This window comes from Shimia ponticola (assembly GCF_007995215.1).
Taxonomy (GTDB): Bacteria; Pseudomonadota; Alphaproteobacteria; order Rhodobacterales; family Rhodobacteraceae; genus Shimia_B; species Shimia_B ponticola.
On sequence record NZ_VCDK01000006.1, the window covers coordinates 394939 to 452609 of the forward strand.

A 57671-nucleotide genomic window follows, 5' to 3' on the forward strand; every position below is an offset into this window, starting at 1 on the left:
TGGACGGCTCATGTGAGACACCGATTGCAGGTCTTGCAGAACTTGACGGCGATACGCTGCGCCTGCGTGGGGAAATCCTGCGCCCCGACGGATCAGAACGTCTGGCCGATGAAATCAGCGGTCCTGTCGCCGAGGGTGCGCATCTGGGCCAGACCCTGGGCGAGCGGTTGCTCTCGCGCGCACCAGCTGGTTTTTTCGACTGGCGCGCCGCCTGATCTCAAACACAGGCCCTCCCGCCTCCCTTCTGCGCCACGCAGGCGTGGCTTGAACCAAAGGGGTCGCGCTGCGCGCGTATGGCCGTACCGGCCATCCCTGCGGGGCGAGTATTTTGAAAACATAGAAGGAATGCGATGCCGCTAATCCTTCTATGTTTCGAAATACTCCGGGGTTTAAGGGGCAGAGCCCCTTTCGCCGCCGCAGGCGGCGCCCCCTAGGGTCACAGGTCCGCAGGACCGAAGAGGGAGGTGGGTGGGACCGTGCCCTTGAAAGGTCTGGGCGTCAGGGCGCTCCCCAGCCGCCGCCACCGGGTGTATCCATGCCAAAGACACTGCCTGCGGGCAGGTCGATTTCATCATTGCCGCCAAGAGCCACATGGCGTCCGTCAGGCAGTTCGGCCCAATTTCGTCCGACTTGTCCCGGTGCACCGCCGTCGCCGCCAAAGGGCGGGACCTTTCGGTGGCCGCAAAGAACAGTGACGGTCACCGGATCGAGAAACCGCAAACGGCGGGTGCAGCCTGCCCCGCCGGTCCATTGCCCAGCCCCGCCCGAGCCATGCCGAATGCGCCAGTCCTCGAGCCGAACCGGGAATCGCTTTTCAAGAATCTCAGGGTCTGTGGACAGGGTGTTTGTCATATGTGTCTGAACGGCGTCGCAGCCGTCAAAGCCCGGTCCGGCACCGGTACCGCCGCAGATTGTCTCGTAATTCTGGAAGCTGTCATTGCCCCAGACAAAGTTGTTCATAGTGGCCTGTGACCCGGCAATGACACCCAGTGCACCAAAGAGCGCATTGCAGGCCGCTTGGCTGACCTCGGTATTGCCTGCAATCACGGCTGCGTCCGGGCCGGGGTTCAGCATCGACCCTTCCGGGACGATAATCTCGATGGGTTTGAGACAGCCTTCGTTCAGGGGGATGTTCTGCTGGACCAGAGTGCGGAAGCAATAGAGAACGACCGCCCGGCACACGGCCAGGGGGGCATTGTAGTTGCCCGCATGTTGGGGCGAGGTGCCTGTGAAATCGACGATGACCTTGTCAGATGCAGGGCGCACCGCAACGCGGATCACCTGCCCTATGTCCATTGGATATTCAAACGACGCTGCTTTCAAACCCGGCAAAAGCGCACGGATCGACGCCTCTGCATTGTCCTGCACATGGCCCATATAGGCCGTAACGACTGCCTCGGAATGCGTCGCGACCAATTTGAGCAACTCGCGCTTGCCGGTTTCATTGGCGGCCACCTGCGCCTTCAGGTCGGCAAGGTTCTGCGCGATGTTCCGGCACGGGTATCGGCCTGACGCCAGGATTGCGTGGGCATGCTCCTCAAGGAACCGGCCCTTGGACACCAGTTTGGTGCATTCGATGACCACGCCTTCTTCTTCCAGCGTTGTCGAATCGGGTGGGGCTGATCCCGGTGTGCGACCGCCAATATCGGCATGGTGGCCACGTGCACCCAGCCAATAGGCTGCTTTGCCATCTACGAAAATCGGGGTGACAACCGTCACGTCGGGCAGGTGCGTGCCGCCGTCATAGGGCGCGTTCAGCATGAATGCGTCACCGTCGGAACTGTCTTCTCGCATCACGCGTTTGATCGCCGCTGACATCGAGCCGAGATGGACAGGAACGTGTGGAGCATTGGCGACCAGATCCCCAGCCGCGTCAAAGATCGCACATGAGAAGTCAAGGCGCTCCTTGATGTTCACCGACCAAGAGGTGTTCGCCAGCGTCGCGCCCATCTGGTCGGCGACTGACATGAAAAGGTTGGACATCACCTCAAGCGTGACCGGGTTCAAATCGGTTGTCGTTTCGGCCTGGCTCGATGCGCCATCGGTTTCAAGGATCAGGTTTCCATGCGCGTCCTGAAACGCCGTCCAACCTGCTTCGACGAAGTTGGTGCCGGTTGGTTCCTTGATCACTGCGGGGCCAACCACACGGACGTCAGTGGCCAGCGCGGAGCGGTCATGGAGCGGCACATCGGTCCATCCGTCAGTAAACATTTGGATTTGAGTGTCCGATTGTCCGTGCCCGTCGGTCATCTGGCGGCTTGGTGCTTCTCCGCTGCGCCCTACCGCTTCAGCGGCGAGCATCTCAAAGCAGATGGTCCGCTCCGGCGAAATGAACCCGAACCGTGCCATGTGGGCGGCCTCAAAGGCGTCTTTCATCCGGGCTTCGGTTCCAAATGCAATCTCAAGCGATTGATGCTGACCTTCGTAGAGAAGATGCGCGGTGCGGATGTAATCGATCTGGCGGGCGCCTTGGGCGGCAACTTCTGCGCCTGCGTCATGTGCAAGTGCGTCAAGGCGGTCGCGCGCGGCCTCCAAGATGCTCAACGGGCCGTCGAAGGTTTCTTCCTTGAGCGCGCGAATGTCTGCCAATCCCATGCCATAGGCGCTGAGCACGCCTGCAAAGGGGTGCAGCATGACGCGTTTCATGCCCAAGGCCTCGGCCACGAGACAGGCGTGTTGTCCGCCTGCGCCGCCAAAGCATTGCAGAGTGTAACGAGACACGTCATGGCCGCGTTCGACGCTGATCTTCTTGATAGCGTTGGCCATGTTGTCGACGGCGATCTTGAGGAAACCCTGCGCCAGCGCTTCCGGCTCCATACCGAGTTCCGCGCCTAACTCTGAAAATTTTGCGCGCACGACATCCACATCCAACGGCTCATCCCCGCCGGGACCGAACACATTTGGAAAATGATCTGGATTGAGCTTCCCCAACATCACGTTGCAATCGGTGACGGTCAGTGGGCCACCACGCCGATAACAGGCGGGGCCGGGGTCTGCGCCTGCGCTTTCGGGGCCGACTTGAAGCCGCCCGTCCCGGTATGTGCAGATAGAGCCGCCGCCTGCCGCGACGGTGTGAATCTCCATCATGGGCGCACGCATGCGCACGCCTGCAACTTCGGTCTCGAACGTGCGTTCGAGGGTGCCGGCGTAGTGGCTGACATCGGTCGAAGTTCCGCCCATGTCAAAGCCGATCAGTTTGTCGAATCCAGCAGCTTTTCCTGTTTCCACCATCCCCACGATGCCTCCTGCAGGGCCGCTTAGGATCGCGTCTTTACCTTGAAAGCTGGCGGCATCAGCCAGTCCACCGTTGGACTGCATGAACAGAAGCGCATCGCAAGCGCGCCCAAGGTCTAGGGCGCTGGCCACCTGATCCACGTATCGGCGTAGTTTCGGCGACAGGTAGGCGTCGACGACCGTGGTATCGCCGCGCCCGACCAGCTTGGCCAGACGGCTGACCTGATGGCTTGTGCTGATCTGGGTGAATCCGATCTCGGCAGCGATAGCCGCCAATCGTTCTTCATGCGCCGGATTGATGTGCGCGTGCATCAGAGCGATGGCGACACCCCGCAAGCCTGCGTCATACGCCGCCTGCATGTCGGCGCGGGCTCGGGCTTCGTCGAGTTCGGTAACCACGCAGCCCTCGGCATCCAGTCGCTCGGACACTTCGGCCACGCGGTCATAGACAAGCTCAGGGCGTTTGATGTGCAACGCGAACAGGTCTGGACGTGTTTGGTAGCCGATGCGCAAAAGGTCCGCGAACCCCTGCGTAATCATAAGCAAAACCGGGTCGCCCTTGCGCTCTAGCAGCGCGTTGGTCGCCACGGTTGTCCCCATCTTCACAGCGGCGATGCTATGATCCGGGAGGTCCGTGGTGCCGATCAGATCGTGGATGCCTTGGACGGCCGCATCGCGGTAGCGTTCGGGGTTCTCAGACAGCAGCTTGTGCGTCACGAGGGTCCCGTCGGGGCGCTTGGCGACGATGTCGGTAAAGGTGCCGCCCCGGTCGATCCAGAACTCCCATGCGCCGTCACTCATGCCCGTCTCCTTTCAGGAATGGACAGAGGTCAACCTCAGCCTTACCTCAGTGTCAAATGCAAAGAGGGAGGCGCAGATGGCCGTCGATGTCATTCAGTTCGGGTATAACAGCGACAATTACGGAGCGCTGATCCGTGATCGGGCTACGGGCAAGGTGGCTTGCGTGGATGCTGGCGACGCCGCGCCAATCCTCGAAGTGCTGGAAGATCAGGGCTGGACGCTGGATCAGCTCTGGATCACGCATCACCACTGGGACCACACCGATGATCTGGGCAAGGTCAAAGAGGCGACCCGATGCACGGTGATCGGTCCGGCCTACTCTGGTTCTGATAAACTGGCGTTGGATCAACGCGTGGGTGATGGCGACATCTTTCAGCTTGGTGAAAGCGCTGTGTCGTGTCTGCACACGCCGGGACACACGATGGATATGATCAACTATTACATCCCCGGTGGCAGCGTCGTTTTCACGGGTGACACCCTGTTTTCGTTGGGATGCGGGCGCATGTTTGAAGGAGATGCAGAGACGATGCAGGCCTCGATGGCGAAGCTGCGCGCGCTGCCCGATGACACCATGGTCTATTGCGGCCACGAATACACGCAATCCAACGCAGCTTTCGCGGTCACAGTGGACCCGGATAACGCTGCCTTGGAGGCTCGTGCGGATGAAGTTGCGGCCCTGCGGGCCGATGACCAGCCAACGGTGCCAGTGCGGCTGGGGGATGAAAAGGCGACCAACCCGTTCCTGAGATATGATGACCCTGCGGTTCAGGCTGCCATTGGCATGACCGGGGCAGGCGCGGCAGAGGTGTTTGGCAAGCTGCGCAGCATGAAGGATAACTTCTAGGCGCGCCCTCGCTTGTTCTGGTGATAGGTCAGCGCCATGGCGACCATCTGGTCGAACGCTGCATGGTCAAATGCGCCTGCCGCTGGAATGAGGACGCCGCGATTGCCTTCGTAGGTAAACGCGTCAGGAAACAAACTGCGCCATTGTTCGACCAGCGAGGTCTGGCAATGCACGAACAAGGCGCATTGCTCAGCCCTTGCGCCCAGGCGGATCGTTGTCCCGATTTGCTTTGGCGGAACCAAGGCAGGCTCTCCCCATTTCAGGGTCTCTTCGATTGGGGCGACGCCTATATCACTTGCGACTTTCAGAATGCGCGCGCGCAATTCCAAAAGCCGATCGGCATAGTCCGGAGCGGTGTCTTGAATGATCGAGATAAGATCGCTCATGGGTCAGGGGGTGACCACGATGTTGCCGGTGTGTTTCTTGTCGATGAAGGCCTGCTGGCCTGCGTGGAAATCTTCCAACGCATATGTGGCTGCCAGCATCGGTTTGACTTCGCCGCGTTCGATATAGCCAACAAGGTTCGGGAAAATGTGCGGCGGGTTCACGGTGGAGCCAAAAAACGAAAGGTCCATCAGGTAAAGGGTGCGCACATCCAGTGACACGATTGGGCCAGCGATAGCCCCAGAGGTCACATAGCGTCCGCCACGATCCAGCGCGTCGATCACGGTAGGGAAATAATCACCGGCCACGATATCTGCGACCACAGAGACTTTATCCTGACCAATGGCCTCATGAAGAGCCGCTGGCAGGTTGTCTGGTGCGCGGGGCAGGATGGCGTCTGGTCCACATTTTGCGACGTCGCCGTGTTTGGCTGGGCTGGCCAGCGCCACAACCTTTGCGCCCCTGCGTTTGGCAAGTTGGATCAACGCCCCGCCAACACCTCCAGAGGCACCCGTAACAAGAACGGTGTCCTCTGCGCCGACGCTCGCCCGGTCGAGCATGCCTTCTGCTGTGGAGTATGAGCACGAAAAGGTCGCAAGTTCTGCGTCGCTCAACTCGCTCTCGACAGCCGCCACATTGCGCCAGTTCGTTTTGGTATATTCTGAATATCCACCGTCTGCCTCGGACCCGAAATAGCCAGTTTTATGCATATTCATTGGGTCGTCCCAATCGCGCAGCCAATTGTCTGTGATCACGCGTTTACCGATGAGCGCCTGATCCGCCTTGGCCCCCGCCGCAACGACCGTTCCGCAGACATCCGCGCCCTGGATGCGCGGGAACTGGATGCCGGCACCGCCCCATGTATTGTCCGCCGTACCGTCCAATGTCTCATAGGCGCCGCCGGTCGTCGCTTCGGTTACGGATTTTGAATACCATCCGGCGCGAGTGTTAACGTCCGTATTGTTCATCCCGCAGGCCGCGACCTTGATCAGAACTTCGTCCGGTCCGATCTCTGGCACAGGCCACGCGGTCTCAAATTCGAGGGCGTCGAGCCCGCCGTGGCGTTTCAATACAACTGCGCGCATTGTTTTGGGGATCATGGGATATCCTTTTGCTCTGCCTGCCGCACCATAGCCGCAGCTAGCGCGCGCAGGGCAAGCCGGAAATCCCCGTATTCTGGCCCGGAAACGGCATTTCATTTTGACCTTTGCCGCAGACAAGCCAATCGGCCGCGCGAAAATGGTGCAGGTTTGCGCCTGCCGATGGCGAAAACCACGTCAATTCAACCGCATGAGGGCATCCATGGAACTTCAGGATTTCTATCAAAACTACATCGACGGTGCTTGGGTCGATGGCGGGGCGGGTCGGATTGACGTGACAAATCCGGGCACTGGTGAGGTTCTGACCCAACACGCCATGGCCGACGCAGAGGATGTCGCCCGCGCCGTTGCTGCCGCCAAACGCGTGCATGAAAGCGGTGTCTTGACCGCGATGCGCCCGGTGGAACGCGGGCGCATGGTGCAAGCGATGGGGCGTTTCCTTTTGGACAACGTCGACGGCTTGGCCCCCTTGCTGACCATGGAGCAAGGCAAGCCACTCTGGGAAGCGCGAATGGAGATCGAGGGCGCGGCCCGCTATTTTGAATACTACGGGAACCAGGCCGAGACGGTCGAAGGCCGCTCAATTCCGCTGGGTGCGAAATACTACGACTTCACCACCTATGAGCCATTCGGCGTTTCGGGGCAGATCATCCCTTGGAATTACCCGGTCGAAATGACGGCGCGGTCGCTATCGGCCGGTTTGGCAACTGCGAATGCCTGCGTCGTGAAAACACCGGAAATGACGCCGGTGACAAATTTCATCTTTGCGAAGGCGGCAGAGGCTGTTGGTCTGCCTGCGGGTGCGGTCAATATCCTATGCGGTTACGGTCACGAGGCTGGGGCCGCGCTGACATCGCATCCGGATGTGCGCCAAATCGTGTTTACGGGGTCGGTAAAGACCGGGCAGGCGATTGCCGCCGCGGCGGCGCAAACGCTTGCGCCCTGCGTTCTTGAGCTGGGCGGTAAATCCGCCGCGATTGTACATGAGGATGCCGACCTCGAAGCCTTTGAAGGCAATGTTCGGTGGGGCATCTATTTCAACGCGGGGCAGGTGTGCTCAGCCATGTCACGGGTGATCGTTCATGAAAACCGCAAGGCAGAGTTGCTTGAGCGCATGGAAGCCGTGGCAAAGTCGCTTGATGTGGGGCCGGGGATCGACCGGCCTGAATTTGGCGCAAACATGGGGGCAATGGTCAGCGTCGCCCAAAGAGATCGCGCCGAGGGTATGGTCGCCGAAGCACAGGCCGAAGGCGCACGGGTCGTCACAGGTGGTCGCAAACTGAATATTCCGGGTGCCTTCCTAGAACCCACGGTTCTTGCAGATGTGACGCCTGACATGACGGTCGCGCAGGAAGAAATATTTGGCCCGGTGGTCTCTGTCCTCAGTTTCTCCACCCCGGAGGAGGCCATCAGCATTGCCAATGGGACGCCTTATGGATTGGTCGGAGGCACCTTTACCGGCAATCTCGATCAAGCGATGCGCGATGCGCAGGCGATCCGGGCAGGGCAGGTCTTTGTCAACGAATGGTATGCGGGTGGCGTCGAGACGCCTTTTGGTGGCTACGGTCAATCAGGCTATGGCCGTGAAAAGGGCCGCGAAGCGCTCTGGAACTATGTTCAGACCAAGAATGTTGCGATTTCTATCGGTGGCGGGGCTGGCCGCACATGACGCAGGGTAACTCGGTCGATTGAGGCCTTCGCCTAGGTGACAAGACAGCCCTCGGAATTCTACAAACGTTTCTATGAAGTTACGTGTAAAAGAATTGCGCGAGGCTAGCGGGGTATCGATCGAGACCCTTTCCGAGCGCACGGGTTTGAGTGCCAGCTATCTTGCCGAGATCGAAAATCACCACAAACCAGTTAACGCGAGGAGGTTGGCTGAAATTGCCCGCGCGCTTGGGTTGCGGGATTTTGACCTGATTGATTTCGAGGATGCATCCAACGATGTGCGCAGCCTTCTACGGATCGCGATTACTCTACCACCCGAAGGGCAGGCTCAACTGCTTGCCGCCGCCGAGGCTCAGGCCCAGGCGGCCGAAGGCCAACCGCAAGATTGATCATTGCGAAGACCTCCGCATCGTTCAACGGAGTGACGGCTGCCTCGAGACGCTCGAGGTAGGTCAAAAGATCCAAGGTCGTATTTTCAGACACAGTTAACATATACACCTGCATTTGCTGACTAGCATCCGATCATTGGAGGCTATGTTGCAACACTTTCTTTTGGTATGTAAATTGATAGCAATAGCATGAAATTTTCATAGTGTTGAAATGTCACTGCAGACAAAAATCAGAACCCTGATCAAATCGCACAAGTCGTCAATCCCGAAACTGGCTGCGGCTATTGGCGTGCCCGAACAAACGCTGATGTATTCATTGCGTGCGGGGGGAAAGATACCGTTCGAAACCGTTGTGAAGATCGCGCGTGAATATCGGGTGCCATTGGAAACCTTTGCCGAGGAGGGTCCGGAAAAAGAGGCGACGGTGGAATACGAGACGCTGCAATACGCGTCTGAAATTCTCGACCTCGCCTTGCGCAAGGCAAACAAACAGCTGTTTGTGCGGCAGAGTGAAGAAGTGCCTCTCAACCTTGAGAGCTTCTTGTGGTGGTGGGAGTCCAATAGCGGACGGCTTGAGAACTTTGATTCCGTTAAGCCTTACGTGGATTTTTTCGAGCCACCATCAAATGACTCGAATATCATTCAGCCCGTCGAGGTCGGGCGGCGCAGCCTTGCGGCGGTGTATTTCAAACTGCAGTCCGCCGAGGAACTGTCGCACACGCTTGATGGTTTTTCTGCGCCTTTGAACAGAGACCTCGTGTCGGCACATCTGACGGCATTGGACCGGAATGAACCGGTTATCACCTATCCGACCCTGGATGAAAGCTTGCCTGACGGAACACGCGTGAGCGGCAAGTATCGCCGGGTCCTTGCGCCTTTGACGCATGATGGGCGCACGATCATTGTGAATTTCTCACAACAGATTCCGGATCATCCGTTGCCGCTGTCCGCCTCAGGCTGATCGGCAAGCCTGCCCATGATCTCGCGGGCGCGCCACCGGATTGAATGCTCGAATTGGCTGCGATTTGACGCGACGAACCATTCGCTTGAGGCGCGCACTTCTGGGTCTGGTGGATTCCATGTCTGGGCGTGCGGGATCGCAACAGAGAACCCATACACCAGATCAAGCCGCGCGCGCATGTGGCGGTCTCCGATAAAGGCATAAATCCAGTCGATGTCCCACTCCATGAAGGACGTCAGTTGTATGAGCTGGGCGAACGCCCCCAGCAGATCTCTCTTGCCTCTGATCGACGGGTGAAAATTCAATTCGCCGACATAGGCGAGGCGACCTGCGATCATGTCGCAGACGGGTGGAGCGACCTCAAGAATGGTGGTGCCGCTGGGATGTGGAAACTGGTGGGCATAGGTCCGTTTGAGAAAGGCCTCGAATGGTTCCACTCCCAGATCCTGAAGGATGACCGCTGCGGTCCCAACAGGCTCATCACCCCTATAGAGAAAGAGCCAGAAGGCAGACGAGGTCGTCAGGTGAGATTTCGCAATCTCGAAGGTCGGCATCTGGTAGGTCCGCCCGGTTTGCAGGGCAAGCGCAGGCACCTTGTCGAAATCGGTCTCAAACCGGATCGAAAAACCCTTGCTTTCGATCTCTTGAAGGAAAGCGGACCCGAACGACAGCCTGTCCAAAGTATGTATCATAGGAGCCCACCCCCCCCTATTTATGTTTTCTCCGACCTTTTGCGTTGGCCGGTTGCCGGTACCCCTCCGTGCGGGCGTACCGTAACAGGTTTAATCGTGCGCGCGAACTCGCACGAGTCGGCTTTTTGTCAGGCAAGCTTTGGAAATCCAGCGCGACGTCGCGGTGAAACACGTCCATTTGTTTGGGCGACGGCTTCAGGCCGCTAAGTAAGCCCAGCGGTCTCTACAAACTTGGGGGAGGCTGGTGGCGGTACAGGGACTTGAACCCCGGACACAAGGATTATGATTCCTCTGCTCTAACCAACTGAGCTATACCGCCACGGAGCCGCCGGATAAGCGATGGTTCAGGCACGGTCAAGCGCGAATGCGCAGATTTTTATACCCGCCGTCTGCTGACGCCGGGTCGGGGGGCAAAGATGCAGATTTTGGACGCGTTGCGCGCGGCTGTCGGTGAAAAATACGTTCTGGTCGGAGAGGATACCGCGGTTTGGTCACATGACTGGACCGGCAAATACAGTTGGTCGCCTTTGGCGGTGGTCCGACCTGCAACCACACAGGAAGTCAGCGCTGTCATGCGCAGTTGTCATGCTGCCGGCATAGCAGTGGTCCCGGTCGGCGGTCACACTGGACTGACCGGTGGCACACATGCCGATAATGCCGTCATGGTCTCGCTGGATCGGATGAACACAATTCGCGCGATAAAGCCAGATGCCCGCATCGCCGTGGTTGAAGCGGGTGTTGTCCAACAGCGTTTGCATGAAGCCTGTGAGGATCACGGCATGCTCTTTCCTATGACATTCGGCGCCCGTGGTTCGGCCCAGATTGGCGGCATGTTGTCGACCAATGCCGGTGGCTCGAATGTCGTGCGCTATGGAAACACGCGCGACCTGTGTTTGGGGATCGAGGCGGTGTTGCCGGATGGGCGGATCGTCGATTTGATGAGCGAGCTGCGCAAGGACAACACCGGCTACGATCTGAAGAACCTGATGATCGGGGCAGAGGGAACGCTGGGGTTAATAACGGCGGCGGTGCTGAAAATCGTGCCGGCGCCGAAGGTTCGGGTCACCGCAATGCTTGCGATGGATGACCTTGCTCCGGCGCTGGGCGTTTTGAATGCCTTGCAAGAGGCGACAGGCGGCGCAGTCGATGCTTTTGAATACATGCCGCGCACGTTCATTGAGCGGCATATGGTCAGGATTGCCGGCGCACGTGAACCCTTTGCCGCGCCGCACGCGGTTAACATCTTGCTTGAGGTCGGGTCGACGCGCCCTGACGATGCAGAACGTGGTGATGATGGTGTCCCGAAACTTAACACGCTGGTCGAAGCCGAACTGGCGTCGGCGTTGGAGCGCGGTGAAATTGCGGATGCCGTGATTGCAGCGTCCGATACGCAACGGGTCGAGATGTGGGCGAGACGAGAGATTGCCGCCGAGATCACCTTTGACGGGCGCCCATTGATCGATACCGACATTGCCTTGCCGCTTGATCGGGTGGCCGAATTCATCGAACGGATGAAGGCGCGTGTGTTTGAGTTGGACAGTGGAGCCGAGACGTTTCTGGTCGCGCATTTGGGCGACGGCAACATTCACTACACGGTATATCCGACCTCAATCGATGGCGCGCTCAAGGAGGCGGTCGTCACGGCGTTGGAGGATCTGGTCAATGAGATGGGGGGGAGCTTTTCGGCGGAACACGGCATCGGGCTGTCCAAATTGCCGTCGATGACACGACAAAAGGATGCGGTGGCGCTGGATGTCATGCGAGCGGTCAAGCAGGCGCTTGATCCATCCGGATTGATGAACCCGGGCAAGGTGTTGCCCGGGTCCGATTGATCACTCGTAGCTCAGCGCTGTGGCCTTGCCTCGGAACACCCAATATGCGAGCGCGGTGTAGGCGAGGATTGTCGGCACAACAAAACACGCCCCGACAAGAATGATGATCAGCGCCTCTGGTGCTGCTGCGGCTTCGTAGATCGTCATCTGCTCCGGCACGACATAGGGGTAAAAGCTATAGGCCAGCCCGAGGAAGGCCAGAATGAACAAGGCCATCGCGGCCACAAAGGGGCTCCAAGCGTATGAGTCGTCCTCGCGCGGCAGAGTGCTGAGTTTCCACCACAGATACGCGACCAAAAGGCCAGACAGGATTGGCAGGGGTGCCAAGTAGAGCATCGACGGGAATGAAAACCATTTCTCAAAAATGCGCGGGCTCACGAGTGGCGATGCAACCGAAATCGCGCCAATCCCAAGGATCAGGCCCCAGATGCCACCCTTGGCCCAATCAACGGCTTTCTTCTGCAGTGCACCTTCGGTTTTCAGGATGAGCCATGTCGCGCCAATAAAGCTGTAGCCCACGGTCAGGAAGACGGCGGTCAACAGAGCAAAGCCGACGTTGCCCCAAGTCCATGTCAGACCCATGATGTACATGCCCAGCATGAACCCCTGAGCCAAAGATGACAAAAGCGACCCTGCATAGAAAACGCCGTTCCAGGTGTTCTTCCATGGCGCGGGCGCTTTGGCGCGGAATTCAAACGCCACGCCGCGCATGATCAGGCCGATCAACAGAACCGCGACCGGTAAATAGAGCGACGTTAGGATGATCCCGTGCGCAACCGGAAAGGCCACGAGAAGGATACCCACAGCCAAGACCAACCACGTTTCGTTGGCGTCCCAAAATGGGCCAATGGAGGCGACCATCGTGTCTTTTTCGGCACCATTGGCAAAGGGGAACAACACCCCGACACCAAGGTCGAAACCGTCCAAAACAACATAGATCAGGATCGACACCCCCAAGAGAGCGCCAAAGCTCCAAGGTAGCCAGATGTTCGGATCACCAAACAGCGTCATCATCGCAAAGGGTCCTATCGAAAAGGATTAGATCAGGTCGTTAGGTCAGCCCCGGATTGGGGCTGACCATTGCGCGGAGTTTATTCGGCAGGGACGGCGGCGCCGGAGGCACCACGGCCCAGGCCTGTTGTGGCCTCGCCCGATTGCGGGATCGGGTTGTTGATGTTCTCACCCTTCGCGGCCTTGCGCGCGAGGTAGAAGATCACCGCGATGTAGGCCGTCAACAGCAGCGCGTAGACCACCAAGTAGGCAATCAGCGTCGTCAGAACCATCGGCGCGGCCACATCAGCAACGGCTGCCTCGGTAGTCAGCACACCTTGGACCAACCATGGCTGGCGACCGATCTCGGTCGTGTACCAACCTGCCAGCGTGGCAAGCCATCCTGAGAACGTCATCGCAACCAAGCCCCAGAGCCAGAACTTTGGCAGCCGTTTCAGGCGGAACCGATCACCGGTTTCCGGGTCGCGGCGTGCGATCCATGCCAACGTTCCCCAGCTGACCAGCAGCATCGCCAGACCAGTGCCCACCATGATGCGGAACGACCAGAACACCTTGCTGACTGGCGGGTGCATAACGGTGCCATCCTCGGCCACAAAGTCGTTCAGACCCGGCACGACACCATCGGCTTTGTGCGTCAGGATAATCGACGCCATGTTCGGGATCTTGATCGCATAATCGTTGCGACGCTCTTCTTCATTTGGGATCGCGAACAGATACAGAGGTTTGTTCGGGCCTGTTTCCCAGTTGCCTTCCATCGCCGCCACTTTGGCCGGCTGATGTTCAAGCGTATTCAGACCATGCATGTCGCCCGCAAAGATTTGAATCGGGATCAGCAAGGCTGCCATCCAAAGGCCGGTCTTCATACCCGCTTTCACACCGTCACTGCTGTCGCCGATCAACCGCCGGAAGGCGCTGATGCCAGCGATCAGGAAGGCCACGGTCAGACCAGACGCCAAGAGCATATGGGTCAGGCGATACGGCATCGAGGGGTTAAAGATCACGTCGAACCAATCGGTCGCAAACACTACGCCATCGCGGATTTCGAACCCAGCTGGCGTGTGCATCCAGCTGTTCAACACAATGATCCAGAAGGTCGACATGGTGGTGCCGAATGCAACCAGCACCGTTGCTGTTGTGTGCAACCAGTTTGGCACCCGGCTAAAGCCAAAGAGCATGATGCCAAGAAACACTGCTTCGAGGAAGAAGGCGGTCATCACCTCGTAAGCCAGCAAAGGTCCGGCTACGTTGCCGACAGCTTCCATGAAGCCTGGCCAGTTGGTGCCGAATTGGAACGACATTGTAATGCCAGACACAACGCCCATACCAAAGGAAAGGGCGAAGATTTTCACCCAGAACCGGTAGGCGTCCATCCATTTGGCGTCACCTGTCGCGTTGAAACGCAGCTTGAAGAACAGGAGCACCCACCCCAGCGCAATCGTGATCGTCGGGAACAGGATGTGGAAGGAAATGTTGGCCGCGAATTGGATGCGCGACAGCAGGAGGGTCTCCATCATAGTCTTATCCTTTCGGGGTCGTCTTGGTCTTGAGGGGGAGCACCTTTGCGGTGGTGGTCACCCATTTGCGGAGTTTGGAACCCATCTTGATCAGGGCGACCAATCGCTCCGTTTCCAGTTGATTTAGCTCGTCGTAGAAACTCGTCATCCCTTCGATTAGTTCCCTGAGCTCACCCACGCGGGCATGGGCATAGGCGTTCTCGTCGCCCGGTTCCCGCATCTGTAATTCGCGCAGTTTTGTCAGCGTTGGATCAATTTCACGCTTCTTGCGCTCTTCGATCAGGATGCGAACGATGGCCCACATATCATCAGGCGTCGTGAAGTAGTCGCGACGTTCACCAGGTTTGTGACGCAGTTGCACAAGGCTCCACGCCTGAAGCTCTTTCAGCGACATCGAGATATTGGACCGGCTGACTCCCAAGGCTTCGACCAGATCGTCGGCACAAAGCGCGTCTTCGGAAATGAACAGCACCGCATAGGTTTGACCCACGGTGCGGGCGATGCCCCAGCGCGAGCCCATTTCACCGAAATGGAGAACAAAGTCCTGTTCGTAGTCTGTCAGAGTCATGCTAATCACGAAGCTTCAGAAATTTCTGAAAATACAGATATGCGAAAATTGATCTGGATCAATGACAATCGGTGCGACATAGCGGCCGGAAATCTCATGTAGTAGGCTGGCTCAGCCACAGCGCCTGAAAATGGCCCAAATCCAGCATGGGATGTGTCTGATGAATGATGCCTGCCTGTTCCATTCAACCGTCCCGGTGATGCAACGCTACGTCACGCAAAGCACTGTCATTGCGGGGAAAATACCCGATGTCTCCGCCTTCGTTCTTGACCAACGCCTGACAGACGACGGGTTCTCATGCGGGGAACATATCTGGATCGCTCAGAACTTTGCGATGCGCGGGGTTTTTCCGGTGCGGAACCTGCGCGCGCCAGACCTGCAAGAGGAGTTTTCGCGGCCAACCGAGTTGATCACCCATGGCGAAGCCGTTTTGTCCTACTTGAACTCGCTGACGGTTCAGGATTTCGACGGTTGCGCAACGCGCAGCATTTCACACCGCGCTGGGCATGCGGACCTCGTGCAAAGCGGGGCAGTCTACCTGTTGCATTTCATCGTGCCGAACATGCTGTTTCATCTGGTGACAGGCTACGCAATCCTGCGGAAGTCAGGACTGGACATCGGCAAGGCCGACTTTGATGGTCTGCACGCTTACCCTCAAGGCTTTCGCTTTACCTGATCAGAGGCTGGAGAGCCCTGCATCCAAGGCTGTCAGGACCTGATCAATCTCGCTTTCGGTGATGATCAGTGGGGGCGACATCAGAATGTTGTGCATTCCCAGCCGCACCATGGCACCGGCCTGATAGGTTGCCTTATGAAGGCGTTTCATCGTGCCTGCATCCATCGGGGTCTTTGCGTCGCGGTCGCTGACGATTTCGATCCCGGTCATAAGGCCGTGCCCACCGCGAACATCCCCTATCACGTCGTATTTCTGGGCCAGTTTTTGAACACCAGAGAATAGCTGCGCGCCGCGTGCGGCTGCGTTTGTTTTGACATCAAGCCGAACGGTTTCTGCCAGGCAGGCGGTGACCGCAGCTGATCCGACCGGGTGGGCCGAATAGGTGTATCCGTGGAAAATCGCGGCCTCGCCGCTTTGATCGGCCTCGAAGATTTCAGCTATTTTGGTGTTCACCAGCGTCGCACCGACCGGGAAATAGGCTGATGTGATGCCCTTGGCCGTGGTCATCATGTCGGGCTGAACGCCCCAGTGACGGGACCCAGACCAGTCGCCTGTTCTGCCGAACCCTGTGATGACTTCATCGGCAATCATCAAGATGCCGTGGCGGTCACAGATGTCACGCATCAGCCCCATGAAAGAGGCGTCGGGAACGATCACACCGCCCGCGCCTTGGATCGGCTCCATAATGAATGCCGCAATTGTGCCAGCGCCCTGAAAGGCAATCTCATCCTCCATCGCGGCGGCGATGTTCTGTGCCAGCTTCGCGGGGTCGGTCTCGTTAAAGGGGTTTCGATATGTGTAAGGCGACGGCATGTGGAAACAGCCGGGCAAAAGTGGCTCATAGGCCGTGCGGAACCTAATGTTGCCATTGACCGAAGCGCCGCCAAAATGGGTGCCGTGATAGCCTTTTTTCAGGCTCAGGAACTTGGTTCGGTTCACATCACCGCGCAGGCGGTGATATTGGCGCGCCAAACGCAGGGCGGTTTCGACGCTGTCAGATCCGCCGGATGTAAAGAACGCGCGAACCATCCCATCGTCAGCAAAGAACTCGACAAGAGAATGGGCCGCCTCAATCGCAGCGGGGTTCGTCGTCCCCGCAAAGGCCGAATAGTAGGGCAGCTTGAACAGCTGATCTGCGATGGCCTGTTTGACCACATCGTTCGAATACCCAAGGTTTGCGCACCAAAGCCCGCCAACGGCGTCGACCGTGGTGTGCCCGTCCATATCGGTGATGGTCGATCCCTCGGCGCTTTCGATGATGGTCGGTGCGTTGGCCTGAAGATCGCCGGGATGCCCCATGGGATGCCAAAGCTGCTGGGCATTATTGGATGTCAGAAAGTCATGGTCGCGCATGGAAACTCTCCCGGATCTGCGGATTGCTCCGGACGTGGATGGCATGCCGGATGGTCAAAGTCTCTTACGAAATGCCGGCTGACACAATCCATGTTGCGGAAGCCAGCATCTGGATAATCGTGGTGGACTTTGCGGCTGACGACGTCAGGTTCATGCGGCAACAAACGGATGGAGACAGACCGCATGGCGGACGGATATTTGACTACGCATGTTCTAGATACCGCACGGGGCTGTCCGGCGGCAGGCCTACGGATCGTGCTAAACCGCATCACGCCGGTCAGTATCGAAGAACTTGCTGACATGACGACGAACCTCGACGGGCGAACAGATGGTCCGGTGTTGCCTGTCGACAGCTTTGCCGAAGGGAACTACGAGTTGCTGTTCTTTGCAGGTGACTACCTGCGCCGCAGCGGTTTGATCGATGGTGACACCCCGTTTCTGGATGTCATACCGATCCGGTTCGGCATTAGCGAAGACAGCCACTATCACGTCCCGCTCCTGCTCAGTCCCTTTGGCTATTCGACCTACAGAGGCAGTTAGTGGCCGCAGTTAAGGACGGACGCTAAGCGCTGAAGGTCCAGCGTGTAGTTTGTTCAAAGGGCTTATCGGCATCGAATTCGATGCTTGGGAAATGCTTGTGTGCCAAGGCACCCGGCCAGCGCTGCGCCTCAAGGGCGAAACCGGCATAGGGTCGATACGGCGTACTGATGTGCGTCGGATGCTCCTGATCCTTCATCGTGCCCGCGTCATAGGCTTGAAGCCCCGGCGCGGTCGACGCCATCGACATGGAGACCCCGGTCTTGCCGGTCAAAACGGCCAACTCCCGCAGCGGTTGGTCAGAGTCAGAGAAACAGTAGTTCAGATCAAAGAATTGGCTGTCATCACCCGTCAGCGTTCCGGGCTCGCGATAATCATAGGGAGTGTTTTCGACGGGCGCGATTTGACCTGTCGGCATCAAAAGATCGTCTGGGGGCAGATACTGGTTTGCATGGACCAAAAGGGTGTGACCGCCATAGTTATCAGACCCATCAAGGTTCCAATACGAATGGTTCGCAAAGTTGATGATGGTAGGCGCGTCGGTCGTGCAGCGGACCTGCATGGTCAAAGCCGTCCCCTCGACCGAATAAGCCACTGTCACCCGACGGTTACCCGGAAATCCGCCCAGACCATCGGGCATATCAAGCGCCAAGTGGACGGCACTGTCGTCAAAGGTCACGACATCCCAGACTTGCAGATGCGCGCCGGTGCTTCCTGAATGCTGGGTATGGCGGCCCAGATTGTTGGTTTCAAAGCTATAGTCCTGCCCTGCAATTGTCGCTTTTGCGTTCTTGATCCGGTTCACGACCGGCCCCATCAGCGATCCAAAGCTCTTGAACGCCCCTTCATAGGGTGCGACCTCGGGTGAACCCAGGGTGAGCGGATGTCCAAGCGCGGTGAGCCGCACATCATTTATGACAGCGCCAAATGTCAGAATGCGCACGGCCAAGTCGTCGGACCCGATGTCGATCGCGTCAACTTCGCGGCCATCCGAGGTTTGGCCAAAGGCAGATTTTCCAAAACTCATGTCAAAGGGTCCCATACCACATCAGCAGGTGCGAATTGCCTGTCGTCGTGGGTAACAATCTCGGGCGCGTAGTTGAACCATATCCGGTGGGTATCAGTGTCGCGGAACCTCAGCCCCTCTGGCAGGTCCGTGATAACCAGCCCCGATTGCGTCGCGGCGCGCGCGATGATGCGCTTGAGCGCGTCTTCGTCTGGCCAACCAGCCAGATAGTTCAGCCCGCCAATAGCAACCATCGCTGGCCTGTCGTCCTCGGTCTGTTCGATGACTTCTGCGTCGCCTTCTAGCGCCTCGAACCATTTCCACATCGCGCCGCCATCTTTCAGGCGGATCGGGTGGGCTGGCGGCAAGCTTTCGACATATGCTGCCGTCACGCGAAGACCCGGTGCATTGGGTCCCATGGGTGTTGGGATCGACAGTTCGTTTGTCTTTTGCGCGGCGCGCGGCCCAACGATTATTTGTCCTTTGCAGGTCCGAAGCGCACCCCAGCGGGCGCTGTCGCATGTCAAAAGGCCGGGCACGAGCACGAGGTCGTAGTCCGAGAAATCCAGCGTATCCGCCGGTATGATATCAACGGCCAAACCATTCCTGCGGCACGCACGGTAGAATTCGTAGGTCAGGTGCCAATAGTCGAAATCGGCTCCTTGAGGCTGCGCTTCCCACGCATAGGCGCTGTCATAGTCAAAGACCAAGCCAACGCGCGCAGGGGCTGTGCCAACCGCAGGCATTTCGGCGATTTCTTTGGCCACCTGCGCCGCTTCGGCCAATCCGGGGGCGGGCTCATTGTCTGGACGCATCAACCCGGCATGCATCTGCTCTTGGGCAAAAGGAGCTTGTCGCCAACGGAAATAGCACACCGTTTCCGCGCCATGGGCAAAGGCCTCCCATGCCCATAGGCGCACCATGCCGGGCAAAGGCGCCGGGTTCCACGGGGCCCAATTTACCGGACCGGGTTGCTGCTCCATGATCCAGAGCCGCCCCTCTGCGTTGGCAGGCTTTTCGCGCTGCGCGCCGCAGGTGCGGTAGAGATCATGATGAAACGCCTGAAAATCTGGATCGCCCTGTCGCACAAATCGCGCCTTGAACGCATCCGGCGCGTCGTTGCGATCCATGAGAAAGCCCAGCGGGTAGCTGTCCCATGATGCAATATCTAGGTCCTTAGACACTTCGTAGTGATCGAACGCCGTGATCCGGCCCATGAAGTTGTGGATGATCGGCGCATCCGAATGTGCGCGGATGGCATCGCACTGCACGCGGTTGAACCGCACCACCTGATCGGATGAGAACCGGCGGAAGGCCAAGACATGGGCCGGGTTGGGTTCGGTGACTGTCAGGTTCGGCAGGTCCAGCCGGTCGAAGCTATCGTATTCCATCGACCAGAACACGTTTCCCCAGAGATAGTTCATCCGGTCCGGGCTTTGATATCGATGCGCGCACCAATCCTGAAATGCTCGGCGTGCGGCTTCGGAATACGAGATGACCGTATCATGGCAGTCGTATTCGTTATCGGTCTGCCACGCGGCAACATGCGGGTTGCGTCCATAGCGCTCGGCCATCAAACCCGCGATCCGACGCGCCTCTTCGCGGTAGGCGTCATGGCTGAAACAGTAGTGACGGCGCGAGCCGAATTTGCGCGGACGCCCCTCTGCATCCAGCGCGAGCATGTCCGGATATTTGTCCAGCATCCAGCGGGGCGGTGTGGCGGTGGGCGTGCCCATGATGACCTTAAGCCCGGCATTGCCCAGCGTCTCGACCGCGCGGTCGAGCCAGTCCCATGTGAAAGACCCGGGTGTCGGTTCGAGACGGCTCCATGCGAACTCGCCAATACGGACCCATGTCAGTCCGGTCTCGGCCATGCGCGCGGCATCGTCTGCCCACATCTCTTCTGGCCAGTGTTCTGGATAGTAACAAACGCCAAGCGTCCGCGTGTCGGGGCGTGTCATAGGATGACCTGATGTTCTTTCTGGCCTTTGGCCACGTTCTCGGTCTGGAAGGTCTGCCCCTGAACCGGGTCATTGTCGATGACAGGCGGTGCAAGACCTTGCGTCGCGCTGGTGCAAAACAGCGTTGTCAAATCTGGGCCGCCGAAGGCCGGGCAGGTGACATGTTTTGCGGGCAGATAAATGGCGCGGATAAAACCCCCATCCGGCCCGTAACACGCCACGCGGGACGCGCCCCACTGGGCGTTCCAAAGGTTCCCGTCGGCATCGACCACCGCGCCGTCCGCGCCAAAGTCTTCAGATGAGAGGTCCACCAAGACGCGCGCTTCACCCTCGGGCCAGCCATCTTTCCCAAGCGCCCAAACCATGATCCGTCCATCGGTGGTGTCGGTGTAATAGGCGGTCTCGCCATCCGGCGCGAAACAGATCGCGTTCGAGATGGTGATGTTGCTGACAAGCTTGCGAAGTTCGCCTTTGTAGTACCGATAGATGCCGCCGGCATTTGGTTCGGCGTTCTTGCCCATCGTTCCGATCCAAAAGCCTCCCTGAGGGTCGGCGCGGCCATCATTGGAGCGTGTGACCGGGTTGTCGGCGTCCAGCCCGCAGATGTCAGTGCGATTGCCTGTTCTCAGGTCAAAGCGGAATAATGCGGTTTCAGAGGCGACCAAGAGCGTGTCTTCATCCACCCACCCGGCGGCAGAGACGTGTTCGCCAAAGGTCCAGGATTGCGCTTTGGAGTGCAGCGTTTTTCCGATGATGTCGAACCAGAACAGCTCTTGTAGCTCAGGATGCCAAAGTGGCCCTTCGCCCAGATTGCAACGGCGGGTGTCGTAAACCTGTGTCATGCAATCGCCGCCTTATATGCATCAACAAGGTCCGCCGCGCGCGCGCCGATTTCGGATGCTGAGATGCCCGGTTTGTAAAGCGCGGATCCGATGCCGAACCCATCTGCTGACGCTGCGATCCATTCTTCGAAATTCTCGGGACCTGCGCCACCCACGGCATAGACCTGTGTTCCCTTGGGCAGGACGGCGCGAATGGCCTTGAGCCCAGCGGGCCCAGCCATATTGCCCGGAAAGAGTTTCAGCCCTGTGGCCCCTGCACTTAGCGCTGCAAAGGCTTCGGTCGGTGTGAACACCCCGGGCCAGCTTTGCATCCCAAGATCGGCGGTCGCGCGGATCACGGCTGTGTCGGTGTTCGGACTGACGATCAACTGGCCACCGGCCTCGTGAACCCTTTGGACCTGTTCAACCGTCAGCACCGTGCCTGCCCCGATCAACGCAGCTTGGCCATGCGCCTTGGCCATGGCCGCGATACTGTCAAAAGGATCCGGCGAATTCAGCGGCACTTCAATCGTGGTGATGCCAGTTTCGATCAACGCGGCCGCAGCAGCCGGCGCCTCGGACGGAGTGATGCCACGGAGGATAGCGATAATGGGTAGGGACATGGGAGCGGTCCTGTGTCGGATCGTCAGGGCAAGCCTAACTGTTCAGTGATTTATAGGCAGCAGTAAGCCCAGCCAATGTCATGCGCGGACCGTCCGCGATCGTGGCGGGAACGCCTTGGGACGTCAGTGCGCTTCCGTAGATTTGACTGACCGTTGAGGCCCCGATCACGGCAACCTGCTGGCCCAGCCAATAGGGGCGGGCGGCTGCAAGCTCCGCCCCGATCAAAAGACCTGACAGGCGGGCACGGGCAGCGGCACCGTCAAGATTGTTCAAAAGGTCTTCCGCCCGCAGTGAGAAAAGACGCGCCGCCGTCGCCTCGGGTCGTGACATCGCGTCATCCAATGCGGTGGCAAACGCGTCGTCGTCCCAACCAGTCGGGGCAACGGTGTGACGCAGAACCGACTGCGCGGACAAAAGCGAGAACAGCTCCCCGGTCATGAATGTCTGGAAGCTGACGATTTCGCCCGCGCTGACCTGCGCCCATTTCGTATGGGTGCCGGGCAAGCAGACAACCCCGTCCCAGTTTTTGTTCAGGCTCAGGAAACCTGCAATCTGGGTTTCCTCGCCGCGCATCACATCTGCCGGACTGGTTTGCTTCACACCCGGAATGACGTGCACACGCAGGAGCGGGTTTTGCACGTCGGGCCTTGCAAAACCTTCGGGCAACGCCTGACACGGGGCGGTCGCATAGGGTGCTTCGACCCAGCCTTGTCGGCTGCCAACCATGCCACAGCACACGACATCAACGGTGCCTGCACCCAGCCAAGGGGACACCACATCCATCAGAGCGCCTTCAAAGTGTTCGGGGCTGAGCACACCCATGCCCTTTTCCGACGCGCCAGAAGACAACTCTGCGCCGGAGCGGGTCATTGCCCATGCGCGCAAGCGAGATGTGCCCCAATCGACGGCAATCCAGTCCGCGGTATGTGTTTGTCTGTTCATCCGGTCACCACTACGCCGCCATCAATGACCAAGGCCTGCCCCGTCATCATCTTGGATGCATTCGAAGCCAGGAAAAGCGTGCCGCCGACAATATCATCGGGGTCGAGCGTGTCCTTCAGACACTGTCGCTCCAGATGTGCGGCAAGCCCGTCTTCGGTCACCCACATATCCTTTTGCTTTTGCGTCAGCACCCAGCCAGGTGCCAGAGCATTCACGCGAATGCGGTCGGGACCGAACTCACGCGCGAGGCTGCGGGTCATGCCGTTGATGCCAGAGTTCGAGGTCGTGTAAATCGGGTAACCTGCGTTGCCCATCATGTAGCTGATCGAGCTAAAGTTGATGATCGACCCAAAGCCCGCCTGCCGCATCATCGGAGCGGCGTGCTGACAGGCAAAGAAATATGCCTTCAGGTTGATCGCGATCATCCAATCCCAGAAGTCTTCAGTGACTTCATCGGCTGTGTGGCGTTTGTCATTGGCTGCATTATTGACCAAGGTCGTGATCGGACCGTGTGCCTCAGCCGCTTGGTCCATCGACGCCTTTAGGCCGCCTGTATCCGTGATGTCACCCTGCATGAACAGCGGACGCCGACCATGCTTGGCTTCCATATCGTCGCAAAACTCGGTCGCGTCCCTACGCCCGATAAAGGCAACCTGCGCGCCTTGTGCCATGAAACCGTCTGTCAGATTGGCCCCGATACCGGACCCGCCACCTGTGATGTAGACGGATGCACCCTTGAGGTCTGGGAATATCGCGGAGCTCATGACGGTGTCCTCGGGGCTGGACCAAAACTCTGGCAGGAGAAATGGAAGAATTCTTCTTGGAAATGTGGCGCAGTGTGGGTCACAGGCGTTCCCCCTCAAGCACCCACATTTGGCAGGGGAAGGTCCATGGCAATGTCACGCCTTGTGACATCAGGTAGGCGCCGGAAACCCTGATCTCATCTGTTTTCAAGATTTGCTGCGCCCGGGACACCGTGGTCGGCGCCACGTTGTTGCGATTGACCAGCCGCACAGCATAGGTCGCAGCCGGGTCAAGCCGCGTCATGCGGATCGGGCGGGGCAGGATTTGTGCCGATGTATCTGCCTTGCCTATAAAGGCCACGAAACGGCTGGCGTCCGTGGACATCTGTTGTTCGGCGATGACCGCAGGATCAGGGCTGTCGAGGCGCAAGATATCAGCCGAATGCAGCCAGTGGCGATTGTGCTTATACCAACTTGTGACTTCTTTCAGGACCGCCGTCTCGCGTTCATCCAGCTCTCTTGGGTCCATTTCGAACCCCATATGGCGTTGGGCGGCGACCCATGCGCGAAAGCTGATATCCAGCACGCGGCCGGACGTGTGGCAGGTGCGAGGACCGACATGGCTGCCGGTCACTACCGAAGGCAGGAACAGGGCCGCGTTGTACTGAATACGCAGACGTTCGAGGGCATCGTTGCTGTCAGACAGCCAGACCCTTTGCGTGCGGCTTAGAATGCCAAAGTCGATGCGCCCGCCCCCAGAGGCACAGCTTTCGATTTCGACCTTTGGGAAGGCGGCGCGCAGACGGTCGATTAGCGCGTAGGACCCGCGCGTCTGGGCCGCGTCAGGCATGGGAAGCACGCGGTTGTGGTCCCATTTCACATAGTCGATGGCGTGGTCGCTCAGGACCGCTGCCATACGCTCATAGATGAAATCGCGCACCTCAGGCAGCGCCATGTTCAGCGCCTTTTGTTGTCGACCAAGAAGCTGATCTTCGGATCCAAGGGCCCAATCGGGGTGGGCGCGGTAGATATGGGAATCCTCATTGATCATCTCGGGCTCGAACCAGATGCCGAACGTCATCCCAAGCCCGTGCACATGGTCGATCAGCGGATCAAGCCCGTCGGGGTATTTGCGTGTGTCGACCGTCCAGTCCGAAAGCGAAGACGTGTCATCGTCACGTTCCCCGAACCAGCCATCATCCAGAACAAACCGCTCTGCACCCAGATCGGCAGCGCGGGTCGCGATGTCCTGCAAGATCGGCAGCTTGTGATCAAAATAGACCGCCTCCCAACAGTTGTAATGCACTGGGCGCGGTCGCTCTGGCTCGGGCCAGGTGACAATGCGGTCACGCAGGTGCCGTTGAAACGCGACCGCGCAGCCGTTCAATCCGTCTTGGCTATAGGTCACATAGAGCGGCGCAGTCTTGAAGTGGGTGGCCGCATCGACCTCCATCCGCGCGGCATGGCCAAATTGCACCTGACGGCGACCGTCGGGCAACTCTTCGGCGATCATCTTGTGACCGCCGGACCAGCCATAGTGAAACCCGTAAGCGAAGCCCTGTGTGTTCGTTGCGCCTGTGCAGGGGATCAGCAATCCGGGGAAGTGTTCGTGCCCCGTCCGACCGGTCCGGTTTTCGCGGTACCGCATCCCGGCGGACCATGGCGTCGTCGCTGTTTGAAACTCTCCACACCAGCGACCCGCAAAGTCGATCATGTGTTCCGACTGCTGCGGTGCAGGCAACACTGGTGCTGCAAACCAGTGAAGATGGACCGGGCGTGTTGCCACCAACTCTGCCGATGTGGTGATTACGTGGGTGACCGGATCAAGCGCGAAATGCGCGGTATAGGTCAGCGCATTTTCCGTATCGTCGAACGTCAGCGACAGCGTGAAGCGATTGTCTGATGCCTGTTCTGATGCGTAGCAGAACTTGGGCAAGAGCGGTGTGCCGTCACTGTCGCGGATGATCAGGCCCGGCTGCCCCGGAAAGCTCCGCACAGCTTCTGGGCAGATGGACAGGTCCGGGTTTTCGTCCAGCATTCCGCCTGTGACATCAAGTTCATGTGCGGCGGCCAGTGTTTCCAGATTATCTGATTGTGGCAGCGGCGCGCCCCAATAGATGACCTCGGGCAAACGGTCCCGCCTTGCCGCCAGAACAAGCGTCTGCCGCGTGTCGTCCAATCGCCAGGTTTGCATTTTACTTCACAGCGCCCAGTGTCAGCCCGGCGATGAAATGCCGTTGCATGATGAAGAACATGATCACAGGTGGCAACGCAGCCACGATCGAGCCTGCGGACATCAAATGATAAGCGGCACGGAACTGTGAGTTGAAGGACGTGATGCCCGCCGTGACCGGCTGCGCGTCAGGACCTTGGGTCAAAACGACTGCCCAGAAGTAGTCATTCCAGATGAAGGTAAAGATCAGAACGCTGAGGGCAGCGATTGCCGGTTTCATGAGTGGGACAACGACAAACCAAAAGATCCGCCACTCTGCGATGCCTTCCACGCGAGCCGCCTCGATCAATTCATAGGGCAGGGCGCGGATGAAGTTCCGCATGAAAAGCGTACAGAACCCGGTTTGGAACGCGACATGGAATAGGATCAAACCGATCTTGGTATCGTATAGACCCATCGACACCGTCAGGTCGCGGACGGGCACCATCAGGATCTGAAACGGCACGAAGTTGCCCGCAATGAACAGGAAGAAGATCGCGAGGTTTCCACGGAATCGGTAGATGCCGAGTGCAAAGCCGGTCATGCAGGACAAAGCAACTGCGCCAATCACTGTCGGTACAGTGATCAACACAGAATTCAGCATGTAGCGCTTCATATCGGACTCAAAGAAGACCTTGCCGTAGTTCGTGAACAGTTCGAACGAAGATGGCAGGCCCCAATAGTTGCCTTGCGCAAAGTCCGTTTCCGGCTTGATCGAGAATGTCGCGACCGCGATCAGCGGCAAAAGCCAGACGATCAGCGCAACGGGTAGCAGTGATTGATAGGTCAGCTGCCAGCTGCGCGATGTTTTTTCGATGGGGGTGGGAAACATTAGCGTCGGGCCTCCCGCTCGTCTTGGTACATCGACAACAGGAAGTAGGCGATGAAGAACAGCATGATGAAGAACAGAACCACTGCGATCGCTGCGCCATAGCCCATGCGGAAGCCGAACTCGGACAGCGATTCTTCAAACATGTAGAAACTCAGAACCCGCGTCGTTCCGAACGGTCCGCCGTTTGTCATAACGGCGATAAAGTCGAACGACCGCAGGGCCCCGATGATGGTCACTACAAAGGCGATGAAGGTGGCGGGTTTCAGCTGTGGCAGCACAACGTGCCAGAGCATCCGGTGCCCCTTGGCACCGTCCAAACGGGCGGCCTCGATTTGTTCCGGGTCAACGGCATTGAGGCCGGTCAGGTAGAGGATCATGCAATAGGCCGTCTGCGGCCAAAGCCCGGCTGCGATGATGCCGTAGGTGGCAAGGTCGGGGTCGCCGAGAATGTTGACCGATCCAAACCCAAAGAAGCCAAGGATCGCGTTCAAAAGGCCTTCGCGTGGCAGGTAAAACCACGAGAAAACGAGGCCAACGACGACTTGCGATATCACGAAAGGGAAGAAGAACATCGCCTTGTAGAACCGGATGCCGCGCACGGTCTGGTTCAGGAACAGGCTGATCATCAGGCCCATGGGGATGGCGAGCAAGAACAGGAACAGCCATTTCACGTTGTTCCAGAACGACGTCACGAATTTGCGGTCATCGAACAACAGGCGTTCATAGTTCGCTGTCCCGACCCACGTCTTTTCACCCAGACCGTCCCATTCATGGAAACTGATCCAGACCGACTGAAAGATCGGGATGATCACGTAGACGGCAAAAAAGATCATGCCCGGTAGCAGGAAGAGCCACGGGGTGACGGCAATCTCGTTGCGTTTATACCAGCTGCGCTGTGTCTGCGCGCTTGAACCTGTAGCGGACAGTTCTGCCATGTGATGGACCTTTCACCTCATGATAAAACGCCAAATTCTTGACGTTTGATGATGGGGTGGAAAGGCGGCCCGGTGAACCGGACCGCCCAACGATATAAGCTTATTGATAGACGCGCTGACGCGTGTCTTCGAGACGCTCCAGGATGTCATCCAGGTTGTCTGGGAACACCATGAACTCCTGCAGGCCTTCCATGCCGACCGACGCCATTTCGGCGGGGAAGTCACGGTCGAAGAACTGCATGATGCCGCCACCTGCGTTCGACGACAGCATTTCGAAGCCCTCTTTGAGGAACTTGTCGTCGTCGATCGACGCGTTCGCGTTCACTGGCAGCTGACCCAGTGCGTCACCTGCGTTGATCTTCGTTTGCACCTCTGCCGAAGTCACGAAACGCATGAATTCTTTCGCGGCTTCTGGGTTTTGCGCGCCCGATGCCATGTGGAACGTGTCGGTTGGTGCGTCTTCTGCGTAGTCAACGTCTGGGTTGATGACAGGGAACTGGTAGAAGTCCAGTTTCGTGTCGTCCAGACCACCGTCACGGAACGACGCGACCGAGAAGTTACCCATAAGGTAAGCTGCTGCTTCACCGTCGATCATGAACTGCTGGGCTTCTTGCCAGCTGTACGACTGGTGGTCGTCCACGAAGGCGCCCATGTCGATCAGCTCACGCCAGTTGGCGAATGTCTGACGCACGCGATCATCGGTCCATTCGATTTCACCGCGTGCCAGAGCGATGTGGAAATCATAGCCGTTGGTGCGCGAGTTGATGTAGTCAAACCAGCCGCCCGCGGTCCACAGGAATTTGGTGCCGATGGTGTAGCACTTCACGCCGCTGTCGAGGATCGCTTGGCAGTTTGCCTTTTCTTCTTCCCAAGTGGTCGGCTCAGACAGACCCAGTTGGTCGTAGATGTCTTTGCGGTAGTACACGCCCCACTGGTAGTAGGTGTAGGGAACGCCCCACTGCTTGCCGTCGATGGTCATTGCGCCTTTGGTCGATGCCAGCGCTGCCATTTCTTCCTCGGCCCACAGGTCGGAAACGTCAGCAAACAGGCCCGCTTCCACATAGGGCAGCATGCGGTTTGCGGCGTACCAGTTCACGACGTCCGGCGGGTTCGCCGACAGAGCGTTACGGATTTGGGTTTTCCAGGCTTCGCGGTCGACGATGTCCAGCTCAACCGTCAGGTTGGGGTGCATTTCGTCGAATTCTGCTGCGAGGCCTTCCATCACCGCGCGCGGTGCCGGGTTCGACATGTCCGAGATGATGCGAAGAGTGCCTTCGAGGCTGGAGTGGCTTCCGGCAGTGACGCCAGTTGCCGCGATGGCCAAAGCCGCCGCAGTGGAGAGCATGGAACGCATAGTATCCTCCCTTGAGTTCCATTGAGACAAAGCTTCACAAGCCGGCTTCCGTTTGGGAAGTTCCATTATGTGAAACTCAGTTTTAGATATTGAAATACTAACCGCGACTCGCCTAGTGTTGTCAACAGGGCTGACACGCTGCAGTGCAAAACGATCGGTAAGGATCGAAGGCATACTGCGGCGGCGAAGCTTGGGAGGAATTTAAAGGAGTCACGCGGCTGATGTCTGATGCATCGAGCAGCGCTGGGACAGTTGGCAAGGCGCTAGAGGTGTTGGACCTCGTGGGTGCCCAGGGTCGGCCTGTCCGTTTTGCCGAATTGCAGGGACTGTCGCGGTTTCCAAAAGCCACGCTTTATCGGTTTGTTCAGACGCTGACGAATGAAGGGATGCTGTCCTTTGACCCCGAACGGCAGACCTATGGGCTGGGTATTCGGCTGGTTCGGATGGCACACAATGCGTGGGAACAATCCTCGCTTGCCCCAATTGCGCGACGCCATATCGAGGCGCTGAGCGCGCAGGTGGGCGAAACGGTCCATTTGGCCCAGCTGGATCATGCTCAGGTTCTCTACGTCGATAAGGTCAACGCGCGCGAACCTCTGCAGATGTATTCCCAAGCAGGGAAGGTCGGGCCAGCCTATTGCACCGGCGTGGGTAAGGTCATGCTGGCCTATCTGGATGAAGACCTTTTGGCGCGTGTGATCGAACAGCAGAGCTTTCACCCCTTCACGCCGCATACTCTGAACACAGAGGCCAAGTTGCGGGACGAGCTTAAGGCGATCCAAAACCGAGGATACGGATTTGACCGTGAAGAGCATGAACCCGGCATCATCTGTGTGGCCCACCCGATCCTGACACCGGGCGGTCGATTGCTTGGAGCTTTGTCGGTCACATCATCGACAGGCCGCACCAGCCTCACGGCTCTCGAAGAGTTCGTCCCGATAATCAAAGAAACCGCGAACGCAATTTCCGTCGAAGCCGCCCAGTGGCGGTTTCCCGATACCCATCAACCCAAAGGAAGCTAACCCATGTCCGGCGTTACCCTGAACAATGTCATCAAACGCTACGGCGATGTGCAGGTGATCCACGGTGTCGATCTCGACATTCAGGATGGCGAGTTCTGCGTGTTCGTCGGCCCGTCGGGATGCGGCAAATCCACGTTGCTTCGCATGGTGGCGGGCCTTGAGGAAACGACCGAAGGCCAGATCAACATCGGCGCGCGAGATGTGACGCACGAGGACCCAAGCCAGCGCGGCGTGGCGATGGTGTTCCAGACCTATGCGCTTTACCCGCACATGACGGTCGAGGAAAACATGGGCTTTGGGCTGAAGATGAACAAAGTGCCAGCCGCCGAAATCAAGGAAAAGGTCAGCGAAGCCAGCCGTATTCTCAAACTGGACGACTACCTGAAACGCAAGCCAAAGGCGCTATCTGGTGGTCAACGGCAACGGGTCGCCATCGGCCGGGCGATTGTGCGCGGGCCAGAGGTGTTCTTGTTCGATGAACCGTTGTCGAACCTCGATGCTGAACTGCGCGTCGAAATGCGCGTCGAAATCGCCCGACTGCATCAAGATATCGGCGCAACCATGATCTACGTGACCCACGATCAGGTCGAGGCGATGACCCTCGCCGACAAGATCGTCGTATTGCGGGCCGGGAACATCGAACAGGTCGGGGCCCCGATGGACCTCTACCACGACCCGGACAACAAATTTGTTGCCGGGTTTATTGGCTCGCCTGCGATGAACTTTGTCGAGGCAACCGTTCGGGGCAATCAGATCGAGGTGCCATCGCTCAAGCTGACAACCGGCATGAATGTGACCCTGCCGTCGGACGGCACGTCAGTCCATCTGGGCATGCGGCCAGAGCACATCACCATTGATCGCAACGGCGACACCCACCGCGTCGAACTTACCGAGGCGCTGGGCGGTGTCTCTTACGCCTACCTTGTGTCCGAAAATGGCGAAAAACTGATCGTTGAAGAGCGTGGCATGGAGCGCGTGAAGGAAGGCGAAACCGTCGGTCTGACCTACGACGCCGAACAAGCGCGCCTGTTTGACGCCAACACCGAATTGCGCATTCGCTAGAGCCTTTCAGTTGCGGCAGGCGAGGGGCCTCGTCCGCCGCAATCCAATCAAATCATCGCGTTGCTTTCGGCGATCAGGTCGCGACCCATTTGGTGGAACAGGTCGCCATAGTCGAGCGTCACCCAATTCTCTTTGATCTTGCCCTTTGGTCCCAGTGCAAAGTCGCACCGGTAGAAGTCCATGACGCGCAAGGTAAGCGCGCGACCATCGGCCTTTTGACCGAGGTAATCGCCCTGGAAAGTCATGGTCATGGACGGCCAGCCCGACACCGCGGCATAGTTTCCGTCGCCGATCCGGCAGTAGTGATTCCCACCAACCCGGTCCGGGAAAGCACGTAGGAAATCCTCGCGGTGATCTTTGACAAACCCTTCCCACAGGTAGTTCGAACCGACGCCAGCCGGTCCGTACCACAGCATGTCATCGGCCCAATACCCGTCTGTCCCCGTTTGGGACGGAGATGAAAAGGTCTTGGGGTCATAGCCGGAACTCAACGCGCCAAGCATCCCTTCGACACAATCGAGCGAGGCTTTGCCGTCACCTGTAGTTGGGCACAGACCGTCCTGCGTTGCTGGTGCTGGGAACGAGATTTCGGCCCCAATCATCTCAATCGGCATGCGTCTCGCCAAGAGCATCGTTGAGGGCAGATCGAGGATGATTTTGGCTTCGGTGATCTGCCCGTCTTCGATGCGGTAGAATTCGCCAGAGCGTAGGAACGTCATGCTCTTGGACGGCAAGAGCCCAAAAAGCGACTGATCGAAGTTGCCGACATAATGCGTGACACAAGCACACCACATCCCACCGGGTTCGCGAATGTTTTGCCCGCCGATGAACAGGAGGTCACGACGCTGCGCCCCGGTCAGCGCGGCGCGCAACGGCTCTACGAATTCATCCATGATCGCGGCGCGGCCCTCAAGGCGGTTGACGGGCCAAGCCACATCAAAGATCGCCTGCTCGGCGATGATCTCTTCCGACCCGCTTTGGCCAGTGATCAGATCTGCCAATCCTGCGCGCGTCTTGCTTCGAAAATCAGCCATCGTGGTGCCTCTCGTCTTTTTCTTTTCAAGCCTGTCCGAAAAAAGGGTTGGCAAAGCGGGCGTGGATTGTCTAGCGTTTTTGCAAACGTGTGCAAAAGCAGCGCACGACCGGGGGAGATCACAGAAACTATGGCGGAAATCGTCCTGAAAAACGTTTGCAAGCGCTGGGGGTCGTTCATTGGTGTGGATGATTTCGACCTGACGATTGCTGATCAGGAATTCCTCGTGCTGCTCGGACCTTCCGGCTGTGGCAAGACGACGACCATGCGTATGATCGCCGGTCTTGAGACACCAACCTCTGGTGACATCCTGATTGATGGCGAACGGGTGAACGATCTTGAGCCGAAGGATCGGGACATTTCGATGGTGTTCCAATCCTACGGTCTTTACCCGAACATGAACGTCTACGAGAACATTCGCTTCCCGCTCAAAGTGCGGAAGGTGCCGGCGGCAGAGCATGACGAGCGCGTCAAGAAAGCCGCCGCTATGGTCGAACTTGAGCCGTTCATGCACCGCAAGCCCGCCGCACTGTCCGGGGGGCAACGGCAGCGCGTTGCACTGGCCCGCGCGATTGTACGTGAGCCCAACGTGTTCCTCATGGACGAACCGTTGTCGAACCTTGATGCCAAATTGCGCGTGTCGACGCGGGCACAGATCAAGAACCTCAGCCATGAGCTGAAGGTGACCACGATCTACGTGACCCATGACCAGATCGAAGCAATGACGCTCGCTGACCGCGTCGTGGTGATGAGCAAGGGCATCGTGCAGCAGGTCGGAACGCCGACCGACATTTATGACAATCCGGCCAACACTTTTGTGGCCAGCTTTATCGGCTCGCCTGCGATGAACCTTGTGGACGGGACGATGTCAGGCGGGACCTTTACCTGCGAGGGTATGAGCATCTCGGGCTTCTCGGCCCCGGATGGTAAGGTCACACTCGGGTTCCGCGCAGAAGACGCTCAGGTCGTGGACACAGGCGGTGAGTTGAATGCCCGGGTCTACTCAATGGAGCTTTTGGGCGATGCCACGATGGTCACGGTCCGCTGCGGCGGAGCCTTGGTCAGCGTGAAAGCCGGCAAGGAATACCGGTCGAACATAGGCGATGATGTTTCGATCACAGTCCCAAGTTCAATCTGTCACCTCTTTGACGCGGAAAGCGGCGAAAGGCTGACGGGCTGACCGGACCAAAACGCGGCCCGGTATGGCCGCCAAACCCAAGAAACAAGAGACTAAGGGAGATGATCATGTTTCTAAAGAAAGTTGCACTCGCAGGTGCCGTTGCCTTTATGGGCACCACCGCATTGGCTGGTGGCCATGGTGCCGCCTGCCCAACAGAAGGCCGTGTGTCGATCGTTGGTAACGAATTCCCGGCGATCCAGACCGTTGGTGCTGGCGCGATGTCGTGCGCCGGCGATGCTGTGGAAGTGTCGACCAACCTGACGGCAGATCACCAGTCGATCAACGTGCCCGGCATGCAGGGCAACCCTGCTGAATACACCTCGGCGATCATCGCGAACTCGTCCATCGTGGCACTGATGAACGAAGACGTCATCCGTCCGCTTGACGATTTGGTTGCTAAGCATGGCGACGGCATCCAGCCAAACCAGCTGATCACCATCAACGGTCAGGTCATGGCGGTTGCGTTTATGGCGAACGCACAGCACCTCGTTTATCGCGCTGACGTGCTTGAGCAGGTGGGCCTCGAGCCACCATCGACCTACGAAGAAATGCTGGCTGCAGCAGAAGCGATCCGTGCCGCTGGCATCATGGAAAACCCCGTGGGTGGCGCATACGCTGCCGGCTGGAACCTCGCGCAGGAATTCAACAACATGTTCCTCGGCTTCGGTGGTCAGCACTTTGAAGCAGGTACGGCGAACCCATCGGTCAATTCTGAAGCCGGTGTCAAAGCGCTGGAAATGATGAAGGCGCTGTCGGAGTACATGAACCCCGACTTCCTGACGCATGACTCGAACGCGACCAACGCGGAATTCCGCGCAGGCAACACCGCGATCATGAACATGTGGGGCTCACGCGCTGCAACGCTTGTGACAGCTGACGGTGTGCCACAAGAAGTGATCGACGGCTTTGCAATCGCTGGCCCAATGACCGTTGGCGGTGGCGATACACCAGCATCCACTCTGTGGTGGGACGGCTGGACCGTGGCCAAGAACATCAGCGATGCAGATGCGGAAGCCACCTTCCTTGCGATGAAAAAGGCGATCGACCCATCCATCCTGACAGGCGATGTGCCAACGCAGGCGGTCTGGCTGATCGACGGTTATGAGCCAACCGAAGCCGCCGTGGGCGTCTTTGCTGCCGCTCAGTCGGGTACGATCCCTTATCCAATGCTGCCGTTCATGGGCCTGATGCACACCGCGCTGGGCAACGAACTGGCTGACTTCATGCAGGGCAACGAGTCCGCCGAGCAAGCGCTGGCTGACGTCGAAGCAGCTTACATCGCTGCTGCCCAAGAGCAGGGCTTCCTCTAAGCCGACGTCTTTCCGGCGGGCCATACATTTGGCCCGCCAACCCCCAAACCGCTTTCGCCATAAGGGACGGACATGAAACACCGGACATTCTTTTGGTTCTTTTTGCCGACAGCGGCGGCGATGCTCTTGTTCATCGCCCTTCCTATCGTTTCCGTCATCACTCAGTCTTTCTTTACACCGCATGAGGCGGTGTTGATTGAAACGGAGAATTGCGGTCCTTTCGGATGCACAAAGGAAACCACAATTGACCAAGACGCCACAGCGGCAATCCGAGAGGCGCAGCCGCTAGGCCGGTTTGTCGGTTGGCAAATCTACACGGACCGTGGCCACCTGGCCTTTGGCGAGGTGGGTGAGGCGTGGCGCAACTCAGATGGATTGCGTTCCTTCGCAGGCAGCCTGATGAACCTGCCGTTCTACGACGCTTTGGTGTTCACGCTGACTTACACGTTTATCTGCACGCCTTTCCTGATCATTCTTGGTTTTACCATCGCGGTCGCGGTCAATTCTCTTCATCGCAGGCTTAAGGGCTTGATGATCTTCTTTTCGCTTTTGCCGATGATCGTCACGCCACTCATTGGGGCGCTGGTTCTGTCTTGGATGGTCGACAGCCGCGGCGTTTTGGGCAACTTCCTGAGTTGGCTGGTCAGCGATCCGGACTTGTCTGTAAAGGCATCAACCCCGCTGATGTGGGTCTGCCTAATCGTCTACGGGATCTGGTCGTCGGCTCCATTTGCCTTTGTTGTGTTCTACGCGGGGCTTCAGACGGTCCCGCAAGACACTTTGGAGTCTGCGCAAATCGACGGTGCGACGCGCTGGCAGCAAATCCGCTTCGTCGTGATCCCGCATCTGGCCCCTTTGGTGACTTTCGTCGCGCTCATTCAGTTGATGGATAACTTCCGAGTTCTTGAGCCGATCCTGGGATTTGGGGCGCAGGCCCATGCACAGTCGCTCTCGACCTTTATCCTGAGCGATCTGAGCGGCGAAACCCGGCAGCTCTCCTCGGCGGCGACCACGTCGGTGCTGACCATCATTGGCATTGCCATACTTTTGACCCCGGTCCTGATCCGCACGTGGCGGGACTTCAACGCAAAGAGCCATTGAGATGTCGACAGCTGCACACCGCCGCCCGCTTCCGCTTCAGATCGCGCTCTGGGTGTTCATCGCCGTCTGGTTCATGATGGCAGCCTTTCCGTTCTTCTGGACGCTTTGGGGCAGCTTCAAGGTCGAGCTCGATTTCTTTTCCATCGCGGATTGGACCAACGCCCTGACCGGCGCCAACACGCAAAGCACCTATGGCAGTCCATTCACCACGGCAGGCTATGAAGGCGCGTTCATCCAGAACGAATTCTGGCGCAACAGCATCAACACCTTCATCGTTTGCTTTTGCGTGGTGACAGTGTCTCTGACGATTGGGACGCTTGGCGGCTACGCGCTGTCCCGGTCGGGCTACAAATACGTCTTCTGGCTGCTCATCATTGCGCTGATGTTCCGTGCCCTGCCGCAGATTACCTTGGTCTCGGGCTACCTGCCGATCTTCTTTGACTGGAATATCTGGGGCTATCTGCCGACGGCCATTCTGGTGCTGGTCGCGATCAACCAGCCGTTCACACTTTGGATGCTACATTCGTTCTTTGAGTCGATCCCAAAGGACCTGGACGAAGCCGCTAAAGTCGATGGTTGCACCCAGTTTCAGGCGTTTCGCTTCGTGATCATTCCGGTGATGTGGCCGGGTGTGATCACCACCGGTCTGTTCTCGTTCCTTCTGGCATACAATGATTTCGTGGTGACGGCGCTGATCCTGAACGAAGGCAATCGCACAATGGTCCCACAAATCGCGGCGTTCCTTGGCACGACCTATACCGAAGGCAACGTGATGTTCGCAGTGGCGGCGGTGGTGTCGGCGACGGCACCGCTCTTTATCCTCGTGATGTTCTTCCAGCGCCAAATCGTCAGCGGCCTGACCGCCGGTGCGGTCAAAGGTTAACCATGCAGTGCGATGTACTGGTGATCGGCGGCGGTTCGGCAGGCTGTGTCGCAGCGGCAGAGCTGTCACGACGCGGTGTCGGTCGCGTTCTGGTGCTTGAGGCTGGACCGTCCGAGAAACACCCGTTGGTTTCAATGCCGTTTGGTCTGACATGGTTGATGGGCGGCAAGCGTGACTGGCGCTTTCGCTCAGCCGACATGGATGGTCGCACCATCGCTGTCCCGCGTGGACGCATGCTTGGCGGGTCAGGTTCCATTAACTCCATGGTCTGGTTTCGCGGGCGCGCTTCGGATTTTGATGGATGGCAGGTGACCGGTTGGAGTTGGACTGATGTTGAGCCGGCCTTCGAGGCCGTCGAGGCCAAGCTGAAGCCCACACTTTACGAAGATGGGCATCCGCTGGTTGCGGGCCTTGAACCTATGCTGCCGTCCAATTCTGCCCAGCCGACGCCCGACGTCGAAAGCGCAGGACCGTTTTCGCACAACATGATTGATGGACGCCGCAACTCTGCCGCGACCGCGTTTTTGCGGCCATCGCGTGCCGAGGTTCGCACCGGAACAGAGGTAGACCGGCTGTTGTGGAACGGTGATCGCGCCATGGGCTGTGTGCTGACCGACGGTACAGAAATTCGTGCGTCCAAGGGTGTCATCCTCAGCGCCGGGTCACTCGCGTCTCCGGCGATCCTGATGCGATCTGGCGTTGGCCCTGCTGATGATCTGCGCCGGCTTGGCATAGATGTGCGCCTCGATGCGCCCGAAGTTGGTGCAAATCTGCATGACCATCCCGGCATTGGCCTGCATTTCGAAGGGGCAGGTACAGGCTATGGTCTTGAGCCCGCGCAATGGCTGGCGTGGGTCAAGTCGGCACTTGGGTACCCATTTGGCAAAGGCCGTTTCACCTCACCCACAGTAGAGGGCGGCGCGTTTTTCAATGCCCGCGGGGATGGGGCGGAGCCGGATGTGCAAAGCCATTTCATCCCGTTCCATCTGGATCATCGCGGTCAAAAATACGCTCTGAAATCTGGATATTTCGCAGATGTCTGTTTGTGCCGGCCCAAATCGCGCGGTGTGTTCCGCCTGACATCCAAGGACCCAACCGCCCCGCCGCATATCGATCTTGGGCTGTTTCGAGATGAAAGTGACCTCGATACAATGGTGGCAGGCGTCACGCGGCTGCGCTCCCTGCTGGAAAAGGCAGACTTCGGTGACCGGCGCGGGACCGAGGTTCATCCAGGACCAGCGGTCGCTGGCGACGACTTGCGCGCGTTTATCAAGGGCAATGCAGGTACCGCGTACCACCCGGTCGGCACTTTGAGGCTAGGCGGCCCTGTGACGGCCCGGTGCCGGGTTGAAGGCGTGCAGGGGCTCTGGGTCGCGGATGCAAGCGTGATGCCACAAGTCACATCGGCAAACACAAACGCCCCGTCGATGATGATCGGCTGGAAAGCCGCCGAAATGATAGCAGAGGATGCAGTATGAAAGGCTCACGCCCCGAACAGGCCGTTCTGAGCAAGGACACGGACCTGTCAAAAACCGAAGAAACCCGCGCCGTCATCGAAGGCATGGTCGACGGCCTGAATGACCACCGGATTGCCGATATCGGCGAATTCTTTGCCGAAGGTTTCCGCTGGATGGGAAATACCGGTTGCGGGACCAAAACCGGCCTGCGCGAATTTCAGGAGAACTGGCAAAAGCCTTTTCAGGCCGCGTTCCATGACAAGGTCTGCGTGGATGAGGCGCGGCTTTATATGGGCGAATGGGCGGCGGCCTTTGGCCGGCAAGAGGCCACGCATGGTGGCGACTTCATGGGCGTGAAGGCGACCGGCAAACGCATCACCATCCGCTACATGGATTTCTGGAAGGTCGTCGATGGCAAGATCGTCGACAACTACGTCATGGTGGATTTCCCCCACGTACTCGCGCAACTGGGCGTTGACGTTTTCAACGGACAAGGCTGGGAAGCCTTCGACAAGGGTGAAAAGACACCGCCAAGTCCATCTGGTGATGGCGGATAAGGTCACATCCCAAGACGTGGCCGCGCGGGCCGGTGTCAGCCGGTCCGCCGTCAGCCGTGTGTTCACGCCCGGCGCATCCGTGTCAGACGCCACCGCAAAAAAGGTGCGCCTCGCAGCCGAGCAACTAGGGTATCGCCCGAATGTCTTGGCTCGCTCCTTGCTCACTGGGCGCAGCCGCATGGTTGGACTGGTTGTCGGGTATCTCGACAATCACTTTTACCCGGGTCTACTCGAACAGCTGTGTCAGGTGCTGGATACCGAAGGTGTCAATGTCCTGATGTTTCTGGCAGAAGACGCCGAGGCCAATTTGGATCAGGTGGTCAACGATCTGTTGGACTATCAGGTCGACGGGCTGGTTCTTGCCTCTGTCACGCTGGGATCAACCCTGGCTACGCGTTGCGAAGCAATTGGCGTGCCAGTGGTCGAATTGAACCGCAGCGATGGCGGACAAGGTTTGCACGTCGTCTCGGACAACGAGATGGGCGGAGTGATGGCGGTCGAACATCTCATTGCGCAAGGGCGCCGTCGCATAGGTCACATTGCAGGCTGGGAAGGTGCCAGTACACAGCGCGCCCGAGAGGCCGGTGCCTTGTCAGCTTTGCGCAAGGCCGGACTGGGCCTGTATGCGCGCGAGGTTGGAAATTTTGATAAAGAGCAGGCCCGCGACGCGACACGCCGCATGTTCAATGACGCCGAGGCTCGGCCTGATGCCGTCTTTGTGGCTAATGATTTCATGGCTTTTCACGTCATTGATGTCCTGCGGTATGAGTTGGGCCTGACTGTGCCCAAGGACGTGGCCGTCATCGGTTTTGACGACGTGCCAACTGCCGCATTTGCGGCCTATGAACTGACAACCATCCGCCAGGATCTTGATGCGATGGTGCGCCACACTGCCGAACTGCTAATGGGGCGCGAAACTTCTTCACGCATGATCACGCCCTCGCTGGTCGTGCGCTCCACCTGCGGTGCGACTTAAATCGCACCCGTCGACAGCAGGATCTGTTTCCAGATCGCTGTCTCATCGATCAGCGTCCATTCGCGGCGGATGCCCCTTGGTCCCATTTCGAAATGGGTGATGCCCATGACATAGACCTCGGCCCCGGTTGGACGGCCAAAGCGGCCCCAGCCGTCATGTCGCCCAAAGAGTGACCAGCGCAGCGCAATGCGTGGTGCCATCATTGGGTCTTCCTGACCGATGACATGATCAATGGAAAACTCGGCCGCGGGAAATGCCGAACGTAGTCCCAACCAGAACGCGTCCGCCGCGGCCCATCCGTGTGCTTGTTCATGGCGTGGATAAGCCAACTCAGCGGCCCGGTCATAGGTTGCCGGGATAACGGATAACTCAGCCGACATGATCCGGTTCAGGATGTCGGTTCCTTGTTCGGAAAGCGCATCATCGGTTCCACGCCCGGTGTAAGGACCAACCATATCGGTTGCTGGGGTCAACGGCTTCACGCAGGTGTCCGGCCCGCCTTCGCGCGCGATCAGATCACGGGTCCAATCGACGACATCCATGCCCATCTGTTCGACAATGGCGGCCTGATCGCGGACCAGCCACTCATCGGCAACGGCATTATCCTTGCACCAGCAATCAGCCAGGATGCGGTAGGTGAGGCGGCGTCCTGTTGGCGCTCCGTACATGCCCGGTCCGGTATGGGTGGCCCAGCACAACAGCCGGTGAGAACTCAGAAAACTGTCAGGGCCGGTTGGGCACCATATAACGTCTTCGCCCGGCAGTTCGCGGTCTGGAAATTCGGCCAGTGTTGATTGCGTGGCGGCAATGATGCCGTCGTTTCCGCGCACGACCGATGCTGGGGAGCGGACGATCAGATCAGGCGCATAGTAGCGCGTCAGCGACCCGATCTCGCGGTCTTCCCAGATGCGTTTCGTAATTCCAAGGATGTAGTCCTCGGGTCCCTGCCACTCGTCGTCAAATCCCGGAAGAAAGCTCATCGTTTCCCGTAATAAATCCCTACGACATGCTCTGCCTCTGCAAAGAACAGCCAGCGCAATGTCACCACACCTGCCAGATGCAAGAGCACTGCGACTGCACCGATAACGTGACCAGGTGACGGGATGAAGAGCAAAAAGAGCGGCGCGGCCAATAGGGCAATCGCGATGACCCGTAGCTTCATGGCATGCTTGCGTCCGATTACATGCACCATCTCGCGCATCAGATAGTTGTTGCCTGTATGTGGCGGCTCGAATGCGCGAACGGTGCCGCGATCACCAAGGCCCGTTGCTGTACCGATGTCTGTCCCTGAGGTCGCCAGCGCCTGATCGCCCCGCTTCCACGCCAAGAGCTGAACTGCAATTGCGACAATGAAAAGTGGGAGCGCAGCCCAAAGCTGATTGGTCATCAACGCGCCGCCGGATACCGACAAAAGCAGGAAGATCGCCGGTGTGGTCGCTTGGTTCCAACGCGGGACCGTTTTCAGTTGCGTATAGATCATCGCCGTCGCGTAGACCGTCAGGACAGACAGGATCGCCCCGATGACGCCCAAGACACGGAAGGTTTCTCCAAGGAACACGGCACCTGCCGCATAAAGCCCCATGACAGTCAGGCCACATACGGCGATCACTGCTTCGCGGCTCAGCCACGAGGATCTCCATTGCGTGAACGCCTTCAAGAAGCGTTCAGGATGGCCAAGATGAAAGGTCGAGGCCAAAAGCCCGCCGACGGAAAGCGCAAACGCCACGGCGAAGAAGGCAAAAGCTGACCAGCCGGTCACATCCGGAAAGCCAAGACCCAACCAAAAGAGCATGCCGAAGCCTAGGCCAGACAGGCTTGTGAACAGGATTACTGAGGTTGCCGGATGCATATCAGAGCCGCTCCAGTGTTTTATCCAACCAGCCAAGGAAGCCTTTTGGCTCTGCCGCGACCGGTTCAAGAAATGGGGCCAGCACGTCAAAGGTTTCGTCCTTTGGACGCGGTGGCAGGTATTTGTTGACGGGTTTCGTGCCTTGTTCCGGCATCAGGTCCATGCCCCCGCGCTCGGCAACAAGCTTGCTGACGTCGCTGGTCTCATCGCCCAGATCGCCAAAATGGCGCGCGCCAGCGGGGCAGGTTCGCACGCAGGCCGGCACGCGGTCTTCTTCGGGCAGGTTTTCGTTGTAGATACGGTCGACACACAGCGTGCATTTCTTCATCACGCCTTCGGCTTGATCCATCTCTCGCGCGCCGTAGGGGCACGCCCATGCGCAGAGACCACAGCCGATACACGAACTCTCGTTCACCAGAACGATCCCATCTTCGAGGCGTTTGTAGCTTGCGCCTGTCGGGCACACCGTGACGCAGGGCGCGTCTTCGCAATGCAGGCAGGACTTCGGGAAATGGATCAGCTGCGCCGCGCCTTCGCTCGGTGTGATCTCGTAGGAATGCACGCGGTTCAGGAACGTCCCGGACGGATCGGCTCCGTAAGGGTCCTGATCAGACAACGGCGCGCCGTAATTCTCGGTGTTCCACCCTTTGCAGGATACCACGCAGGCATGGCAGCCGACGCAGGTATCGAGGTCGATCACAAGGCCGAGCTTTTTCTCTGTTTGGCTAGGCAGTTGGGTCATTGTCTGTCCCTGTTATGATTTGTGTGACGGACTCTTCCTTGCTGGGGTCCCATGTGGCGACAAACCAGATGAACGACCCAACCATCAAGGCAACGAAAGCAAGGATCAAAAGCAGGGTGCGTTTCATGCCGCGACCCTCCCAAAACACTGATCCGTAAAAGCTGTCAGATCCGCATTGAAACGGTCTGCCGCCTCCCAGAAAGGGGCGTGACCGCAATCTTCGTAGATCAGCGTTTCTGCATTCGCGAAGTGCGCAGCGGCCTCTTCCCCCATCGGGTCCGGGGCCAGACGGTCGTGGCGTCCCCAATGAACCATGACAGGCACCTGCGTGGCGGCGGCGACCTCGCGATAGTCCTCATGCCTGCGTCGCGCTGCTTCGCGGGCTGCAGGTGGGACCATCATGTTGAAACCGACCATCCGTGCAAAATCGTCTGCATCAGGTTGATGATGGAAACAGGCGCGTACGAATTTGACCGTGGCATCTAGGTTCGCCGATTGATCGTCCGAATACATGCCCTTGGCGACAAGGTCGGGGTCCGAGTTTCGGTATTCCAGCACACCGGGTTGAATATGGCGGCCGGTTGTGACGGATGTGCCGATTTGCATAACTCCGGCCAGACCGCGGTCGCCATAGGTGCGCAGGTAATCCAACACGACCCAACCGCCCATGGACCAGCCAACAAGGATCGGGTCTTGCAGCGCAAAATGGTCAAGGATCGCCTTGACGTCGCCCGCCCAAGGCGCGGAGTGGTTGTAGGCCTCCGCGTTCAAAGGTTTGTCCGACGCTCCGTGACCGCGCAGGTCGGGCATAATGAGCCGGAACTGATCCGCCAGCGGCATCTGCCGCGCCCATGACAGGTGATGCTGTGACCAGCCATGGATCAGCACGAGGGCCGGCGCGTTTGATGGCCCGGCCTCGAAGACGGCCAATTTAGTGCCGTCCGCGCTTATGATGTCGTGCTGCTTCACGCGTCCTGATCGGTTTTCACACGCAGTTCATCCGGCCCGGTGCCGACAGGGGATTTGATCGATGGGAATGCAGGCTGCGCCTCGTTTGGAGCCTTCGCCTTTTCCACGCGCACTTTCAGATCAAACCATGCCGCTTGGCCCGTCACCGGGTCCGAGTTTGCCCATCGTAGGCCGTCGCCTTTCGGCGGAAGCAATTCGTGGATCAGATGGTTCAAGAGGAAGCCTTTGGTGGCCTCTGGCGCATCGGGTTTCAACGCCCACGCACCTTTGCGTTTTCCAATCGCGTTCCACGTCCAGACGGTGTTTTCGTTCAACGCCGCCATATGGGCGACCGGCACGGTGATGTCTCCATGCGGGGATGAAACCTTGGCCCAATCGCCCTCGGCAAAGCCATTCTCCTCCCAAATCTTGGTCGGAACAAAGAGCGGGTTCTGCCCATGAATTTGCCGCAGCCAGGCGTTTTGCGATCCCCACGAATGGTACATCGCCATCGGCCGTTGGGTCAGCGCCGTTACGGTGAACTCATCCCCGCGATTGTCGACGGAAGGGTCGTACCAGATCGGCAGCGGGGTCAGCGTATTCTTGATCCGCTCGCGCAGGTGATCCGGTGGTTGACGGTCTCCGACGCCTTCAGCCGCCAATTGGAATTTGCGCATTGGCTCGACATAAAGCTGGAACAGGTAGTGCTGCGGTTTGTCATAAAGACCGGTTTCCACCGCCCAGTCCTGATAGTCCGGGTTCCAGGGTTTGTAATAGTTTGACCCTTCTGGGATGTGTTTGATCCAGAACCCACCGTTGTCGATGTAGCGTTGCAATTGCTCCGGATTCGCCTCGCCACGGCCCTGACCATCGCCGTTGCCGCGCCACCCTGCCAGTGGGCCAACACCCGGACGCCGGATGTGGTTGGTGATGTAGTCACCGTAATCCGCGTATTTCTGGCTGCCGTCCTCATTGACGAAACCGGGAAGGTCCAGCTTGGCACCCAGCTCGCAAAGCATCGACTGGAACCCTTTGACATCGCGGTCAGGCTCGATCACCGGCCAGCGGATCGCGTCTGCGGCGGCGTCTGCTTCGCAGATCGGACGATCAAGCAGGCTGATGCAATCGTGCCGCTCAAGGTATGTCGTGTCCGGCAGGATCAGGTCGGCATAGGCGACCATCTCGGATGAATAGGCATCCGAATAGATGATACGCGGGATGACATAGTCGCCGTTGTCATCCTTGTCCGTCAGCATGTCGATGACACCGCGCGTGTTCATCGTCGAATTCCACGACATGTTCGCCATGTACATGAACAGTGTGTCGATCTTGTACGGATCACCCGCGTGCGCGTTCGAAATGACCATGTGCATCATCCCGTGGGATGACATGGGGTTTTCCCAAGTAAACGCTTTGTCGATCCGCGCGGGCGTTCCGTCGTCTTTCAGGCAAAGGTCATCGGGGCCATGGGTAAAGCCAAGATGCGGTCCATCAAGCGGCGCGCCGGGGGTGACTTTGCAATGCGGCTTGGGATGCGCCTCTGACGGTTTGGGGTAGGGTGGTTTGAAGCGGAAGCCACCCGGAACCTCAACCGTTCCAAGGATGATCTGAAGCGTATGCAGAGCACGACAGGTCTGAAAACCGTTGGCATGGGCCGAGATGCCGCGCATGGCGTGCATCGACACTGGGCGGCCCTTCATTGTCTTGTGCTTCCGCCCCCGGAAATCGGTCCACGGGGTGGGCAGCTCGAATTCTTCTTCGAACGCGACGCGTGCCAGCTCGGCGGCAATTGCCTTGATCCGCGCTGCGGGAATGCCGACTTTGCCTTCCACCGCCTCGGCGGCGTTCTTCGGATCAAGGAACTCTTCCAGCATCATCTGGAACACGGTCCGATGCGTGACACCATCCACAGTCAGCGTGCCGCCAAGATGGGGCTCAATACCCGGACAATCCCAAGGCTTAGCTTCGCCGGACTTGCGGTCGATGACCATCGGTGCGCCGTCGGTCGTGCGCAGGAACAGTCCCTTTTCAGGGCCGTCCGCTTCATTCACCAGAACCGACGCGTTGGTGTAATGGGCAAGGTAATCGAGGTCGATCTTGCCCGATTTGAACAGCTCGTGGATCAACGCGAGGATAAACAGACCGTCTGTGCCCGGCGTGATACCAACCCATTCGTCCGCGACAGCATTATAGCCTGTGCGGATCGGGTTCACGCCAATGACCTTGGCGCCTTTTGCCTTGATCTTGCCGATGCCCATCTTGATCGGGTTCGAGTCGTGATCCTCTGCCACGCCGAACAACATGAACAGCTTGGTACGGTCCCAATCCGGCTGACCAAACTCCCAGAATGCGCCGCCCATCGTGTAGATGCCGGCAGCCGCCATGTTCACGGAACAGAACCCGCCATGCGCCGCGTAATTGGGTGTGCCGAAGGACTGCGCCCACATGGAGGTAAAGCTCTGCGACTGGTCGCGACCGGTGAAGAACGCCAGCTTGGACGGGTCTTCGTCCCGGATCGGCTTCAGCCATCCGGCAGCGATATCCAACGCCTCGTCCCAGCTGATTTCTTCGAATTCGCCCGAGCCGCGCTCGCCCACACGTTTCAGAGGCGCACGCAGGCGCGACGGTGCATTCACCTGCATGATCCCAGCCGACCCTTTGGCGCAGAGAACGCCCTGGTTCACCGGGTGGTCGCGGTTGCCTTCGATATAGGCGACCTTGCCGTCTTTCAGGTGGACGTTAATCCCACACCGACAGGCGCACATGTAGCAAGTCGTTTTCTTGACCTCGTCAGAGACTTTGGGCGACAGGTCGAGCTTAGGCTGCTGATGGGCCATGGAGGTCCTCTCTGACAAAAATCGAAAGATGAAAGCGTGTAGACGCTACCGGGTTCAGACCCAGAAGGCCAATGTGCATTGCGCCATTCATTATGCGGTTACAGACTGACACTCGCTTATGCACCCAGCGCTCTGGACTGCGCTGCGGTGACAGCGATGATGTTCACGATGTCCTCTGCTACGCATCCGCGGCTGAGGTCATTGGCAGGAAGCGCTAGGCCCTGAAGGACAGGACCGATGGCCTCGGCTCCGCCCAGTCTTTGTGCGATTTTGTAGCCGATATTTCCCGCATCAAGATTGGGAAACACAAGCACGTTGGCCTGACCCGCAACAGAAGACCCTGGTGCCTTCTTTGCGCCGACCGAGGGAACAATCGCAGCATCAAACTGCAACTCCCCGTCCGCTGACAAATCCGGGCGACGCGCCCTCAGATCGGCCAGTGCGTCGGTTACTTTTGTGACGTTGGGATGTGAAGCCGACCCTTTGGTCGAAAAAGACAGCATCGCGATCTGCGGATCACGCTCCATTAAGGCCGCGCAGGATGCTGCGGCTTGTTCGGCAATCGCGGACAGTTCTGTGGCTGATGGATCAATCACCAGTCCGCAGTCAGAAAAGATCATCGCGTCTGCATTCGACCAGTGATCAGATGGAAAGGCCATCAGAAAGAAGCTAGAGACCAGCGCCGCGTCTTTATGTTTGCCGATGATTTGCAACGCGGCGCGGACAGTGGCGCTTGTTGTTTCAACCGCACCACCAACGGTGCCGTCCGCATGGCCAGTACGGACGAGTAGCGCAGCAAAGATGAGACGGTTCTGAATGTCCCGGGCAGCACGCTCTTCTGTCATGCCCTTATGGCCGCGAAGTTCGACCAGTTTTCCCTGAAGTTCGGGTGTAAGCGGAGAGGTCGCCGGATCATGTATCGTGATCCCGGCTGCGTCATCGCCATGATCGTTGAACACGGCCATTACGCGCGCCGTATCACCAACAACCGAGATCTGGGCCATGCCTGCGTCGCGCGCAGAAATGGCAGCAGCGATGACCCGCGGGTCATCGCCTTCGCTCAGCACAATTCGCTTGGGGTCCGACGCTGCGCGTTCGCGCAGCGCCCGAAGGACTGATGGAACCTCGGTCATTCTTGCCTCAAGCCCTGGGTGCTTTACTCAGCAGCCATAGCTGGCTTCTGAGGGACCATATCGTCGGCACTGATACCTGCGACGGATACCGGTTTCTTCATCGCATCGCGGCGGAATGGTTCACCCAATTCCTGATTGATCATCGCTTCGATCAGGGTTGTGACACCGTTTTCCATCTGGTCTTTGACCGCTTGGTTCAGCGCATCGGTCAGTTCGTCCATGGTGCGCGCGACGACGCCCTTCAGGCCACAGGCCTTCGCGATACCCGCATAGCTGACCTGCTCGTCCAACTCCGTGCCGACAAAGTTGTCGTCAAACCAAAGGGTCGAGTTCCGCTTTTCAGCACCCCACTGATAGTTGCGGAAGACGATTTGTGTGACCGGTGGCCAGTCGCCCCGTCCAATCGCGGTCAGTTCGTTCACCGCGATCCCGAAAGCACCGTCACCGGCAAAGCCGACGACCGGCACATCTGGTTGACCGATCTTTGCTCCAACGATGGCTGGCAGGCCGTAGCCACAAGGCCCAAACAGACCGGGGGCAAGGTATTTGCGGCCTTCGTCGAAGTCTGGATAGGCGTTGCCGATGGCGCAGTTGTTGCCGATGTCGGACGAAATGATGGCTTCACGCGGCAGCGCTGCTGTGATCGCGCGCCACGCCATGCGGGGGGACATCCAGTCCGGCTTGTCCGCACGGGCACGCTCATTCCATGTGGTGCCAGGATCATCCTCTTCATGGGTCATCGAGGTCAATTCCTGCGCCCATGCAGATTTCTTTTGCGCGATGGTGGCCTTGCGCTCTTCGCGGCCTGCGTCGCCCGCGGTGTCGCTCAGTTGGCGCGTGATGCCTTTGGCAACCTTGGCGGCGTCACCCACAATGCCGACTGTCACCTTTTTCGTCAGGCCGATGCGGTCTGGATTGATGTCGACCTGAATGATGGTCGCATTCTCGGGCCAATAGGTCATGCCATAGCCCGGCAGGGTGGAGAACGGGTTCAGACGTGTGCCAAGGGCCAGAACAACGTCGGCGTCCTTGATCAATTCCATCCCGGCTTTTGAGCCGTTGTAGCCCAGCGGGCCCGCAAAGAGAGGGTGGTTGCCGGGGAATGCGTCATTGTGCTGGTAGCCCACGCAAACTGGCGCGTCCAAACGCTCTGCCAGTTCCATTGAGGCTGCGATCCCGCCTTCGGACAGGACAACGCCTGCACCGTTCAGGATGACCGGGTTCTTGGCGTCTGACAGGATGTCAGCAGCTTTCGCGACCGAGTTCTCGCCGCCTGGCGAGCGTTCGAATTCAATGGGGTCCGGGATGTCGATGTCGACGACTTGGGTCCAGAAATCGCGTGGAATGTTGATCTGCGCAGGGCCGGACAGGCGTTTCGCTTGGCTGATCACGCGGGTCAGGACCTCGGCCACGCGGGACGGGTCACGGACCTCTTCCTGATAGGCGACCATGTCCTCGAACAGCTTCATCTGTTCGACTTCCTGGAAGCCGCCTTGGCCAATGGTTTTGTTGGCAGCTTGTGGCGTCACCAAGAGAAGTGGCGTGTGGTTCCAGTAGGCTGTCTTAACAGCCGTCACGAAGTTGGTGATGCCTGGCCCGTTTTGCGCGATCATCATCGACATTTTGCCGGTCGCGCGGGTGTAGCCGTCGGACATAAAACCAGCCGACCCTTCATGCGCGCAGTCCCAAAACTTAATGCCAGCGGCGGGGAAAAGGTCGGAAATTGGCATCATGGCCGATCCGATAATGCCAAAGGCATGTTCGATGCCGTGGCGCTGAAGGACTTTTACAAAGGCTTCTTCGGTGGTCATTTTCATGGTGTACGGCTCCCCCTTGGGTGTGGCGTGGCGAATGCGTGAATCGTGCGGAGAGTATGCGATTGGATGGATCGCTGATAGGGCCATCAGATTTTACTGGATCAGTCCAGAATTGCAAAGGGTCTCTGAAAATGGATCATCTTGTCTCAATAATTGAGAAAATGGTGGGATTTTGGCGGATTGCACCGCGTGTCTGGACCGATTTTGCGCATTTGCCCAGCGCTGGTTGCCGGATTTTTGCGCAACGGCCCGCATCGCTGCGGCTCTCATCGGGCAAAAGCTACCCTTTGGCCAGCACCTTTGCGATTTTTGCGATTCCGTCGGGGATCAGATTCGACGGGATCGAACTATAGGCCAACCGGTAGAAACGGTCGCTGTCCTGCGCTGCAAAGAACGGAGCGCCGCTTTCGATCAACACGCCCTCTTGCGCGAGCGCCTCGATCAGGGCGGTGGCCGATGGCCCGCCAGTGTCCATCCAAAGCGACGAGCCGCCGAAAGCGCCGCGCCCTGCGATCATCAATCCATTGGCGCGGATAGCCTTTTCAATCGTCTCGCGCCGCTCTTGCAGCGCCCGCGATGTCCGACGGATCAGGGCATCATAGTGGCCCAATGACAGGAAATAGGCCGCCGTGCGTTGAATATGCCCCGGAGGGTGCCGCAGGACCGTCGCCCTCAGCGCGCGTGCTTCGCGGATAAACTCGGCTGAGCCTACAAGGTATCCAAGGCGGAGACCGGGAAAGAGCGATTTCGAGAAACTGCCGACATAGACGACACGCCCTTCGCGATCGAGACTCTTCAGTGCGGGCGACGGGGCCTTGAGGAACGACATCTCGAACTCGTAGTCATCTTCTACGATCAGGAAATCATCGCGTGCGGCCTTGGCCAAAAGGGCCTGTCTGCGGTCGACAGGCATGGTGGCGTTGGTCGGGCACTGGTGAGACGGCGTTGTAAAGACAACGTCCGTGTCGCCGGGAATTTCATCGGGGGGCAGGCCGTCACCATCGACCGGGATCGCGTCCAGATGACAGCGCATCTGCGTGAGAATGTCCCTGAGCGACGGATAACAGGGATCTTCGATTGCGGCCCGACGATGCGGCGTGAGCAACACCTGCGAGGCGAGCCAAAGCGCGTTCTGAGCGCCCATTGTCACCAGAATTTCGTCGCTTTGAGCTACGATACCGCGCCTTGGCAGGGTGTGACGCGCAATGAATTCGATCAGTTTGGGGTCGTCTTGATCGTGGTAATCCGTCGTCAGCGCGTCAAAGTCGCGCTGGCCCAATGCCTGCAAGGCGCAGAGCCGCCAGTTGGGGATATCAAACAGCGTTGGATCGGCCTGTCCATAGATGAACGGGTATTTGTAGCTCCGCCAATTGGTCGGTTTTACCAATGCACGACGCTGGCTGAACTTCCGGGTCAGAACCCTGCTCCAGTCGACCTTGTCTTCGCGCGTGGTAAGGGGGAAGGATGGCGTCTGCGGCGCGCTGTCCGAGACATAATAGCCTGAACGACCTTTGGCGCTGATGTAATCCTCAGCAACAAGCTCGGTGTAAGCCAGCGTCACGGTAATGCGGCTGACCCCAAGCTGTTGTGCCAGTTTCCGCGAAGATGGCAGGCGTTCGCCGCGTTGGAACCGACCGCTCAGAATGCCTTCTGCGATCATCTGTTGGATCTGCGATTGCAGTGTCCCCTCTGCATCCGGGTCAAGAAAAAGGGTCTCTGCTGGAATGGCCATCTGGTGTGATCCGGGCTTTGAACTGGACTTATCGTTAGTCGAGCCAGAACGGATGCACAACCCACGCCCATTTGGTGGATACGCCAATCTGCCGTCCAAAGGGGGGCCGCCGCGGCCAAGCGCACCACCGGACGAAAACCAACCACGCGTGAGGATGCAAAAGTATGAAATTATCGCTTTGCCGAACCATCTTTTTTGCTAGGCTCAGCTTACGCTCTCGTCCGCAGGAGGCCCCTGAAATGGCTCCAACTTCGCGTGTTTCAGTTTTTGTTGGCCTGTTACTTTTTCTAATCGCATCAATCGCCGCATCTGCTGCTGTCGCGCAAAGTGGAGCAGTTCCGCAGTGGCTACGCGCGCATGTGGGCACAGGCGACGGTCAGATTGCGCCAATCGTTCTCGAGCGCGCCCGCGCGCATTACCAAAAAAAACGGCGCAGCGGAGCGGTTAAGAACCCCTGTTACATGGCGATGGATGCAACGCGCCCCAGCATGCAGGCAAACGGCCAAATTGGACGCAGGTATTACATCATTTGTGAAAGCCAGCGGACGTTCCGGGCGATTTCGTCCGGCTATGGAAATGGCCGGAAACTACCTGCTGCGGATTTCTCGAATGGGCGCCAATGCGCGCGGAATTTCAGCAATGCCTTGGGCTCTAACCTGACCGCCGGCGGGCGTTACGTCACCGCAGAGACCCGGACGTCGTTCAAAGGCTTCTACACCGAGGCCAAGATCACCAAGCCGTTCTACCGCCCATTCCTCGTTTTCGATGGCGAGGGCGAGACCCGCAACGCGCGCGACCGGGCGATTGGCGGCCATCAGGCGGCGTTTCTCAGATGGCAGTGCCGACTGGGCAATTCAGGCAGTCGTCATGTCGACGCAGACGGATACGTGCCATTCGGTCGGCTGGTTGATTACACAAGCGGACGCAGCAACGGTTGCACGACTTGGTCCGAAGCGGACTCCAAGGATGTGCTTGCCTTGGTTGAGGGCAATCCGACGACCTTGTATATATATCCTGAGTCCAAGGATATTGACGCGGTTCGCACGGCCATCCGTGATCGCAAGTCGCTGACACAAGAAGGCCTTTATTGGAACAGCACCTGCCTGAGCCAGATCGGCGCGCCGCGTTTCTGGCCCAAGCGCAAGCTGCAACCGATCATCCGAAAATGGCGTAAATCTCTACCGCAAAGCCCGGCGCGCGTCCTGCCGATCTGCGGCGCCTGACGCATCCATTTATGCGACACGGTACGGGTGCCAAACAGGCGCCTCGTCACGAAGCTTGCTCTTGCGGCGGATTTCTATAGACACGGTCCATTACATTCAAGGAGTGGAATGTGTTTGAGGATCTGGGATTTGTTGAGTTGACCGCGAAACAGGTCTCGGTCTGGTTTGGGCTGTGCCTTGGGCTGGCCTTTGGAGTCATGGCTGAAATCACACGCTTCTGCTTTCGCCGTGGCGTGGTGAAATCCCCCGACCGAAAGCAGGCGCTGGGTGTTTGGCTGACGGCCTTTGCCTTTGCCATTCTGTCGACCCAAGCCGCTGTGGCCCTGGGATTTGTGGATTTCGCGGATCACCGTCTTTACGCGACAAACATGCAGGTTCTGGCCATCGTGGTCGGTGGGCTCTTGATGGGGACAGGCATGGTTCTGACTCGTGGGTGTCCCTCTCGGGTGACTGTCCTTTTCGGCACAGGAAACCTGCGCGCCGGTTTGGTGGCGCTGATCTTCGGTATCGTTGTGTTGTCCACGCTCAAAGGGTTGTTGGCTCCGGTGCGCCTCGGATTGGGAATTGCGACGGTCTCACCCGAGTGGCAGGGCTTTGTCGATCTGCCCGGCGGTGCCTTGGTATGGGCTGTGATCCTTGCGTCAGGGGCGCTGGTCTATGCGGCGCGCAGTGGTGCGCGCGTGCGTGACTATATCCTTGCCGCGTTGATTGGTGTTCTGGTGGCCGTCGGTTGGGTGGGCAGTGGCTATGTTCTGTTTGATGAATTCGACCCCATCGCCATGGAAAGCCTTGGCGCAACCTTGCCATGGTCCGAGATGACCTTCTGGACAGTCGCGTCTTCATCCATCCCCGCCAGTTTCGGCGTCGGTTTGATCGGTGGCATGATTGCTGGTGGCCTTGTGGCATCGGTTGCTGGCGGGCGGTTCAAGCTACAGGGATTTAACGGTGGCCCCGAAACCCTTCGTTACGTGATCGGTGCCGTCCTGATGGGCGTTGGAGGTGTGTTGGCAGGTGGATGCACCGTTGGGGCAGGCTTGGCTGGGATGTCCACGCTCAGTTTTGCGGCCTTGATTGCCATTCTCAGCATTGCGGCAGGTGGGGTCATTGCGGACAGGCTGGTCGACCGACGCGCAGCGGTCTGATTCATCGAAACAGCTTTGCAGCACGCAGACCAATTGCGCTGATTGCGGCGGCAATCCGCGCTTTGGGTTCCGGCCCTGCCGCAACGCAGCGACTCATTTCCTTGACGCAAGACAGGATTCTCGCGGACGCTCCCCCCATTGTTAAAAAATACAACGGCCCGCAACGACGGGTCACCATGGGAGGAAACCATATGAACGTGCGGCCTGATCCGTCATTTTACCCGTCACCCAAGGATGCGATGAACGCGCCGCCAGAAAAGCTGGCGTTTACGCTCATGCTCTCGCCGGACTTCAGCCGCGAGGATGGCTTGGCCATCGTCGATGTTGATCCAGACAGCGATACCTACGGGCAGATCGTCCACAAGGTGATGGTGCCGTACAAGGGCGATGAGTTTCACCATTTTGGCTGGAATGCATGTTCGGCTTCGCTTTCGCCCATGTCAGGGCATGCGTTTTTGGAGCGGCGCTATCTGATCATCCCCGGCATCCGGTCGAGCCGCATCTACATCATGGATGTGAAAGAGCCGCTCAAGGCCAAGATTCACAAGATCATCGAGCCGGAAGAGGTGTTTGAGAAAACGGGATATTCCCGCCCGCACACGATCCACTGTGGCCCTGAAGGTATCTATGTTTCCACGTTGGGCGGCGGTGGTGAGGATGGCACCGACGGACCGCCCGGAATCTTCCTTTTGGATTGTGAGACGTTCGACATCATTGGTCGGTATGAAATCGACCGTGGCACGCAGGACAAACACTATGATTACTGGTGGAACCTGCCGCAAAACTACATGGTCAGCTCGGAATGGGGCCTGCCGCCACAGTTTGAAAACGGCGTCGTCCCAGAGGACTTGCTGAGCAACAAATACGGCCACCGCATCCACTTCTGGGACCTGAGGTCGCGCAAGAACGTGCAGACGATTGACCTCGGCGCAAACCACCAGATGGCGCTGGAAATCCGGCCTGCGCACGACCCGGCCAAGAGCCACGGGTTCGTGGGCGTTGTGGTCGATACCGAAAACCTCGAAGGCGCGATTTTCACGTGGTGGAAGAAAGAGGACGGCACATTCGACGCCAAAAAGGTCATCACCATCCCACCGCAACCTGCGGATGCCGATGATCTGCCTGAGTTGCTGAAAGGCTTTGGAGCGGTGCCTGCGCTGGTCACCGATATCGACCTGAGCCTTGATGACCGGTTCCTCTATGTCGCGTGCTGGGGGCAAGGTGAGATGCATCAGTATGATGTGTCCGACCCGATGAACCCGGTTCTGGCCGGCAAGGTCGAAATCGGCGGCATCGTCAAAAAGACCAAGCATCCCAACGGCAAGGACTTTGGCTATGGCCCGCAGATGGTCGAGATCAGCCGCGATGGGAAGCGGGTCTATTGGACCAACTCGCTCTACTCCACATGGGATGATCAATTCTATCCGGGTGACCGGGGGGCTGCGATGGTCATGGCCAATGTCGGAGAAGACGGTGGTCTGACACTGGCCGAGGACTTCTGGGTGGAATTCCCCGAAGGCTATCGGTCACACCAGATCCGGCTGGAAGGGGGCGATTGCTCTACCGACAGCTTCTGCTACCCGAACGTATGATGGAAATGGAAACCGCGGCGGGCCTTTGGCTCGCCGTGATTGTCTCGGGCCTCTACCACGGGCTGAACCCCGGAATGGGGTGGCCGTTGGCCGTGTCTGCGGCGTTGATGGAACGCAAGCCATCGGCGCTGTATCGAGCGCTTGGCGCGCTTTCGGGTGGTCATCTGCTGGCGATGTTGATTGTGTTGGTTCCGTTTGCCGCCATGTCCGCTCTTGTGCGTTGGCAGGTCGAAATTCAGGTCGGAGCGGCTCTCATCCTTTTGGCTTTGGGCCTCTATTTGGCCATCACGAAACGGCATCCCCGGTTTCTGGCGCGGGTGAAACCGCACCAATTGGGGCTCTGGTCGTTCTTAGTCGCGCTCGCTCATGGTGCCGCTTTGATGCTGGTGCCGATCTATTTGGGGCTGTGCGCCATCGACGAGTTGGATGCCGGTCACGCCGCCGCCAGTACATTGATGCAAAACGCGGGGCTGCTGTTTGTTGTCGCGATCGCTCACACGCTGGCGATGCTTGTCTCAGGCGGTGCACTTGCCGTCGGCGTCTACCGCTGGTTCGGCTTGCGCGCTATTCACCAGACATGGATCAACACCGAGGCCATCTGGGCATGGAGCCTCGTCGGCGTTGGAGCGTTCACGCTGGTTTGGGCCTTGGTGGGGCACTAACAGGCCGCCGGTAGAGCGTGCCCTTCCAATGCTCACGCTTTGGCGATCTTGGCCCTTCGAACCCCGCGCGGTTAAGGTGATCGGCAATATACTGGTTCATCACGGCGTGACCGATGAGAGCCACTGAGCGCCCCGGCGTAGCAAGGATGATCAACCTCTGGGCCGCGCGCTCCGCGCGAGCTGAAAACGCGCGATGGCTTTCGCAGTTGCTTGAGTGGCCTAGACGCCAAAGAACACGTGCTCCGACAAACCAGACCACATTTGGCAGTTTGCAAAAGGGACGTGCCCGACCTTGTGTAAAGAGGTCGGGCAACTCGGCTTCATTGAAAATAGGATCACAGCAGTCGGGCGTGCGCAGCAAAAGACCCGCGGTTGCGATGGACCGCGCGCGCGTGCTGCTGATCACCGTGTCATACCTATGAGCGATGTTTGGCGGCGCGGTTGGCCGCAGCGGGGCGGTGTCATATTGGGTAACGAGGTGTCTGAACCGGGATCGGTCAGACCATTGCCATTCATTGAATGCGACACGCCCATGCCGAAACAGCGTGATCTTGGCCTCATGCGCCGTCACGTATTGCTTGCCGGTCGGGCAGGGGGCGGAGCCATGTCACCTTTGCGCCGTGGAATGATGTGAATGTGTGTGTGGAATATCTTTTGCCCAGCAACGGCTCCGATGTTCGAGCCGTAATTCACGCCTTCGATTGTAGCATCAAGCGATTTCAAGTCGTCGATGCACTGCATAGCAAGCTGATGCATCGCTTCGCGTTCTTGGGCTGTTGTCGAAAAGACGTCCTCAGAATGGCGTTTGGGAATCACCAAGGTATGAAGCGGTTTGGCCGGGGATGTATCGCGCACAGCAAAGGCCAGATCATTCTCTGAAATGATCCCGAGGTTGTCGCGCTCACAAAAGACGCAAGGGGAGTTGCAGGACATGAAACCCTCTTCAATTTGCCTTGCTCTACGCAATCGAGACCATATAGTCAATATAGTTGACTAAACTGAGCAAGCTGAGAAACCATACATGACACGGACGTCAAATCCGCCTCTTGGACGCTTGTTGAAAGATGCGTTCGACACCTACCATGCGCGTATCATCGACGATCTTGCACAGGCGGGCTTCTCCGATGTGACGCGGGCGCAAGGACTTGTTCTGGCCATGATGGGGAGTGAGCCGGTGCGCGCCGTTGATCTTGCTGAAAAGCTGGGGGTCTCGAAACAGGCACTGTCGGTGACGGCAAAGGAACTGATCCACAAAGGCTATCTCGCGGACGCAGCTGACCCAAATGACGGCCGCGCCCGTAAACTGACGCTCAGCGAAAAGGGTATCGCCATGAAAGCCGCAGGCGAAACGGCGCGTCGCCAATTCGAAACAAACCTCCATCTGGATCTTGGATCGGCCACATACGATAGCCTGATCCAATCCCTACGGAAAATCGCGGATCAACTTTGACCGCCCAAAGCGACGCATCGACCCTTCTATGTTTTAGGAAACTCCCGCCGGAGGCTCGCCGCCGTAGGCGGCGCCCCCTTGGGTCACAGGCAGCGAAGCTGCCGAAGAGGGAGGTGGGCGGGACCAAGCGGCCCCGCATGCAGCCGGGATTTAGCCGAACACTCGTGTTAGCGCTTGATCAATGCCGTCCGTGATGGCGTCGATGTCGCTCTCCGTGGCGATCAGCGCAGGCGACAGGCACAGGGTGTTGTTGAACCCTTCAAACGACCGGTTTGTCGCGCCGATCACCAGGCCTTGCGCCATGCAGTCTGCGACGACGGCTTGAACCTTGCTCTCATGCACAGGCTCTTTGGTTGCGCGGTCGACAACTAGTTCCGCCCCGGCGAATAGACCCTTGCCGCGCACATCTCCGATGATCGCGTGTTTGTCTTTGAGCGCATGCAGGTTGTCCATTAGGCGCGCGCCCATGGCGTTGGTGTTGTCGAGGAGGTTCTCATCCTCGATGATCGCCATATTCTCAAGTGCCGCCGCCGGACCTGCGGTGCAACCGCCAAAGGTCGAGATATCGCGGAAGTAGTTCAGCGGGTCGCTGCTATCGTCCTTGAACATCTGGAACACCTCTTCGGTGGTCACCGTGCAGGAAATAGCGGCGTAGCCGGAGGCCACACCCTTGGCCATTGTGACGATGTCCGGCTTCACGCCGAAATGCTGATAGCCGAACCACGTGCCGGTGCGGCCAATCCCGCAGACAACTTCGTCAATCACCAGCAGGATATCGTACTTTTTGCAGATTTCCTGCACCTTGTCCCAATACCCCTTGGGTGGGGTGATCACACCGCCGCCGGCGGTTATGGGTTCAAGGATCAGACCGCCAACGGTGTCGGCACCTTCACGCAGGATCACCTCTTCAATCGCCTCGGCGGCGCGGACGCCGTATTCCTCGGTTTCCCACTGTGCGCGATACTCAAG

52 protein-coding genes and 1 tRNA gene (2 of these 53 only partly in view) are annotated in these 57671 nt (G+C 58.5%); 22 read left to right on the forward strand and 31 right to left on the reverse strand.

Annotation, left to right across the window (positions count from 1 at the left end; all coding sequences use genetic code 11):
• On the forward strand, positions 1-215 hold the final stretch of the coding sequence (hemC, locus tag FE702_RS15445) for a hydroxymethylbilane synthase (RefSeq protein ID WP_147127216.1). The gene continues 730 nt to the left of window position 1, outside the view; 215 of the gene's 945 nt are visible here — the last part of the coding sequence; the start codon falls outside the window, past its left edge; the stop codon is at positions 213-215.
• 283 nt (positions 216-498) lie between these two features.
• Here hemC and FE702_RS15450 read toward each other — a convergent pair whose 3' ends face one another.
• Positions 499-4035: a hydantoinase B/oxoprolinase family protein gene (locus FE702_RS15450; RefSeq protein ID WP_147127217.1), complete on the reverse strand. Its 3537-nt coding sequence runs from the start codon at positions 4033-4035 to the stop codon at positions 499-501.
• A gap of 76 nt (positions 4036-4111) precedes the next feature.
• Here FE702_RS15450 and gloB point away from each other — a divergent pair, with 76 nt between their 5' ends.
• A complete protein-coding gene (gene gloB / locus FE702_RS15455) occupies positions 4112-4879 on the forward strand; it encodes a hydroxyacylglutathione hydrolase (RefSeq protein WP_147127218.1) in 768 nt (255 codons plus the stop codon).
• Here the strand turns inward: gloB and FE702_RS15460 are convergent.
• Complete coding sequence (locus FE702_RS15460; protein WP_147127219.1) at positions 4876-5265, reverse strand: DUF1801 domain-containing protein; 390 nt, start codon at positions 5263-5265, stop codon at positions 4876-4878. The two genes, gloB and FE702_RS15460, sit on opposite strands and share 4 nt — an antisense overlap.
• 3 nt (positions 5266-5268) lie before the next feature.
• Positions 5269-6363 (reverse strand): alcohol dehydrogenase family protein, encoded by a 1095-nt coding sequence (locus FE702_RS15465; protein WP_255449705.1) that lies wholly within the window; start codon positions 6361-6363, stop codon positions 5269-5271.
• A 202-nt stretch (positions 6364-6565) separates the two neighbouring features.
• Here FE702_RS15465 and FE702_RS15470 point away from each other — a divergent pair, with 202 nt between their 5' ends.
• From FE702_RS15470 to FE702_RS15480, 3 genes are all read left to right on the forward strand, one after another.
• Complete coding sequence (locus tag FE702_RS15470; RefSeq protein WP_147127220.1) at positions 6566-8032, forward strand: aldehyde dehydrogenase family protein; 1467 nt, start codon at positions 6566-6568, stop codon at positions 8030-8032.
• A gap of 73 nt (positions 8033-8105) precedes the next feature.
• Positions 8106-8420, forward strand: a complete 315-nt coding sequence (locus tag FE702_RS15475) for a helix-turn-helix domain-containing protein (protein ID WP_147127221.1) — start codon at positions 8106-8108, stop codon at positions 8418-8420.
• 211 nt (positions 8421-8631) lie between these two features.
• Positions 8632-9381: a helix-turn-helix domain-containing protein gene (locus tag FE702_RS15480; RefSeq protein WP_147127222.1), complete on the forward strand. Its 750-nt coding sequence runs from the start codon at positions 8632-8634 to the stop codon at positions 9379-9381.
• On the opposite strand, the gene FE702_RS15485 is transcribed toward FE702_RS15480, so the two are convergent.
• The gene (locus FE702_RS15485) at positions 9351-10073 is read right to left on the reverse strand and encodes a hypothetical protein (protein ID WP_147127223.1); all 723 of its coding nucleotides are present in this window, start codon (positions 10071-10073) and stop codon (positions 9351-9353) included. The genes FE702_RS15480 and FE702_RS15485 overlap by 31 nt on opposite strands.
• A 242-nt stretch (positions 10074-10315) precedes the next feature.
• Positions 10316-10392: transfer RNA gene (locus tag FE702_RS15490), tRNA-Met, on the reverse strand.
• A 97-nt stretch (positions 10393-10489) separates the two neighbouring features.
• Between FE702_RS15490 and FE702_RS15495 the strand changes: the two genes are divergently transcribed.
• Entirely contained in the window at positions 10490-11905 is a 1416-nt protein-coding gene (locus FE702_RS15495) for an FAD-binding oxidoreductase (protein ID WP_147127224.1), read from the forward strand.
• Here the strand turns inward: FE702_RS15495 and FE702_RS15500 are convergent, their stop codons facing one another.
• From FE702_RS15500 to FE702_RS15510, 3 genes are all read right to left on the reverse strand, one after another.
• Complete coding sequence (locus FE702_RS15500) at positions 11906-12916, reverse strand: cytochrome d ubiquinol oxidase subunit II (RefSeq protein ID WP_147127465.1); 1011 nt, start codon at positions 12914-12916, stop codon at positions 11906-11908.
• Positions 12917-12996: 80 nt separating this feature from the next.
• Positions 12997-14430, reverse strand: coding sequence for a cytochrome ubiquinol oxidase subunit I (locus FE702_RS15505; RefSeq protein ID WP_222611819.1), 1434 nt, complete (start codon positions 14428-14430; stop codon positions 12997-12999).
• Positions 14431-14434: 4 nt separating this feature from the next.
• Positions 14435-14998: a GbsR/MarR family transcriptional regulator gene (locus tag FE702_RS15510; RefSeq protein ID WP_147127225.1), complete on the reverse strand. Its 564-nt coding sequence runs from the start codon at positions 14996-14998 to the stop codon at positions 14435-14437.
• Positions 14999-15158: 160 nt separating this feature from the next.
• Between FE702_RS15510 and FE702_RS15515 the strand changes: the two genes are divergently transcribed.
• A complete protein-coding gene (locus FE702_RS15515; protein WP_186827113.1) occupies positions 15159-15674 on the forward strand; it encodes a DUF1993 family protein in 516 nt (171 codons plus the stop codon).
• Here FE702_RS15515 and FE702_RS15520 read toward each other — a convergent pair whose 3' ends face one another.
• Positions 15675-17027, reverse strand: coding sequence for an aminotransferase class III-fold pyridoxal phosphate-dependent enzyme (locus FE702_RS15520; protein WP_147127227.1), 1353 nt, complete (start codon positions 17025-17027; stop codon positions 15675-15677).
• Between the two features lie 183 nt (positions 17028-17210).
• Between FE702_RS15520 and uraH the strand changes: the two genes are divergently transcribed.
• Positions 17211-17567, forward strand: a complete 357-nt coding sequence (gene uraH / locus FE702_RS15525) for a hydroxyisourate hydrolase (protein WP_147127228.1) — start codon at positions 17211-17213, stop codon at positions 17565-17567.
• Between the two features lie 22 nt (positions 17568-17589).
• Here the strand turns inward: uraH and FE702_RS15530 are convergent, their stop codons facing one another.
• The 10 genes from FE702_RS15530 to FE702_RS15575 form a co-directional block, all read right to left on the reverse strand.
• On the reverse strand, positions 17590-18591 hold the full coding sequence (locus FE702_RS15530) for an aldose epimerase family protein (protein ID WP_186827114.1): 1002 nt from the start codon (positions 18589-18591) through the stop codon (positions 17590-17592).
• Positions 18588-20531 carry a beta-galactosidase gene (locus FE702_RS15535; protein WP_147127230.1) on the reverse strand — a complete coding sequence of 648 codons (1944 nt, stop codon included), beginning with the start codon at positions 20529-20531 and terminating at the stop codon, positions 18588-18590. Before FE702_RS15535 ends, FE702_RS15530 begins: the two co-directional genes overlap by 4 nt.
• Positions 20528-21373: an SMP-30/gluconolactonase/LRE family protein gene (locus FE702_RS15540; RefSeq protein ID WP_147127231.1), complete on the reverse strand. Its 846-nt coding sequence runs from the start codon at positions 21371-21373 to the stop codon at positions 20528-20530. The genes FE702_RS15535 and FE702_RS15540 overlap by 4 nt, the downstream gene beginning before the upstream one ends.
• On the reverse strand, positions 21370-21975 hold the full coding sequence (locus FE702_RS15545; protein WP_147127232.1) for a 2-dehydro-3-deoxy-6-phosphogalactonate aldolase: 606 nt from the start codon (positions 21973-21975) through the stop codon (positions 21370-21372). The genes FE702_RS15540 and FE702_RS15545 overlap by 4 nt, the downstream gene beginning before the upstream one ends.
• Before the next feature lie 34 nt (positions 21976-22009).
• Complete coding sequence (locus tag FE702_RS15550; protein WP_147127233.1) at positions 22010-22918, reverse strand: 2-dehydro-3-deoxygalactonokinase; 909 nt, start codon at positions 22916-22918, stop codon at positions 22010-22012.
• Positions 22915-23682, reverse strand: a complete 768-nt coding sequence (locus FE702_RS15555) for an SDR family NAD(P)-dependent oxidoreductase (RefSeq protein WP_147127234.1) — start codon at positions 23680-23682, stop codon at positions 22915-22917. The genes FE702_RS15550 and FE702_RS15555 overlap by 4 nt, the downstream gene beginning before the upstream one ends.
• A gap of 79 nt (positions 23683-23761) precedes the next feature.
• The gene (locus FE702_RS15560; protein WP_147127235.1) at positions 23762-25855 is read right to left on the reverse strand and encodes an alpha-galactosidase; all 2094 of its coding nucleotides are present in this window, start codon (positions 25853-25855) and stop codon (positions 23762-23764) included.
• 1 nt (position 25856) lies between these two features.
• Complete coding sequence (locus FE702_RS15565; RefSeq protein WP_147127236.1) at positions 25857-26705, reverse strand: carbohydrate ABC transporter permease; 849 nt, start codon at positions 26703-26705, stop codon at positions 25857-25859.
• Complete coding sequence (locus FE702_RS15570) at positions 26705-27640, reverse strand: carbohydrate ABC transporter permease (protein ID WP_147127237.1); 936 nt, start codon at positions 27638-27640, stop codon at positions 26705-26707. Before FE702_RS15570 ends, FE702_RS15565 begins: the two co-directional genes overlap by 1 nt.
• Before the next feature lie 100 nt (positions 27641-27740).
• Entirely contained in the window at positions 27741-28994 is a 1254-nt protein-coding gene (locus tag FE702_RS15575) for an ABC transporter substrate-binding protein (protein ID WP_147127238.1), read from the reverse strand.
• A 221-nt stretch (positions 28995-29215) separates the two neighbouring features.
• Here FE702_RS15575 and FE702_RS15580 point away from each other — a divergent pair, with 221 nt between their 5' ends.
• Both FE702_RS15580 and FE702_RS15585 read left to right on the forward strand, forming a co-directional pair.
• Complete coding sequence (locus tag FE702_RS15580; protein WP_147127239.1) at positions 29216-30016, forward strand: IclR family transcriptional regulator; 801 nt, start codon at positions 29216-29218, stop codon at positions 30014-30016.
• Between the two features lie 3 nt (positions 30017-30019).
• Positions 30020-31078 carry an ABC transporter ATP-binding protein gene (locus FE702_RS15585; RefSeq protein WP_147127240.1) on the forward strand — a complete coding sequence of 353 codons (1059 nt, stop codon included), beginning with the start codon at positions 30020-30022 and terminating at the stop codon, positions 31076-31078.
• A gap of 47 nt (positions 31079-31125) precedes the next feature.
• Here FE702_RS15585 and FE702_RS15590 read toward each other — a convergent pair whose 3' ends face one another.
• Entirely contained in the window at positions 31126-32112 is a 987-nt protein-coding gene (locus tag FE702_RS15590) for an ester cyclase (protein WP_147127241.1), read from the reverse strand.
• A gap of 129 nt (positions 32113-32241) precedes the next feature.
• On the opposite strand from FE702_RS15590, the gene FE702_RS15595 reads away from it, so the two are divergent.
• The 7 genes from FE702_RS15595 (at position 32242) to FE702_RS15625 (ending at position 39575) form a co-directional block, all read left to right on the forward strand.
• Positions 32242-33291 carry an ABC transporter ATP-binding protein gene (locus tag FE702_RS15595; RefSeq protein ID WP_147127242.1) on the forward strand — a complete coding sequence of 350 codons (1050 nt, stop codon included), beginning with the start codon at positions 32242-32244 and terminating at the stop codon, positions 33289-33291.
• A 65-nt stretch (positions 33292-33356) separates the two neighbouring features.
• Positions 33357-34601, forward strand: coding sequence for an ABC transporter substrate-binding protein (locus FE702_RS15600; protein ID WP_186827115.1), 1245 nt, complete (start codon positions 33357-33359; stop codon positions 34599-34601).
• 72 nt (positions 34602-34673) lie between these two features.
• Entirely contained in the window at positions 34674-35702 is a 1029-nt protein-coding gene (locus tag FE702_RS15605; protein ID WP_147127244.1) for a carbohydrate ABC transporter permease, read from the forward strand.
• A gap of 1 nt (position 35703) precedes the next feature.
• A complete protein-coding gene (locus FE702_RS15610; RefSeq protein ID WP_147127245.1) occupies positions 35704-36585 on the forward strand; it encodes a carbohydrate ABC transporter permease in 882 nt (293 codons plus the stop codon).
• A gap of 2 nt (positions 36586-36587) precedes the next feature.
• Positions 36588-38063, forward strand: coding sequence for a GMC family oxidoreductase (locus tag FE702_RS15615; protein ID WP_147127246.1), 1476 nt, complete (start codon positions 36588-36590; stop codon positions 38061-38063).
• Positions 38060-38599 carry an ester cyclase gene (locus FE702_RS15620; RefSeq protein WP_147127247.1) on the forward strand — a complete coding sequence of 180 codons (540 nt, stop codon included), beginning with the start codon at positions 38060-38062 and terminating at the stop codon, positions 38597-38599. The genes FE702_RS15615 and FE702_RS15620 overlap by 4 nt, the downstream gene beginning before the upstream one ends.
• Complete coding sequence (locus FE702_RS15625; protein ID WP_255449706.1) at positions 38559-39575, forward strand: LacI family DNA-binding transcriptional regulator; 1017 nt, start codon at positions 38559-38561, stop codon at positions 39573-39575. Before FE702_RS15620 ends, FE702_RS15625 begins: the two co-directional genes overlap by 41 nt.
• Here FE702_RS15625 and FE702_RS15630 read toward each other — a convergent pair.
• The 9 genes from FE702_RS15630 to pdxR form a co-directional block, all read right to left on the reverse strand.
• The gene (locus FE702_RS15630; protein WP_147127248.1) at positions 39572-40555 is read right to left on the reverse strand and encodes a nuclear transport factor 2 family protein; all 984 of its coding nucleotides are present in this window, start codon (positions 40553-40555) and stop codon (positions 39572-39574) included. The two genes, FE702_RS15625 and FE702_RS15630, sit on opposite strands and share 4 nt — an antisense overlap.
• Entirely contained in the window at positions 40552-41424 is an 873-nt protein-coding gene (locus tag FE702_RS15635; protein ID WP_147127249.1) for a dimethyl sulfoxide reductase anchor subunit family protein, read from the reverse strand. The genes FE702_RS15630 and FE702_RS15635 overlap by 4 nt, the downstream gene beginning before the upstream one ends.
• Before the next feature lies 1 nt (position 41425).
• Complete coding sequence (locus FE702_RS15640; RefSeq protein WP_147127250.1) at positions 41426-42166, reverse strand: 4Fe-4S dicluster domain-containing protein; 741 nt, start codon at positions 42164-42166, stop codon at positions 41426-41428.
• Entirely contained in the window at positions 42150-42293 is a 144-nt protein-coding gene (locus tag FE702_RS18650; RefSeq protein ID WP_186827116.1) for a hypothetical protein, read from the reverse strand. Before FE702_RS18650 ends, FE702_RS15640 begins: the two co-directional genes overlap by 17 nt.
• Positions 42290-43135, reverse strand: coding sequence for an alpha/beta fold hydrolase (locus FE702_RS15645; protein ID WP_147127251.1), 846 nt, complete (start codon positions 43133-43135; stop codon positions 42290-42292). Before FE702_RS15645 ends, FE702_RS18650 begins: the two co-directional genes overlap by 4 nt.
• Entirely contained in the window at positions 43132-45951 is a 2820-nt protein-coding gene (locus FE702_RS15650; protein ID WP_147127252.1) for a molybdopterin oxidoreductase family protein, read from the reverse strand. The genes FE702_RS15645 and FE702_RS15650 overlap by 4 nt, the downstream gene beginning before the upstream one ends.
• Positions 45952-46067: 116 nt before the next feature.
• Positions 46068-47084 (reverse strand): phosphate acetyltransferase, encoded by a 1017-nt coding sequence (gene pta, locus FE702_RS15655; protein ID WP_147127253.1) that lies wholly within the window; start codon positions 47082-47084, stop codon positions 46068-46070.
• Positions 47085-47107: 23 nt separating this feature from the next.
• On the reverse strand, positions 47108-48901 hold the full coding sequence (gene xsc / locus FE702_RS15660) for a sulfoacetaldehyde acetyltransferase (RefSeq protein WP_147127254.1): 1794 nt from the start codon (positions 48899-48901) through the stop codon (positions 47108-47110).
• Positions 48902-49181: 280 nt separating this feature from the next.
• On the reverse strand, positions 49182-50633 hold the full coding sequence (gene pdxR / locus FE702_RS15665; RefSeq protein ID WP_147127255.1) for a MocR-like pyridoxine biosynthesis transcription factor PdxR: 1452 nt from the start codon (positions 50631-50633) through the stop codon (positions 49182-49184).
• Between the two features lie 239 nt (positions 50634-50872).
• Between pdxR and FE702_RS15670 the strand changes: the two genes are divergently transcribed.
• The 4 genes from FE702_RS15670 (at position 50873) to FE702_RS15685 (ending at position 55252) form a co-directional block, all read left to right on the forward strand.
• Positions 50873-51856 (forward strand): hypothetical protein, encoded by a 984-nt coding sequence (locus FE702_RS15670; RefSeq protein WP_147127256.1) that lies wholly within the window; start codon positions 50873-50875, stop codon positions 51854-51856.
• 110 nt (positions 51857-51966) lie between these two features.
• Complete coding sequence (locus FE702_RS15675) at positions 51967-52998, forward strand: YeeE/YedE family protein (RefSeq protein WP_147127257.1); 1032 nt, start codon at positions 51967-51969, stop codon at positions 52996-52998.
• Positions 52999-53189: 191 nt separating this feature from the next.
• Positions 53190-54590, forward strand: coding sequence for a selenium-binding protein SBP56-related protein (locus tag FE702_RS15680; RefSeq protein WP_147127258.1), 1401 nt, complete (start codon positions 53190-53192; stop codon positions 54588-54590).
• Positions 54587-55252, forward strand: coding sequence for a hypothetical protein (locus tag FE702_RS15685; protein ID WP_147127259.1), 666 nt, complete (start codon positions 54587-54589; stop codon positions 55250-55252). The genes FE702_RS15680 and FE702_RS15685 overlap by 4 nt, the downstream gene beginning before the upstream one ends.
• A 567-nt stretch (positions 55253-55819) precedes the next feature.
• Here the strand turns inward: FE702_RS15685 and FE702_RS15690 are convergent.
• On the reverse strand, positions 55820-56185 hold the full coding sequence (locus FE702_RS15690) for an HIT family protein (protein WP_147127260.1): 366 nt from the start codon (positions 56183-56185) through the stop codon (positions 55820-55822).
• An 88-nt stretch (positions 56186-56273) separates the two neighbouring features.
• Between FE702_RS15690 and FE702_RS15695 the strand changes: the two genes are divergently transcribed.
• Entirely contained in the window at positions 56274-56702 is a 429-nt protein-coding gene (locus FE702_RS15695) for a MarR family winged helix-turn-helix transcriptional regulator (protein WP_147127261.1), read from the forward strand.
• Positions 56703-56852: 150 nt separating this feature from the next.
• Here FE702_RS15695 and FE702_RS15700 read toward each other — a convergent pair whose 3' ends face one another.
• Positions 56853-57671, reverse strand: the 3' portion of a protein-coding gene (locus tag FE702_RS15700; RefSeq protein WP_147127468.1) for an aminotransferase family protein. The gene runs 561 nt beyond the window's last position; 819 of the gene's 1380 nt are visible here — the last part of the coding sequence; its start codon lies beyond the right edge, outside the window; its stop codon occupies positions 56853-56855.

Bases quoted from the DNA above. Each gene is read 5' to 3' on its own strand.
- FE702_RS15450 (WP_147127217.1), bottom strand. From the start codon at position 4,035: ATGAGTGACGGCGCATGGGAGTTCTGGATCGACCGGGGCGGCACCTTT.
- gloB (WP_147127218.1), top strand. From the start codon at position 4,112: ATGGCCGTCGATGTCATTCAGTTCGGGTATAACAGCGACAATTACGGA.
- FE702_RS15460 (WP_147127219.1), bottom strand. From the start codon at position 5,265: ATGAGCGATCTTATCTCGATCATTCAAGACACCGCTCCGGACTATGCC.
- FE702_RS15465 (WP_255449705.1), bottom strand. From the start codon at position 6,363: ATGATCCCCAAAACAATGCGCGCAGTTGTATTGAAACGCCACGGCGGG.
- FE702_RS15470 (WP_147127220.1), top strand. From the start codon at position 6,566: ATGGAACTTCAGGATTTCTATCAAAACTACATCGACGGTGCTTGGGTC.
- FE702_RS15475 (WP_147127221.1), top strand. From the start codon at position 8,106: ATGAAGTTACGTGTAAAAGAATTGCGCGAGGCTAGCGGGGTATCGATC.
- FE702_RS15480 (WP_147127222.1), top strand. From the start codon at position 8,632: ATGTCACTGCAGACAAAAATCAGAACCCTGATCAAATCGCACAAGTCG.
- FE702_RS15485 (WP_147127223.1), bottom strand. From the start codon at position 10,073: ATGATACATACTTTGGACAGGCTGTCGTTCGGGTCCGCTTTCCTTCAA.
- FE702_RS15495 (WP_147127224.1), top strand. From the start codon at position 10,490: ATGCAGATTTTGGACGCGTTGCGCGCGGCTGTCGGTGAAAAATACGTT.
- FE702_RS15500 (WP_147127465.1), bottom strand. From the start codon at position 12,916: ATGACGCTGTTTGGTGATCCGAACATCTGGCTACCTTGGAGCTTTGGC.
- FE702_RS15505 (WP_222611819.1), bottom strand. From the start codon at position 14,430: ATGATGGAGACCCTCCTGCTGTCGCGCATCCAATTCGCGGCCAACATT.
- FE702_RS15510 (WP_147127225.1), bottom strand. From the start codon at position 14,998: ATGACTCTGACAGACTACGAACAGGACTTTGTTCTCCATTTCGGTGAA.
- FE702_RS15515 (WP_186827113.1), top strand. From the start codon at position 15,159: ATGAATGATGCCTGCCTGTTCCATTCAACCGTCCCGGTGATGCAACGC.
- FE702_RS15520 (WP_147127227.1), bottom strand. From the start codon at position 17,027: ATGCGCGACCATGACTTTCTGACATCCAATAATGCCCAGCAGCTTTGG.
- uraH (WP_147127228.1), top strand. From the start codon at position 17,211: ATGGCGGACGGATATTTGACTACGCATGTTCTAGATACCGCACGGGGC.
- FE702_RS15530 (WP_186827114.1), bottom strand. From the start codon at position 18,591: ATGAGTTTTGGAAAATCTGCCTTTGGCCAAACCTCGGATGGCCGCGAA.
- FE702_RS15535 (WP_147127230.1), bottom strand. From the start codon at position 20,531: ATGACACGCCCCGACACGCGGACGCTTGGCGTTTGTTACTATCCAGAA.
- FE702_RS15540 (WP_147127231.1), bottom strand. From the start codon at position 21,373: ATGACACAGGTTTACGACACCCGCCGTTGCAATCTGGGCGAAGGGCCA.
- FE702_RS15545 (WP_147127232.1), bottom strand. From the start codon at position 21,975: ATGTCCCTACCCATTATCGCTATCCTCCGTGGCATCACTCCGTCCGAG.
- FE702_RS15550 (WP_147127233.1), bottom strand. From the start codon at position 22,918: ATGAACAGACAAACACATACCGCGGACTGGATTGCCGTCGATTGGGGC.
- FE702_RS15555 (WP_147127234.1), bottom strand. From the start codon at position 23,682: ATGAGCTCCGCGATATTCCCAGACCTCAAGGGTGCATCCGTCTACATC.
- FE702_RS15560 (WP_147127235.1), bottom strand. From the start codon at position 25,855: ATGCAAACCTGGCGATTGGACGACACGCGGCAGACGCTTGTTCTGGCG.
- FE702_RS15565 (WP_147127236.1), bottom strand. From the start codon at position 26,705: ATGTTTCCCACCCCCATCGAAAAAACATCGCGCAGCTGGCAGCTGACC.
- FE702_RS15570 (WP_147127237.1), bottom strand. From the start codon at position 27,640: ATGGCAGAACTGTCCGCTACAGGTTCAAGCGCGCAGACACAGCGCAGC.
- FE702_RS15575 (WP_147127238.1), bottom strand. From the start codon at position 28,994: ATGCGTTCCATGCTCTCCACTGCGGCGGCTTTGGCCATCGCGGCAACT.
- FE702_RS15580 (WP_147127239.1), top strand. From the start codon at position 29,216: ATGTCTGATGCATCGAGCAGCGCTGGGACAGTTGGCAAGGCGCTAGAG.
- FE702_RS15585 (WP_147127240.1), top strand. From the start codon at position 30,020: ATGTCCGGCGTTACCCTGAACAATGTCATCAAACGCTACGGCGATGTG.
- FE702_RS15590 (WP_147127241.1), bottom strand. From the start codon at position 32,112: ATGGCTGATTTTCGAAGCAAGACGCGCGCAGGATTGGCAGATCTGATC.
- FE702_RS15595 (WP_147127242.1), top strand. From the start codon at position 32,242: ATGGCGGAAATCGTCCTGAAAAACGTTTGCAAGCGCTGGGGGTCGTTC.
- FE702_RS15600 (WP_186827115.1), top strand. From the start codon at position 33,357: ATGTTTCTAAAGAAAGTTGCACTCGCAGGTGCCGTTGCCTTTATGGGC.
- FE702_RS15605 (WP_147127244.1), top strand. From the start codon at position 34,674: ATGAAACACCGGACATTCTTTTGGTTCTTTTTGCCGACAGCGGCGGCG.
- FE702_RS15610 (WP_147127245.1), top strand. From the start codon at position 35,704: ATGTCGACAGCTGCACACCGCCGCCCGCTTCCGCTTCAGATCGCGCTC.
- FE702_RS15615 (WP_147127246.1), top strand. From the start codon at position 36,588: ATGCAGTGCGATGTACTGGTGATCGGCGGCGGTTCGGCAGGCTGTGTC.
- FE702_RS15620 (WP_147127247.1), top strand. From the start codon at position 38,060: ATGAAAGGCTCACGCCCCGAACAGGCCGTTCTGAGCAAGGACACGGAC.
- FE702_RS15630 (WP_147127248.1), bottom strand. From the start codon at position 40,555: ATGAGCTTTCTTCCGGGATTTGACGACGAGTGGCAGGGACCCGAGGAC.
- FE702_RS15635 (WP_147127249.1), bottom strand. From the start codon at position 41,424: ATGCATCCGGCAACCTCAGTAATCCTGTTCACAAGCCTGTCTGGCCTA.
- FE702_RS15640 (WP_147127250.1), bottom strand. From the start codon at position 42,166: ATGACCCAACTGCCTAGCCAAACAGAGAAAAAGCTCGGCCTTGTGATC.
- FE702_RS18650 (WP_186827116.1), bottom strand. From the start codon at position 42,293: ATGAAACGCACCCTGCTTTTGATCCTTGCTTTCGTTGCCTTGATGGTT.
- FE702_RS15650 (WP_147127252.1), bottom strand. From the start codon at position 45,951: ATGGCCCATCAGCAGCCTAAGCTCGACCTGTCGCCCAAAGTCTCTGAC.
- pta (WP_147127253.1), bottom strand. From the start codon at position 47,084: ATGACCGAGGTTCCATCAGTCCTTCGGGCGCTGCGCGAACGCGCAGCG.
- xsc (WP_147127254.1), bottom strand. From the start codon at position 48,901: ATGAAAATGACCACCGAAGAAGCCTTTGTAAAAGTCCTTCAGCGCCAC.
- pdxR (WP_147127255.1), bottom strand. From the start codon at position 50,633: ATGGCCATTCCAGCAGAGACCCTTTTTCTTGACCCGGATGCAGAGGGG.
- FE702_RS15670 (WP_147127256.1), top strand. From the start codon at position 50,873: ATGGCTCCAACTTCGCGTGTTTCAGTTTTTGTTGGCCTGTTACTTTTT.
- FE702_RS15680 (WP_147127258.1), top strand. From the start codon at position 53,190: ATGAACGTGCGGCCTGATCCGTCATTTTACCCGTCACCCAAGGATGCG.
- FE702_RS15685 (WP_147127259.1), top strand. From the start codon at position 54,587: ATGATGGAAATGGAAACCGCGGCGGGCCTTTGGCTCGCCGTGATTGTC.
- FE702_RS15690 (WP_147127260.1), bottom strand. From the start codon at position 56,185: ATGTCCTGCAACTCCCCTTGCGTCTTTTGTGAGCGCGACAACCTCGGG.
- FE702_RS15695 (WP_147127261.1), top strand. From the start codon at position 56,274: ATGACACGGACGTCAAATCCGCCTCTTGGACGCTTGTTGAAAGATGCG.